Raw genomic sequence first — 54714 nt, forward strand, 5'->3', positions numbered from 1 at the left:
CGCGAGACTATCGGCCAAGGCCGTGTTGCGACGGGTGAGGACCGGAAGACGCGCCGCCGGCCCGGGGCAGGCCGTCGGCCGGGCTGACCGAACCGGCCGGCACGGCCAGTTCCTCCACCGGCGGCCAGGGCCGCGCCTCGGCCAGCCGCCAGGTGTCCCGGCCCGCCGCCTTCGCCGCGTACAGGGCGTCGTCGGCCGCGTCGAGGACCTGCTCGCCGGTGGAGGCATGGTCCGGGTAGACGGCGATGCCGACGGAGACGGTCACCCGGATCCGCGCCCCGCCGCCCGAGTCCACCGGAACGGGGGTGTCCCGGGTCGCCGCGCCGAGCCGTTCGGCGACGATCGCCGCGCCCCGCGCGTCGGTTTCCGGCAGCAGCACCACGAACTCCTCCCCTCCCTGGCGGAAGGCCAGGTCCACCTCGCGGATCTCGCCCCGCACCCGGCGGGCGAACTCGACGAGCACGGCGTCCCCGGCGGCGTGCCCCCAGGTGTCGTTGACCTCCTTGAACCGGTCCAGGTCCAGGGCGAGGACGCTCAGCATCCGGCCGAACCGGCTGGCCCGCTCCACCTCCCGGCGGATCGACTCGCGCAGGTAGCGGTAGTTCCACAACCCGGTGAGCGGGTCGGTCAGCGACAACCGCTGGGCCTCCTCGTGCAGCCGCACGTTGTCGACCGCCACCGCCGCGTGCCCGGCGAAGGTCCGCAGGGTCTCCAGGTCGGCGTCGTCGAACTCGTCCCCGCCGAGCCGGTCGTAGAGGACCAGCACGCCGAGCGCCGCCGCCTGGCCGCCGGGCGTGCCCGGGTCCACGCCGGACCGGATGCCCGGGTCGGCCGGGCCGCCGGGGGCGGCGAAGGGCACCGCGACGTACGTCTCGCAGCGCGGCTCCCCGGCGGCCTCCGCCACCGGGTCGGCCCGTCCCCGGCGCGGCTGGCCGGTCGCCGCCACCGCGCCGACGATCCCCGCGCCGACGGGCACCCGCAGGCCGGCCGCGCCGACGGCCTCCGCCTCCGCACCGGCGTCGGGCGACCAGCGCCCGTCGAGCCCCTCGGCGCACCGGCCGACCAGGACGCCGCCGTCGACCAGCAGCACCGCACCGGCCCGCGCCCCGGTGGCCGCGATCGCGCTGTGCAGGATGACCCGCAGGATCCGTTGCAGGTCGTGGGTGCTGGCCAGGGTGTCGCCGAGCACGGCGAGGTGGCCGCGCAGCTGGTCCCGGCTGCTGGTGAGCGCCTGCACGTAGATGCCGGTCTCCCGGGTCATCCGGTTGAACGCGCCGGCCAGCCGGCCCAGCTCGTCGCGGCTGCGCACCGGCACCCGGGTGGCGAGGTCGCCGTGGGCCACCCGGTCCGCCGCGCCGGCCAGCTCCACGAGCGGGCGGGTGGTGACCCGGGCCAGCCGCCAGGCGGCGGCCACCGCCAGCAGCCCGGCCAGCAGCACCGCGCCGACCAGCGCCGCGTACAGGTCGGGGGGCTGCTCGCTGGGGACGGAGAGCACCAGCGGCAGCGGCTGGCCCGGCGCGGGGAGGACGCGGCGGACGTACCGGCCATCGCCGGTGGCGGCGACCCGGTCGCCGGCGGCCCGGCGCGCGGCGGCGAGCACCCCGTCGCGTACGGCCGGGGCCTCGGTGGTGTGCGCGACCCCGACGGAGCCGGGCGCGCCGTCGAGGAGGGTGACCGCGACGCCGGTGACCGCCGCGAGCCGCGCGACGAGGCCCGGGTCGACCGGCTGGGCGGTGACGACCGCGCCCAGGTCGCCGCCGGCCCGGTCGCGCAGCGCCACCCGGGCGGCGAGCGCCGCGACCGGCCCGGCGGCCGGGTCGGCGGCACCGCAGTCCCGCCAGGGCGCGGCCGGGGCGCCGGGGGTGGCGTAGGTCGGGACGCCGGCCACGTCGATGACGAGCACGGCGGCGGCGAGGCCCCGGCCGACCACCTGCCCGGCCGTGCCCGCCCGCCCGGCCGCGTCGGGGGCCAGGGCGACCGCGTCGGCCGCCGCGCGAAGCTGCTGGCAGAGGGCGTCGACCGAGGTACGCACGGTCGCGGCGGCCAGGCCGAGCCGCTCGGCCGCCCGGTTGCGGTCGACGGTCGTCATGGTCAGGCCGACGAAGAACGCCCCGAGCAGGACCGGGCCGAGCACCACCGTAAGGAAGGCCGCCGTCAACCGCCCGCGTAGCGTCAACGCTCCCCCCGGAAGTTCCGCGCCCGATGTAGCGATGCTGACACAGTGCGACCGCGAGACAAACGTTGCGTCAGGAGTGTTGCGTGCCGGATTTTTCTGATGAAGCGGAAGTGACCCACGAGGCGAAGCGGCAGGCGCGGGTGGAGCTGCTCGCCCGCCGCCGCGCGCTGCCCGCCCCGACGCGGGCGGCGGCCGCGGCGCGCGTCCGGGCCGCCCTGACCGATCTGGTACGCCGGCTGCGCCCCGCCCGGGTCACCGCGTACGTCCCCGTCGGCTCGGAGCCGGGCGGGCCGGAGCTGCCGGAGGCGCTGCGCGCGGCGCTGCCGCCGGGCGGCGAGCTGCTGCTGCCGGTGCTCCGGGACGACCTCGACCTGGACTGGGCGGCGTACACCGGGCCGGGCTGCCTCGTCGCGGCCGGACGCGGCCTGCGGGAGCCGACGGGGCCCCGGCTCGGCCGGGCGGCGGTCGCCGACGCGCGGCTGGTGGTGGTGCCCGCCCTGGCGGTGGACCGGCGCGGGCGGCGGCTGGGGCGCGGCGGCGGCAGCTACGACCGGGCGCTGGCCCGCGTCGGCACGGACGCCCTGACGGTGGCCCTGCTGCACGACGGCGAGCTGGTCGCGCGGCTGCCCGCCGAGCCGCACGACCGGCCCGTCCGCGCGGTGGTGAGCCCTTCCGGCGGGCTGCGTACGCTGACGGGCGACTCCGTGTCGGTCCGGGCACTTCCGCTGGACGAACCCGGGTCCGATGACGCACCATTGGCACTCGAATGAGTCGAGTGCCAACCGGCTGTGCCAGATCCGGAGGAGACCGTGCCCACGTACCAGTACGCCTGCACCGAGTGCGGCCAGCAGCTCGAGGCGGTGCAGTCCTTCTCTGACGAGCCGCTGACCGAGTGCCCGGCGTGTGCGGGGCGGCTGCGCAAGGTGTTCAACTCCGTCGGCATCGTCTTCAAGGGCTCGGGCTTCTACCGCACCGACTCCCGCTCCGGCTCGGACGCGGCCAAGAACGGCTCGGGCAAGCCGGCCGCCTCGGAGTCGTCCTCCGGCGGCGACTCCGGCTCGTCGGGCACGTCGGGCGGCTCGTCCGCCGGCTCCTCGGCGTCGTCGGGCTCGTCCGGGTCCTCGGGCTCGTCGGGCTCCTCGGGGGCCTCCGGTTCGTCGGGGTCATCGGGCTCGTCCTCGTCGGGCGGCACGGCCAAGGCCCCCGCCTCCAGCGCCTCCTGACGGCAACGGCTCCGGACATAGGAGATCTTGGAAGAAACGGGCCCCTCCGGGGGCCGGAATCTTCCAAGATTCACGCCGTGCCCGTGCCATAGCAGATCATCGGCCCGGGTGGGGGTTGTCCACAGGCCGCCTCGTTGTCCACAGGTCCCGGCCCGGGCCGGGCGGGACGGCCCCCGCGCGGCCTAACCTGCTGCTCCCGGCACCGCACCGGTGCCGGGGGCGGGCGGGAGGGCCGGATGGGGAACGCCGGGGCGGACACGGGATCACTGCGGCCGCTGCGCCGGCCCCGGCTGCCGGGGCGGGCGACGCTGCTGCGCGCCGCGCTGGTCGCTGCCCTTCTCGGGCTCGCCGCGGCGGTCCTGCACACCCCGTCCGGCTGCCCGCCGCCGACCGGCGACCGCTCCCCCGGCCCCGCCGCGCCACCGCCCGCCGAGGCGGCTTCCGACCCGGCCGCGTCGCCGGCCGCCCTGCCGCTGCCCGACGGGGCGGTGGGGGTGCCGATCCGGCTGGCCGAGCCGGCCGCGCTCGCGGTCGTCCGCCCCGGGGCCCGGGTCGACCTGCTCGCCGTACCGGCCGGTCGACAGGCCGGCGACGCCGACCTGCTGGCACCCCGGGCGCTGGTGCTCGATGTGGTCGGGGCCGGCGCGACCGACGGCTCCTCGGCGCTCTACCTGGCGCTGCGGCCCGAGCAGGCGCACCGCGCCGTCGGGCTCCCGGAGGGCAGCCGCTTCGCGATCGTGGTGCGGGGATGACGCCCCTGCCGGGCGACCCGTCGGGCACAGCCGGCCCGGGGAGCCGGCCGCAGGCTCCGGCGCGGGGGGCCGGCCGTCAACTCCGGTGCGGGGGGTGGGCCGCCGTCACCTCCGGTGCGGGGCCTCGGCGGCGCTCAGCTCCAGTGCGGGGGGCGCTCGGCGAGCAGCCAGTCGTCGTTGCCGCCGGACGTCTCGCCCCAGCCCCGGTCCGTGTCGTCGGCCGTCTGCTCGGGCAGCACCACGAAGTCCTCACTCAGGTCGACGGCGCGATCGTCGTCGCCGCGCGCCTGCGCCCCCGGGTCGATGCTCACGAGCGGCAAGACTACCCGGGTTCCGGCCCGCGTCCGACCGGCCACCCGGCCGGACGGTTGGTAGCGTCGGTCGGCGTGACCACGCCCAGCGGTGACCGCCCCGAGGACGACTACTGGCGTCGCCCGCCTGACCCGGCCGACGGCGGCGCGACCGACGACCCGCCGCGCCCACCGGGGCCCGGCCCGGCCGGCGTCGACCCGCCCACCGGCTACGGCGGGCCGCCGCCCACCACGCCGCCGCCACCCGGATGGCGTCCCCCGCTGCACGTGCGGGCCGCGCCGCCCCGCCAGCTGCCGCCGCAGGACATGGCCGGGCTGGACGCGGTCGAGCAGCAGGCCCAGCACGTCACCTGGGGCGTCGGCGCGGTCGCCGGCGTGGTGCTGCTGGCCCTGCTCTGCCTGCTCTGCTCCCGGGCGTTCCGCTGACTGCGCTCCCGGGCGTCCGCTGACCGTTCGCGTGGTCCGCTGACCGCTCGTGGGCGTTCCGCTGGCCCTTCCGCGCGTCCGCTGACCGCTTCCGGGCGTCCGCTGGCCGCGCGGCCCGGGCTGGCTGACCTGCGCCGTCCGGCCCGGGCCGCGTCGGCTCAGAGCACCCGGCCCCAGGCCGCCTCGGCGCCGGAGTCCCCGGTGAGGAAGACGTAGACCAGCGAGGCCACGCCCAGCACGACCACCACGACCGTCAGCAGCAGGGGTGCCCAGGACGGCAGCCGGGAGACCCGGTCGTCGTTGCGGGTCACCAGCAGCAGGGCGATGGCGGCCACGGCGAGCCCCACGGTGAACCAGAGCAGCGTCTCGGCGTACTCCGAATGCTCGTGGATCTGCGCGAGCAGGGCCTGGTCGAAGCCCTTCTCCTCGAACGCTTCCTCCAGTGCCTCGCCCGTCTCGGTCGACACCCAGGTGACGATCGGGGTCAGCACCGCGAGGCCGGCCACCGCCCAGCCCAGCCGGGGACGCCACCTCGGCACCAGCCCGTACGCGCTGGCCAGCAACGCGAGCAGCGGCACGAACACCACCGCCGCGTGGATCACCAGGATGTGGCTTGGCAGCCCGTTGATCTCCCTGAACACCGACACCTCCGGCCGTGACGTGATCCCCGCGGCGTCAGCGTACGCCGCCCCGGCGGCTGTGGCCCGGACCACCCAGGTCAGGAGCTCGCTTGTCGCCCGGTGCACCCCATGCTGTCATTGACCTCATGTCCGGTGGCGAGGAACTGCTGCGGTCGAGGGGCCTGCGGGTCACCCGGCCGCGCCTCGCCGTGCTGGACGTCCTCTCCGCCGGCGGTCACCTGGAGGTCGACGAGATCACCCGGCGGGTGCGGGAACGCCTCGACTCCGTCTCCACCCAGGCCGTGTACGACGTCCTCGGCGCGCTGTCCCGCGCCGGGCTGTCCCGCCGGATCGAGCCGGCCGGCAGTCCCGCCCGGTACGAGGCGCGGGCCGGCGACAACCACCACCACGTGGTCTGCCGGGGCTGCGGCGAGATCGCCGACATCGACTGCGCGGTCGGCGAGAAGCCCTGCCTCGACCCGGACACCGCCCACGGCTTCGAGGTGGACGAGGCGGAGGTCACCTTCTGGGGGCTCTGCCCGACCTGCCAGGCCCGCCGCAGCGCCGACGACTGACACCGCCGTCCCGCCCCGACCGGGCACGCGGCCCGGGCGTGGCACCCTTGGTCGGGTGGACTCCGATGACCTCGGCCTGTTCGGTCCGGGATCGGTCACGTGGAAGGTGCACGAGGAGCCGATCCTGATCGTCGCCGGCCTGCGCTCGCTCTACCTTCAGGCGCTGCACCCCCGGGCCATGGCCGGGGTGGCCCAGAACAGCAACTACCGCACCGACGTGTGAGGCCGGCTGGTCCGGACGGCCACCTACGTCGCCACCACCGTCTACGGCACCACGGCCGAGGCCGAGGCCGCCGGGGCCCGGCTGCGGCGGCTGCACGGCCGGATGCGGGCCACCGACCCGGACACCAGGGAGGAGTTCCGGATCGACGAGCCGGAGCTGCTGCGCTGGGTGCACGTCACCGAGGTCGAGTCGTTCCTGAGCACCGCCCGCCGGGCCGGGCTGCCGCTGACCGACGCGGAGGTCGACGGCTACTACACCGAGCAGCGCCGGGCGGCGGCCCTGGTCGGGCTGGACCCGGCGGACGTGCCCGGCACGGCGGCCGAGGTCGCGGACTACTACCGGCAGATCCGGCCGGCGCTGCTGATGACCCGGGAGGCGGCGGAGACGGCCGTCTTCCTCACCGCCCCGTCCCTGCCGTGGAAGCTCAACCTTCCGGCCCGGGTCGGGATGAACCTCGGGCCGGACCGGCTGGCGTACTTCGGCGTCGCCGGCACCGCGTTCGCGCTGCTGCCGCCCTGGGCCCGCCGGCTGTACGGCGGCCTGGGGCTGCCGACCACCGAACTGTCGGCCGACCTGACCGTCCGCGCCCTGCGGCTGGCGCTGACGGCCCTGCCGCAGCGCTGGCGGGAGGGGCCGTTGCAGCAGGCGGCGAAGGAACGGGCCGCCCCGCCTGACTCCGCGCTGACCGGGCGGGGCAGGCCCGGGGCCGGCCTCGGGCGGGCGGGCCCGCTCGGCCGCGGGCCTGCCCGGGGCCGAGGGCTCGACGTCATGTCGCCGACATGGCGGCATCCCGCCGCTCGGATACCGCCATGTCGGCGACATGACACGCCCGCCCCGCGCCCGCCCCGCGCGCCCGAGGCCGATCGGGCCGGGCTGGGCCGGCGGGCCCGGGCCAGGCCGGGGTCAGTCCCGGCGGTCCATGGCCGCCCAGGGGTCCTTCCCCGGCGTCTGCGCGCCCGCCGGGCAGGTGCGGCGGTAGTCGCACCAGCCGCAGCGCGGCCCCGGCTCGGCCGGGAAGGCGTCATCCGGGTCGGACCCGTCGGCGACGGCCCGCTCGGCGGCCAGGATGTCCCGCGCCGTCTCCTCGGCGCGGGTGACCTGCCGGGCCAGCGACTCGACGGTGTGCTCGTGGGCGGCGATCGTGCCGGTGGGCAGGTGGTGCAGCTCGACCCGGCGGCACGGCCGACGGAACACCCGCTCGGCGGCGTACGCGTAGAGGGCCAGCGCCTGCGAGCCGCGCGCGTCGTCGGCGTCGAGCCCCGTGCGGCCGGTCTTGTAGTCGACGATGACCAGCTCCGGCCCGCTCGCGCCGGGGCGGAGGTCGATCCGGTCGGCGCGCCCGTTGAACGCCAGCACCGCCGTCCTGACCGCCACCACCCGCTCGACGCCGACCGGGTCGGCCTGCGGGTCCAGCGTCTCGGCGTAGGACTCCAGCCAGGCCAACGCCCGCCGGTACGCGTCGCGCTCCTGCTCGTCGTCGCGGAACCCGTCGCGCACCCAGGTGCCCCGCAGCAGCCCGGCGAGCGCCTCCGGGCGGCGGCGGTCGGCGGGCAGGGCATACCAGTTCTTCAGGGCGTTGTGCACGCTCGCGCCCAGCGAGTTGTGGGCCCACGGCGGGCCCTTCGGCGGCGCGGGCCGGTCCACGTACGAGTAGCGGTAGCGGCGGGGGCAGTCCGCGTACGCGCCGAGCTTGCTGGGGGTGCAGACGAACAGCCGCTCCGGCATGCCGTCGAAGCCGAGCTGCTCGGGCTGGGCGGCCGGGCGGGACTGGGCGGGCTGGCCGGCGCGGGGGCGCGGGGTCCGGCCCGCCCCGGCGGCGGGTCGACCGGCGGGGCGGCCGGATGAGGAGGCTGGTCGCACCCCGCGATCCTGCCACCCGGCTACGACAGCCGCTCCGACCCGCCCGGCGGGTCGCACCGCCGGATCAGTCACGACCGGGCACCGGCTCCGGCCGGGCGCGGGCACGGATCGGGCCCGCCCGCCGCCCCGGCTCACGCCACGCCCGCGTCCCGGGTCAGGTCGCGCTCGTGTACTGGGTGACGAAGGCCGCGATGGCGTCGGCGATGAGCTGCACCGCGATCGCGGCGAGCAGCAGGCCGGCGATGCGGGTGAGCACCTCGATCCCGCCCGGGCGCAGGATCTTGACGATCCCGCCGGAGAAGCGCAGCACCACCCAGACGGTGAGCATCACCGCCACGATGGCCGCGGCGATGGCGCCGTAGTCGAGCGCCCGGTCGGCCTGCTGGACGAAGAGCATGGTCGCCACGATCGCGCCCGGCCCGGCCAGCAGCGGGGTGCCCAGCGGCACCAGGGCGATGTTCGAGGTGGCCTGCTGGGTGGGGTCGTCGGCCTTGCCGGTCAGCAGTTCCAGCGCGACGAGGATCAGCAGCAGCCCGCCGGCCGCCTGCAGCGCCGGCAGGTCGACGTGCAGGTACGCGAGGAGGGTCTGCCCGGCCACGGCGAAGACCACGATCACCCCGAGCGCCAGGGCAACCGCCTGCCAGGCGGCCCGGTTGCGGTCCCGGGCGGCCAGGGGGCCGGTGAGCGCGAGGAAGATCGGCATCATGCCCGGCGGGTCGACGATGACCAGCAGGGTCACGAAGACCTCACCGAAGAGCTTCAGATCCACCCGGAGAGGGTAGCCGCGCAGGTGGAGGCGGATCAGGCCGAAGCGACGGGGGTCACGCCGGTGGCCTCGGCCACGATCCGCCCGTACGCCTCGGGCGAGGTGGTGAACGCGCCGAGCCGGACGGTCTTGTGCGTGCCGTGGAAGTCCGACGAGCCGGTGACGAACAGGCCCAGCTCGGCGGCGAGCGCCCGCACGTGCGCCCGCTCGGCCGGGGAATGGTCCTCGTGGTCGGCCTCCAGGCCGGCGAGCCCGGCCGCCGCCAGCTCGACGATCAGCTCGTCGGGCACGATCCGGCCGCGCCGGCTCGCCCTCGGGTGGGCGAACACGGGCACGCCGCCCGCGGCCCGCACCAGCCGGACCGCCCGGAACACCTCGATGTCGTCCTTGGGCAGCCGGTACCGCTCGCCCAGCCACTCCGGCCCGAACGCCTCGGTGGTGGTGGCCACCAGCCCGGCGCGGATGAGAGCCTGGGCGATGTGCGGGCGACCCACCGTCCCGCCGCCCGCCCCGGCCAGGATCTCCGGCCAGCTCAGCTCGACGCCGTCGGCGCGCAGCAGCGCCACGATGCGTTCCCCGCGCACCTCGCGGGCGGCCCGCACCCGGGCCAGCTCCGCGCCCAGCTCCGGCTCCGCCGGGTCGAAGAGGTACGCGAGCAGGTGCAGCGCCACCGGCGGGTCGGCACCGTGCCAGCGGCAGGAGATCTCCGCGCCCCGGACCAGGGTGAGGCCGGGCGGCAACGCGGCCACGGCGGGCGCCCACCCGGCGGTGGTGTCGTGGTCGGTGATCGCCACGACGTCCAGGCCGGCCTCGCCGGCCGCCCGGACCAGCTCGGCCGGCGTGAGGGTGCCGTCGCTGGCCGTCGAGTGGGCGTGCAGGTCGATCCGGGTGGCGGCCGGCACCGGGGGCGGGGTCATCGCCCGACGCTATCGGTGCCGCCGGCCTGCCAGGGTGCCGGGTCGACGCCGCCGGCCTGCCTGGGTGCCGGGTCGGTGCCGCCGGCCGGTCAGGGTGCCGGGTCGGTGACGACCACCGGCCGGCCGGCCGGCTCGACGCCGGTCAACGGGCTGGCGGCGGCCCGCTCTCCGGCGACCACGCGGTCGGGCCGCACCGGCACCAGCCCGCCCCGGGCGTCGGCATACCAGGCGATGCCGGCCGGCGTCCAGCACACCGCGCCGGCCAGCGTCGGGCCGGCGGGACGGGCGACCAACGTGCCGCCGAGGGTGGCGAGGTCGACCAGGAGCGCCCCGGTGGCGTCGGACGAGCCGGTGCGGCCGTTCAGCAGCAGCCAGCGGCCGTCGGCGGAGACCCCGCCCAGCCCGTCAGAGCTGAGGGTCGGCCCGCAGGCCGAGCGGATGGTCGCCAGCGCCCGGTTGGGGTCGAGCAGCGCCAGGCAGGGGCGTCGGGGCGTGCCGGCGGAGACGAGGCCGACGAGCCGGCCGTCCGGCAGCGCCCCGTGGACGGCGAGGACGTCGCGCCAGCCGGCGGTGGGGAGCCCGCCCGCGGCCGGATGCCAGAGCGCGTACCCGGGTCGGGCCGGATCGCGGCGCACCAGGACGGAGTTGCCGGCGAAGCCGACCGGCACGGCCGCGCCGGGCGCCGTCGTGCCGGCGACCGCGACGAGCTTGTCGCCGACGATCCCGGCGATGGAGAGCCGGTCGCCGTCGCGCCAGGCGACCTGGCCGCCGTCGGGGGCGACGGCGATCGCCTCCGCGCCGGCGAGCAGCACCCTGGTGCTGCCGTCGGCGTGCACGGACAGCAGGGCCCGGCCGGCGACGGTGGGCGCGCCCACCACCAGCCAACCCCCCTTGTCCGGTACGCGCTGCGCCCGGTCGGCGTCGGCCACCCCGAGGGGGATGTTCGTGTTCCCGGCGGTGTAGAGGGTGCCGTCGACGACCAGGTCGACCGCGCCGCCGGCCGGCCCGAGGGCCGCTCGGGGTGATCCGCCCGACGGGCTCGGCACCGGTTCCGGGACCGTCCAGGAGGAGCCGCGCGGGTCGCCGAGCACCACGGTCGGCGGGGTGGGCTGGGTTGCCTGGGGGCTGAGCCGCACCACGCCGGCGCTGACCAGCACCGTGGCCACCCCGGCCAGGGCGGTGCCGGTGACGACCCGGCGGCGGCGTGTCCGGGTGGCCCGCCGGATGGCCAGGCCGGCCGGGTCCACGGTGCACGGCAGCGGCGCGGCGGCCTGCCGGGAGAGGGTCTCCCGGAGCGCGCGCTCCAGCTCGTCCGCCGTCACGACTGTTGGACGCGCGGGAACGGGCGTCCGGTTGTCACCGGGACCGGCCACCCCGCTCACCTCCGCTCCGCGCCGACGGCCTCGGCCGGCACCGGGGCACCGACGGGCTCGACGGGCACCGGGAGCGGCGCGCCGCCGGCCGGGGCGGGACGAGGGCCGGCTCCGCTCGTGGTGGGCGCGGCGGGCACCCCCGCCCGGGCCGGGCGCGGCGCGGTGGGCACCGTCGGAGCGGGACGGGGCGGGGTCGCCGGGGCGGGACGGGCGGCGGCGGGTTCGGCCTGTCTGGCGGGCCGGAGGCGGGCGGCCTCCGCGGGCCGCGTCCGGGGGGCGGGACGGCTGCCCGCCCGCCCGTCGGGCTGCGGCTGCGGCGCGGCGTCGGTCAGGTCGAGGGCGGCCTGTGCGCCCAGCCGTCGGCGCAGGGTGGCCAGCGCCCGGGAGGTCTGGCTCTTCACGGTGCCCGGCGAGATCTCCAGCAGCGCGGCGGTCTGCGCCTCCGACATGTCCTCGTAGAAGCGCAGCACCAGCACCGCACGCTGCCGGCTGGGCAGCGCCCTGAGCTGCCGCCACAGCACGTCCCGGTCGAGCTGCTGCTCGATCTCGTCGACCCCGGCGCGTTCGGGCAGCACTTCGGTCGGCCGCTCACCGTGCCAGCGCCGCCGCCACCAGCTCGTCGACGTGTTGACCATGACGCGGCGCGCGTACGGCTCGATCGCCTCGATGCCGCCGAGCCGCTTGCAGGCGAGGTAGGTCTTGGTCAGCGCGGTCTGGAGCAGGTCCTCGGCCGTGGCCCAGTCGCCGGTCAGCAGGTATGCGGTGCGCAGCAGCGCCCCGGAGCGGGCCGCGACGAACTCGCGGAACTCCTCCTCCAGCGGGTCTTTCGCGGCCACCGCTCACCTCCCGCACCCCCGTGCCTGCATGGCAGGTTGTCATGCCGGGGGCGGACCGGGCGACGGCGAAAGGTGCGGGCTTCCTCCGATGTTCGGACGGAAAGTTTCACGCCCCGTCGTCGGCCTTGGCCTCGTCCGCCTCCTTGCCCAGTCGGGCCTCGACTGCCTGCGGCTCGTACATCTCCTCGACGACGCGCAGGTAGAGCTCGTTCGGGTTGGGCAGGTTCTTGATCTCGCGGAGCGCCTGGTCCTGGCCGGCGGACTCCAGCACGAACGTGCCGTAGTTGAGGGCGCGGCCGGTGGGGCTCTGCTCGTATTTCATGTCGGTGACCCGGGCGAGCGGCATCATCGCCACCTTGCGGGTGACGATGCCGTTGACCACCATGACCCGCTTGTTGGTCAGGATGAACCGGTCGTACCACCAGTCGGCGACCTTCCAGGCCACCCAGCCCATCACGGCGAACCAGAGCAGCACCGCGATGGTGGTCAGCGCGCCCACGTCCCGCCCGGCGAGGAAGCCGGAGAGGTAGCCGAGGACGAAGGTCGCCCCGATGCCCACCAGGATCGGCGTGGTCAGGTGGATCCAGTGCCGCTTCCACTCGCCCCGGTAGCGCTCGGTGGGGAAGAGGTAGCGCGCCACCAGCGAGCTGGGCTCGTCCTCCAGCGGCAGGACCCGTCGGGGGCCAAGCGGCATGCCGGAGGCGTCGACCCGCAGCCCGGCGAGCTCCTCTTCGGAGATCTGCGGCGGCTGGTAGTCGGCCTCCGGATCGCGGACCCAGGCCCGCCCGGAGCGCGCCTGGCCGCCGAAGGGACCGTCGCCGTAGCCGGCGTCGTCGGAGAAGGGCGGACCGTCGGAGAAGCCCTGCCCCGGGCCTGAGCCCGGAACGTCGTCGGGCCTGACCCGGGGGATCGGCTCCGTGTCTCGGTCCCGGCGCTCCCGGTCGGGGTCGTCGGGGTCGAACGGCGGACCGGAGGGGCTGCCCATCGGCGGTTAGGCGATGAGGCTGGTGAAGAAGTCGCCGAACCCCTGGGCGATGTCCATGATGCCGCCGCCGATCGACTTGAAGACGTCTGCGGCGGAGTTCGGCCGGTACGCAACAAAGAAGATCAAGAATGCGATACCGGCCCAGGTGAGGACCTTCTTGACCATGGCGGGCCATCCTCTCGCGCGGCGCCGGGTCCATTTACCGCAGCGGCACCCAGAGTATCAGTAAGGTGTCGTACAGTGAATCTCTGCGTCCGTTCTCCGACAGAACGGGAGACTTGCCAAGCCTCTCGGCTAGTCAGGCCTTCCCGTGCAGGTACGGAGACGGAGCGCCGTACACGAGCTCGGACGGCGTCCACTCTGTGAGGTCGTGCAGCTCCACGTCCTCGGCGAGCAGATGCCCCGCACTCGCCGGCCAGGCTATCGCATGAAGCCACAATCCCCGAGCCTCGCCGGCGTACGCGCTTCGATCCGTCGGAGAATTCACGAGCCACAGTGGAGTCGGGTGGCCGGCGACACGGATCCTGGCCTGCCCGACATGCCCCGGATGCCCGGGGCCGGGATCGTCCAGCGCCTCGGCGAGTTGCGGGCCCGGGTCGGGGCCGGCCATGCCGGCGAACCGAGTGCCCAGCCCGACGCCCGGCTCCTCGGCCACGAACACCAGGTCGGCCGGGCCGCCGCCGAGCGGCTCGGGCCCGGCGAAGGCCACGACGGTGGCGCGCACCCCGGCGCGCTCGTCCCCGGCGTACGCCACGCCGGTGAGGGTCCAGCCGGGCGGCATGGGCCACGGGCACCAGACCGGCGTGGCGGGGCCGTCGGGTGGCCCGGCGGCGGCGACCCGGCCCACGACGCTGGCCACGATCTCCGCGCCGATGTGCTCCGGCACGTGCAGCGGCGGCACGGGACCGCAGCGCGCGCACCGCCACTCCGTGTGCATCAGGTCCGGCTCCCGGACGGATCCACCACACCTGGGGCAACTCACCGCGACACTCACGTTTCCACCGTCACCCCGGCTCGCCGCCCAGTCAAGTGGAGCGGCCGAATCCCCCGGCGCGTCGCCCCGCCGGCCTGCCCGGTCCGGAAGGGAACGGGCCCCGCCATGTCGCCGGCATCGGGCGGTCCGGGAGCCCTGGACACCGCCATGTCGCCGACCCGGCGGGACGACCGACCGACGCGCACGGCGCACGGCGCACGACCGACCGACCGACGCACGCGGCACACGACCGACCGACGCGCGGGCGGGCAGGGCGCGGCGGGGCGGCGGGACGGAGGTCAGGCGGGCGGCGGCCCGGCGTGGGCGCGGATCCAGGCGTGCATGGCGATGCCGCTGGCCACCCCGGCGTTGATCGACCGGGTCGAGCCGTACTGGGCGATGGAGAAGAGCTGGTCGCAGGCCGACCGGGCGGCCTCGGACAGCCCCGGTCCCTCCTGGCCGAACAGCAGCGCGCAGCGGCGCGGCAGGCTCGTCGTCTCCAGCGGCCGGGAGCCGGGCAGGTTGTCGATGCCCACCACCGGCAGGTCCCGGTCCCCGGCCCAGGCGGCGAACTCCTCGATCGTCTCGTGGTGCCGGACGTGCTGGTACCGGTCGGTCACCATGGCGCCCCGCCGGTTCCACCGCCGCCGCCCCACGATGTGCACCTCGGCCGCCAGGAAGGCGTTGGCGTTGCGGACCACGGTGCCGATGTTGAGGTCGTGCTGCCAGTTCTCGATCGCCACGTGGAAGTCGTGCCGACGCCGGTCGAGGTCGGCCACCACGGCCTCCCGCCGCCAGTACCGGTACCGGTCCACGACGTTGCGCCGGTCGCCCTCGGCGAGCAACTCCGGGTCGTAGCGCGGGTCGGCCGGGGGGTCGCCGGCCCACGGGCCCACGCCGACCTCAAGCTGATCACCGGTCACGGTCTCCAGAGGGTACGGACCCCCCGGTCGCCCCGCAGCGTCGGGTGCGCCGGGCCACCCGGCCGGGTCGGGCGGGGTCAGCCGAGGCCGAGGGCCCCGCCGAGCCGGTCGAGGAACCGCCGGTCGGCCGGCGTCACGCCCCCGCCCGCCGGGGCCCCGGGGGTGGCCCGCCGGACGCGGGCCGCCACCGACTGCACCCACTGCCGGTACGCGGCCGAGTCGGCGGGGTCGGCCCGCCGACGCAGCAGCCGGACCGTGGCGCGGCAGGCGGCCAGCAGGTCGACCAGGTCGGTGAGCCGGTCCTCGGGTGCGGTCGCCCCGTCGTGCCGGGCGTAGATGGCGGCGACCATGGCGCGGACCAGGTCGCTGTCGGAGGCACGCCCGGCGGCCACGGCGTCGAGGCCGGCCAGCCCGGCGGCGACGCCCCGGGACGGGCCGCCGGGGTCGGGTGCGGCGGCGGCCACGAGCACCCGGCCGGGCAGGCCGGTGAGCAGGTCCCACTCGGCGGCGGAGTAGGCGGCGGTGGTCAGCGGTGCGGCGCGGCGGCCGGCAGAGGGCGGCTCTCCGGCGACGGAGTGGCTCATGGGGACCTCCGGCGCCAGCATATGACCCCGTACGGCGCGTCGGGCCCCTTCGCCGCAACCGCGCGGCGCGGGCCCGCCGGCGCCCGGGTGGGGTCAGCGCGGCTCGGGGAAGCTCGGCCGCTCCGGGTCGACGCCCTCGGGCACGGTCGCGGCCGCGTACGCCCGCTTGGGGACCATCACCCGGCGGCGGAAGACGCAGACCATGGTGCCGTCCTGCTTGTAGCCGCGGGTCTCCACCGACACCACGCCCCGGTCGGGCTTCGAGGAGGACTCGCGCTTGTCCAGGACGGTGGTCTCTCCGTAGATGGTGTCGCCGTGGAAGGTCGGGGCGACGTGCCGCAGCGACTCGACCTCCAGGTTCGCGATGGCCTTGCCGCTGACGTCGGGCACGGACAGGCCGAGCAGCAGGGAGTAGACGTAGTTGCCGACCACCACGTTGCGGCCGAACTGGCTCGCCGACTCGGCGTAGTGCGCGTCGAGGTGCAGGGGGTGGTGGTTCATGGTGAGCAGGCAGAAGAGGTGGTCGTCGTACTCGGTGACGGTCTTGCCCGGCCAGTGCCGGTAGACCGCGCCGACCTCGAACTCCTCGTAGTAGCGGCCGAACTGCATCGGGGTCCCCTCCACGGGCGGGCGACGGAGTTCGGGCCAGCATGCCTTATCGACGGTTAAGGCGGGGCCGCGGGCCGCAGCCGGGCGAGGAAATGTCACACCGGCCGCGCTCCCGGGCGGAGACGCAATGAGCGGCGGGGCCCTCCCCGGCACCCGCCGCCCACGCTCTGATGGGGAAGATTCTGCCGCACGACGAGGCCCGATCAACAGAGACCGGCGTCACATTTATCGTTTCGTAACAATACGAGGAGTAACGATCATGAAGTGTGGGAGCGATCACCGCAGGTCGAATCGCCGCTAGTCAGGCATCAGATCATCGAAGTTGATCAGCAATCGGGGCCCCAACCTGTGGAAACGCTCCCATCACGTCCCGTCACGCAAATGCGTCATGCAAGTGCACCCGGCAAGGCTGCCGGCAACAGATATGAATCGATACGCTGACACCCCGTCCCCGGCCCCGCCGGGTTTCGGGGGCGGACGCCCGGGAATGCGCCGGGTCCCGTCCTGGTTCCAGGAGGCGTACGTGATTCCGCGGTGATCGGAGAGTCCACATGGCAACCGTTGAGCTGACCACGGCGAACTTCGACGAGGTGGCGGGCGGCGACGGCATCGTCCTCGTCGACTTCTGGGCGGAGTGGTGCGGCCCGTGCAAGCGGTTCGCCCCGGTCTACGAGCGCTCCTCCGACAAGCACCCCGACATCGTCTTCGGCAAGGTCGACACCGAGGCCCAGCAGGAGCTCGGCGCGAAGTTCGACATCCGCTCGATCCCGACGATCATGGCGATCCGGGACGGCGTGATCGTCTTCGCCCAGCCGGGGGCGCTGCCCGAGTCGGCTCTGGAGAACCTCATCGAGCAGGTCCAGGGCCTCGACATGGACGACGTCCGCAAGCAGCTGGCCGAGCACAAGCACTGAGCGCCGGGCACCACCGAGCCCGCGCAGCCGGCGGCCGGACCCCACCCGGGGCCCGGCCGCCGCCGCGTCACCGGCCCTTCGGCGGGCGGCACCGGCCCCGCGTCACCGGTACGGTTGGGGCACGCCACCCGACGGAGGGACCCGAAGGGCGCCCTTCATCCCGTACCGTCGGAAACCGATGGAAACGATGACCCGCCGGGGCCGGGGGGCCCGACTGGCCGCCACCGCGCTCGGCCTCGTCGTGTTACTGGCCGGCACCGTCTGGGGCAGCGACGACGACTTCCCGTTCGGGCCGTTCCGGATGTATTCCACGTCCGACCCGCCGGACGCCGCCGCCCCCGACACCCGCGTCGAGGGCGTCGACCGCACCGGCGCCGTGGTCGACCTGGGCCAGGACGCCACCGGCATCCGCCGGGCCGAGATCGAGGGCCAGCAGAGCCGGTACGTCGAGGACCCCGCCCGGCTGCGCCGGGTCGCCGACGCGTACGCCGAACGCCACCCCGACGCCGCCGCGCTGGTCGAGGTGCGCATCGTGATCCGTTGGTACGGCATCGCCGACGCCCGGCCGACCGGGCGCTGGACCGACGAGACCGTGGTCAGCTGGCGGGCGGACGGGTGACCCGCTGGCTGACCGAGGCGGTCCCCCGGGGCCGGGTGGCCGCCTTCCGCACCCTGATCTACCTCTTCGTCGCCGCCGACCTGGTGTTCTTCACCCCCTGGGTACGCGCCCGCGCGAGCGTCCCCGGCGACCTCTACCAGCCGCTGCTCGTCGGGCGGGTGCTCCCGCTGCCGACCCCCACCCCGGCGCTGGTCGGCGTGATCTTCTGGGTGCTGCTGGCCCTCGCCCTGCTCGCCGCGACAGGCCGGGCCCACCGCCTGCTCGGCTGGTCGGTCTTCGCGCTCTACCTGGAGTGGATGATCATCGCGATGAGCTACGGCAAGGTCGACCACGACCGGTTCGGCCTGCTCGTCGCGCTCGCCGCGCTGCCCACCGCCGGCCGGGCCCGGCACGCCGACCCGACCCGCACCGAGGCGGGCGGCTGGGCGCTGCGGGTCACCCAGATCGCGGTGATCTGCACCTATTTCCTCGCCGCCTTCGCGAAGTTCCGGTTCGGTGGCCTCGACTGGGCCACCGGCTCGGTGCTCGCCAAGGCGATCATCCGGCGCGGCACCGACCTGGCCGACCTGATCGCCGGCGTGCCACACCTGCTGCTCGTGGCGCAGGTCGGCATCCTCGCCTTCGAGCTGCTCAGCCCGGTGGTCTTCGTGCTGCCGGCCCGCGCCCGGCTGGCCACGGTCGGCTTCTTCTACTCGTTCCACCTGGTCACCATGGCGACGATCACCATCTCGTTCGCCCCGCACCTGGTGGCCATGGCCAGCTTCCTGCCGCTGGAGCGGGTACGCCCCGTGGCCTGGCTGCGCCGGCTCGGCGGGGGCGGGCCGGCCGGACGGCTACGCCGGGGTGGACCGGCGGGGCGGCCCGGCCAGCTCGACGATCAGCCCCTCGCAGCTGCGGGCGACGACCTCCGCCCCGCGCCGCTGCACCAGCCGTAGGGTCGGATCCTCCGCGCGCTCCCGCCACCGCCACTGCGCGTCGACGGCCAGCTCCCACAGCTGCCGCGCGGTCGCGTCGTGCTCCGCCCCGAGCCGGGCCGCCGGCGCGGTGCCCTCGCCGCCGACCAGCCGCTGTGCTTCGGCGGCCGGCTCGGCGGCGAACCCGACCCGGCCCGCGCGCAGCGCCGCGAGCAGGCGCAGCTCCGCGAACTCGTGCGCGCCGGCCACGATCCGCTCCACGGCGCCGAGCAGTTCGCCGGTGGCGGGGCCGGGCTCCGCGCGCAGCAGCCCCTCCACGGCCACCAGCGCCGACCGGGCCTTCAGGGTGCCCTGCCGGTCGACGAAGAGGCGGTTGACCGACTCCCGCAGCTCGGTGAGGCCGCTGCGCCGGATCAGCTCGGTGGAGAGCTTCACCCGGCTGTCGCAGCCGGTGCGGACCAGCGTGGTGGCCAGCCGGACGCCGAACAGCCCCAGCCGCTCCAGCAGCGCGGCCCGCGCGTCGGCGGAGAGGCCCACGGGCAGCCCGGCCCGGACGAACCGGTCGGCGGAGAGGAGGTGCGCGTCCAGCTCCGGGCGCGGCACCCGGGCCAGCTCCGCCAGCGCGGCGAAGTCCGCCTCGCCCAGCGTCCGGCCGGCCAGGCCCACGGTGCCGCTGCACGCGAGCGCGTGCACGCAGCGGGCGGCCACCCGGGGGTCGCGCTGCTGCCGCCGGACGAGCTGCCGGGCGGTCAGCAGCGCGTCGATCCGCCCGCCGCCGGTCTCGTCCCGCTCGGAATCCAGCGCCCGCAGGTCGCTGTCGCGGCCGTCGCGGGTCAGGTAGAGCAGGGCGTCGGCGTCGCGCAGGGCCCGCTCGACCACCGGGGCGCGCCCCCGCTCGTCCGGGTCGGCGACGGCGGGCGTGTCGATGAGGGTGAGCTGGCGCAGGGCCCGGGTCGGCCACCGCACGACGAGGTCCCGCAGCTCGCCGGGCCGCCAGCCGGGCCCGTCGACCCGCAGGCCGGTCGCCGACCGGGTCACCGCCAGCTCCTGCGGCACGCCGTCGGTCGACCAGGCGGTGGCCCCCGGGGCGGGCCCGTCCTCGTACCAGGTGAAGGTGTCCTCGCCGTCGACCCCGGCGACCGGCGCGACCTGCTCCCCCATGATGGCGTTCAGCAGCGTCGACTTCCCGGACCGCCAGCCGCCGGCGACGGCGACCCGCAGCGGCTCCTCCAGCCTGGCCAGCTCGTGCCGCAGCCGGTCGGCGGCCCAGGGGTGGTCCCGGTAGTGGTGCAGGGCCTCGTGCAGCAGGGCCCACACCGCGTCCTCCAGCCCCCGCCCGGACGTCATGCCGGCTGCTCCAGCAGCACCGGGCCGGCGCCGCGCCCGGCTGTCAGCCCCTGGGCCTGCTCGTGCAGCCGCGCCAGCCGGGCCATCCTCGCCCGGATCTCCCGCTGCCGGCGGTCGCGGGCCGCCGCGTCGGTGTCGGCGGCCTGCTTCGCGCTGCGCAGCGACTGGACGATGTCCTCCTGCAGCTCCTCGGTCAGTGCGGTGAAGTGGTTACGCAGCAGCCGCTGCACCTGGCGCGCCGTGTCCCGGCAGTCCTTCGTCACCCGGAGGAAGAACTCGTCGACGTGCCGCTGGACCGCCGTCTTCGCCGCCGACTGCCGGTGCCGCAGGTGCTGCCGGCTCTCGTCGCGGATGGCCTTGCCCCCGAGCAGCGCGCCGAACCCGACCGACACCGGATTGATCATCGGCATCCCCGCCAGGGTCAGCGCGAGCCCGCACATCAGCATCCCGCCGTACGAGCCCTTCATGCCGCTGAGCACCTTCTGGGTGACGGTGAACCGGTCGATCGCCGGCCGCTCGAAGTGCGGCAGCCGCTCGGCGGGGTCCTCCGGCACCGCCGTCGACCACTCCGGCAGCGCGTCGTGGCCGTACCGACCGAAGTGGGCGGCCACCCGGCGGGCGGTCCAGTCGCAGCGGCGGACCAGCCACTCGCGGTTCTCCCGCGCCGCCGCCGCGAGGCTGCGCTCCAGCCATTCCTCGAAGACGTCCCAGCCGGTCAGCGGGTCGGCCGTGTCGAACGCCGTGTCGACCTCGCGCAGGATCTGCCGGGTCCGCTCCCGCAGGTCGTACTCGATGTCGGAGAGCAGGTCGGTCGTCTCGTCCGACAGCGTGTTCTGCCAGCGGGTGGAGCAGCGCCGCAGCTCGTCCACCTCGCGCTGGGCGGCGTGTAGTCGGGAGATCGGCCCGGCCTGCTCCTCGACCTGCTGGCTGTCCAGCTCGGCGCGCAGCGGGGCGGCGAGCTGCTCGACGACCGTGCGGGCGAGCATGGTGACGGCCGTACGGGCCAGCGCGTCGCCCTTGCCGGCGAGGTCCCGGCGGAGCCGGGCGATCAGCACGGGAAAGCCCGACTCGGCGTTGAGCGGGTGGTCGTCGGCGACGGCCGCCCGCAGCCGCAACGCCGCCGAGACCGGGATCAGCGCGGCCGGTACGCCGGCGTCGTGCAGGTGCCGCCGGTTGCGCTCGGCGACCGTCCGCCAGTCGGGCACCAGGTCGGTCTTGGTCTGCACCACCGCCACGTTCGGGTGCGACCGGGTGAGGTGCAGCAGCAGGTTCAGCTCGGCGACGGAGAGCTCCCGGGTCGAGTCGGAGACCAGCAGCACGAGGTCGGCCCGGTGCAGCGCGGCCTCCGGCGTGCCGGACGCGGGGATCGTGCCGTCGCCGGCCGGGGTGTCCACGAGCACCAGACCGTCGGCGAGCAACGCCCGGGGGACGCCCACCTCGACGTGGGCCGGGCCGGCGCCGCGCGGGATGATCCCGGCGACCCCGGCGGCGAGCCGGTCCAGCGGCAGCGGCGTCCGCTCGGCGGCCGGGGACACGGCCGGGACCGCCGCGTAGGGCGCGACGGAGGACCCGGCGGAGGCCAGGGCGGCGGCCCCGTCCGAGCCGGCGGGCCGCTCGCGCTGAACCGGGTGCCGGACCACGGCGGCGCAGGCCGTCTCGGCGTGCCGCACCACCGTCGGCAGGACGGTGGTGCGGCCGTCGCCGACCGGGCAGACCTGCGCGGTGACGACAGCGTTGACCAGTTGGCTCTTGCCCTGGCCCGGTTCGCCGACGACCAGCACGCGCAGCGCCGGCTCGAGCAGTTGAACCCGATTGTGGTGGACCGTGCGGAGCAGGTCGGCACGCCCGTGGGCGGTGCAGGTCCGGGCGATTTCGTCGAGCACGTCCAGCCAGATTCCCGCCATCACGGGACCAAGTGTGCCGATTGCGGAGAAATTATCAAGAGGTGATGAACGATGGACCGGGCCGGGGCACCCCCTCGTGCCCCGGTCCCGTCCGCCGCCCAGGCCGCTCAGAACAGCCCGTCGCCCAGCCCGAGCAGGCCGGAGTCGGTGCCGGCGGGCGCGCCACCGTGGCCGCCCGTCACACCGCCGGTGATGCCACCGACCGCGCCCGTGACGCCACCCAGCGTCCCGGAAACCGTGTCGTCCACGTGGTCGGTCACCCCCGACACGGCGCCGGGCACGTCGACCGGCGGCACCACGCCACCCGCGCCGCCGGGCAGGCCCAGGCCACCCAGGGCGTCGTCGACGCCGATCGAGTCGACGAGCCCACCGACCTGACCGTGGACGCCGGGCAGGACGCCGCCGAGGTCCCCGTCGAGCAGGTCGGAGTCGTCCAGGCCCCCCGCGTCCGGCGCGCCCGGCAGGCCGCCGACCGCGCCGGTGACGCCCCCGACCACCGGGTCCACGGTCGCGTCGAGGCCCGGCACCACCCCGTCGTCGAGGGTGTGCGCCACGTCACCCACCCCGGTCAGGTCGGTGTCCAGGCCGCCGCGCCCGACGCCCAGCCCGACCCCCGGCAGCACGGTCACCCCGGCCGAGACCGTGGCCGGGTCCACGGCGATGGTGCCCAGCACCCCGGCCTTGACGTCCACCCCGGCCGAGGAACCGGTGACGCCGATCTGCTGCGCCACGTGCTGCAACTGGCCCACCGCGTCGGTGGCGTCGGTCGGCAGCGGGTCGAGGCCGAACTGCGCCGCCGGAGCCAGCGAGGTGAGTCCCTGCACCGGCGCGTAGTCGACCACCAGCGGCACCACGTCCTGGACGTCGGCGGCGGTGATGTCCTGCAGCCCGGCCGCCTGCAACGCGCCCTCCGGGTCCAGGTCGAAGGCCGACCGGGCATCGGGGTCGGTCAGCAGGTTGAGCACGAAGTCGTGCAGGGTCTGGTTCGGTTCCATGAGCCGCTTCTCCTCGGACGTGTCGCCGGCGTCGACCGGGCGTCGACAGTGACCGGCGTCGACGGACGTCGACCGTGACCGGTGACGCTACGGACGGAGCCGACGACGGGCATCGGGGAACGACCCGAAACCGCCCCCGCCGGATCGGGGACCCACCCCCGCCGTCCGTTAGGGGGATGGGGGGAATCCGGCAGCCCGAAGTTAGGGTCCCGGTTCAGCTTCGATCTCTGGTACGAACGTATGAACCCACGGGGTCTGCCGGGCCGGGGCACCGCACGTCCCGACACCGTCGCCGCCGGTCGGCCAACTCCTGGTGAGGAAGAGACGATGCCGTACGTCCTGGGAATAGACATCGGGAACACCACGACCACCGCCAGCGTCGTCCGGCGACGGGGCATCGACTGGGCGCACCCCGAGGCCGTCGCGCTGGACGCCGGGGCGGCCACCGTCCCCTCCGTGCTGCGCCTGTCCGCCCACGGTGACCTCACCGTCGGCGCGTCCACCTCCGACGGTGGCGGTCGCGCCGTGCGCGGCTTCGTCCGCCGCGTCGGCGACGACGTGCCCGTGGTGCTCGGCGGCGAGGCGTACCCGGCGCAGACCCTGACGGCGATGCTGGCCGGCTGGGTGGTGGAGCAGGTGCGGGCCACCGAGGGCGGCCCGGCCGAGGCCGTCGTGGTCAGCCACCCGGCGGGCTGGGGCCCGCACCGGCGGGAGCTGCTGCGGCGCGCGCTGTGGGAGTTCGAGGTGCCCGGGGTGACGCTGCTGCCCTGCCCGGTGACGGTCGCCGAGGGGCACGCCGCGCGGGGGTTCGCCGGCGACCTCGCGGCCGTGTACGCGCTCGGCGGGGAGACCTTCGAGGGCACGCTGGTCCGGCGGAACGACGACGGCACGTACTCGCCCCTCGGCCTGCCGCTGGGCCTTCCCGGCTGCGGCGGGGCGGAGTTCGTCGCGGAGCTGACCGACCACGTCCGGGCCGTGCTGGCGCGGGAGCTGTCCGCCCTCGACGGGCAGTGGGCCGACGCCGCGGCGCGGGAGCTGCCGTCGGCGTGCGAGCGGGCCGCCCACGAGCTGTCCGTCGCCCCGCAGGCCGACGTGGTGCTGGACCTGCCGGCCGGGCCGGCGCGGGTGCCGGTGAGCCGCGCGGAGTTCGAGGAGATGATCCGGCCGGCCATACGGGCGACCGTCGACCTGCTGCTGCGGGCCGTCCACAGTGCCGGGCTGGAGCCGGCGCGCCTCGACGGCGTCCTGCTCGCCGGCGGCGCCACCCGGGTTCCGCTGGTCGCCGAGCTGCTCGGCGCTTTCCTGCCGGGCCCGGTGCAGGTCGCCCCCGATCCCCAGCTGGTCGCGGCGGCCGGTGCGGCGCTGGCCGCGCGCCAGGTGGTCGCGCCCCGGCCCCGCGTGCCGGCCCCGCGACCCGGGGCCGAGCCGGTGGGGGTCGCCGGGGTCCGGGTGGGCAGGGCGGCGGCGGTCGCCCGGGTGCCGGCCGGAGGGCGCGGCCCGCGGCACGACGAGCACGGCGACGACGGGTTCCCGGGCGCGCCACCGCCCCGGCCCCCGGTCCGGATCGCCCCACTGGAGCTGCCGAGAGCGTCCCGCCTGGCGTCGCTGCGCCGGCGTGGCCGCGAGGGAAGCGTACGATGATCATGACTATCGAGCGCCCGCTGCTGCTCAGCCGGGAGCAGCGGTCCCTGCTCGACCGGCTCGCCGCCGACCCGGCCGCGCCGTTCGCGCTCGCCGTGACCGGCCCCGGGGGCCACGGCAAGACCGCCCTGCTCGGCGAGGTGGCTCGCCGCTGCCGGCAGGCCGGGCAGACCGTGCTGACCACGGTGCCGGCGGCCACCGAGCTGCCCGAGCCCGGCACCGTGCTGCTGGTCGACGACGCGCACCTGCTCGACGACACGCGGCTCGGTGCGCTCCGCGCGCTGGTGGACACCGGTCGGCACCGGATCGTCGTGGGATACCGCCCCTGGCCACGGTGCCCGGCGCTGGTCGAGCTGGCCGACGCGCTGCGCCGGCACGCCGAACCCGTGCTGCTCGTCCCCTTCAACCCTGAGCAGACCGCGGCGCGGTGCGCCGCCGCACCGGAGGCGGCCCGCCTGGCCGACCACGTGCACGCGCAGACCGCCGGGGTGCCCCAGGACGTGGATCGGCTGGTACGCGCGCTGTCCGCCGCGCCGGACCCGACCCCGCCGGCCGCGCCGGGCTTGCTGTTGGGCTCGGCCGCGCCGGGGCCGGGCGGGGCGGCGTCGCCGGGCGAGCCGCCGCAGTCGGCCCTCGTGGAGTTCGGGCCGGACCTGGACCGGCTGACGCCGGACGCCCGGAGCCTGCTGCTCGCGCTCGCCGCCGGCGTGCCCCTGACGGTCGACCTGCTCGGCGCGCTGCTCGACCGGACGCCCGGCGCGGTGGCCGAACTCGTCGCCGCGACCCGGGCGGCGGGCCTGCTCACCGCCGACCACCGGATCACGCCGCTCGTCCGGCGGGCGGTCGTCGCGCTCAGCCCGCCCACCGACCGGACGGCGGTCTGGCACCGGCTCGTCGACCAGCGGCTCGGCCGGGGCGGCCCGGTCCTGCCGCTGGTCTCCGCGCTGCGGACCGTCGGCGCCCTCGGCGACTGCCCTGCGCCCGCGCTGCGGATGGCCGCCGAGGAGGCGCTGGCCGAACAGCCGGCGCTGGCGGCCGAACTGTTCGCCGCCGCCACCGCCACCGGTTCGTCCGCCCCCGGCCGCCAGGCCGTCGCCGCGCTGCTCGCCGGCGACCTGGACACCGCCCTGCGGCTGGCCGACCGGCTGCTCGCCGTTGCCGCGCCGGACGACCGGGCCGAGGCGGCGGCCGTCGCCGCGACCGCCCTGGCGCACCGGGGACAGACCGGCCGCAGCGTGGAGCTCTACCGGTGGTCGGGCACACCCGCGGCGGCGGCCTTCGCCGAGGTCGGGTCGCTCGCCACCGCGACGGCGACCGCCTCGGGTGGCCCGCTGGAGTCCCGCGACCTGCTCTTCGCCACGGCCCTGGAGCTGGGGGTGGCCCGCCGCAACAGCGACCTGGGCGCGTTGCAGCGCGGTTGGGGGCACGCGCTGGACGCCGTGGTCCGGCACCCCGTCGACCTGTTCACCCTGCTGCCCCTCGGCGAGCTGGCGATCGCGGCGGCCCGGCTGGGCGAACTCGACCGGCTGGAACCGCACCTGCAGCTGGCCCGGACGTTGCTGGGCCGGCTGGGCGACCCGCCGCTGTGGAGCGCGCCGCTGCACTGGAGCGGGCTGCACGCCGCGATCCTCGCCGACCGGCCCGGCGCGGCCGAGGAACACGTGGCGGCCCTGACCGCCGCCGCGGACCACAGCCGGTACGCGGCGGTGGCCGCCACCGCCGCCGCGAGCTGGGTGGACGTCCTGCGGGGCACGGTCGACCCGGCCCGGGTCGAGGCCGCCGCCCGTGGCCTGTACGACGCGGGGTTCTGCTGGGACGCCGCCCGGCTCGCCGGGCAGGCCGCCATCCGCACGGCGGACCGGCGGGCGATGACCGCCCTGCTGGACTGTGCCCGGGTGTTCCAGGGCCGGCACGCGGGGGCGAGGAGCGGGCCCGTCGGCGGGAAGGGCGGGCCCGGCGGGGCCAGGGGCGGGCAGCGTCCCCCGGGCGGCGCGGCCCCACCGGCCGCCGAGGTCGACGCCGTGCCCCGCAGCGAGCTGAGCGAACGCGAGCACGAGGTGGCCGAGCTGGTGCTGGCCGGGTTGACCTACCGCGAGATCGGCGACCGGTTGTTCATCTCCGCCAAGACCGTGGAGCACCACGTGGCCCGGATGCGGTCGCGACTGAACTGCGCCAACCGCACCGAACTGCTGGCCCTGCTGCGCACCCTCGTCGCGGAGCGGATGGCCGTCACAGCCGGTGGGGCGTGGCGGGAACGGTCGACCACATGACGACGACCTGCCCGGACGCCCCACCCGGCACCGGTCCGGCAGCGACCGGCCCGGCTGCCGCCACGCCGAGCGGCACCGCGCCGGCCCTCGGCGATCCGGGGACGGTCGGCCAGCCCACCGCCGGACCGGCCGCCCACGCCGCCCGGCCCGCAGGCGCGGCGGCCGGGAGCGACGCGCTCATGCGGGCACTGGACGCGCTGGTCGACCGGGTGCCCGGGGCCCGCCTCGCCGTGCTGCTCTCGCCCGACGGGCTCCGGCTCGGCGCCTCCCGGGGCACCCACGCGGCGGTGGCCGAACAGGTCTCGGGCATGGTCGCCGGCCTGTGGGCGCTCGGCGCGGCCACGGCCCGGTTCTGCGCCGACGCCGAGCCACGACGGATCGTCACCCGGATGCCCGAGGCACTCCTGCACGTCACCGGCATCCGCACCGGCGTCGTCCTGGCCCTGCACACCGGCGAACAGTCCCGGGCGGCCGACATCGAGTTCGAGGTGGCGCGCTTCGTGACGGAGGCCGACCGGCACCTGCCCGCGCAGCCGCCCCCACCGCCCGACGCGCCCGCACCAGGGGCGGCGCTGCCAGGGCCCGGCGTCCCGCCCTGGTCGGGGGCGGCGCTGCTGGCGCCCGTATCGCCCGGGTCGGGGCCGGTCGTCCGGGCCGGGACCACCGCGCCCGGCCGGATCCGGCCGGCCCTCCTCGCGGCGGCCGCCGCGCCGCCCGCCCCGGCCGCGGCCGGCGGGGCGACCGAGTCCGAGCAGCCCGACCTCGCCTCCCTGGTGCTGGCCCGGCCGGGGACGGGCCGGCTCCCCCGCCTCACCCCCGAGCAGGCGCGGATCGTCCGGCGGTGCCGGCGTCCGCTGTCGGTCGCCGAGATCGCCACCGACCTGGACCTGCCGGTGGGTGCCGTCCGCGTGCTGCTCGACGGGCTGCGCCGGGCGGGGCTGGTCGAGGTGCGGGACCTGCCGTCCCACGACGGGCGGCCCTCGCTGGAGCTGCTGGAGCGGCTGCTTACCGCGCTGCGGGCGTGGTGAGGATCAGTCCCGCTGGGCCGAGGGCACGGCGCAGGCGGCCGTGCCGCCCGGCAGCCGGTGCCGGTTGCGGGCCACCCAGCGGTACGCGGGCCAGGCCGCCGCGCGGGCGGGCGGGAAGCGCAGCCCCGCCCCGGCGACCCGCCACAGGGGCCCGCTGTCGCCGAGCAGCCGCGCGATCGCGTCCGGCCCGGCGGCCCGGGAACCGTCCGCGCCGACCCACTGCACGGCCTCGGTGCACTCGGCCTCCGTCAGGCCCAGCGCGTCGAGGTCGGCGAACTGCCAGGGCAGCACCCGCGCGAGGGTGGGGATGCGGCGCTCGATGAACTCCGCGCACTTCGTGCAGAACGCGCAGTCGCCGTCGTAGACGAAGGTCGACCTCTCCATACCCCCATCCTCCCCCGCCGCCCGTCCCGCCGTGCGCCGGTGTCCGGCACGTCACTTGCACTTCGTTCGTACGCGTGTTCGAATGGGGTCCATGCGCTGGGACAACCTCTCCGCTCCTCCGGACGAGGCCGGTTCCGAGCGGGCAGCGCCGGCGGCTCCACCCCTGCCGCTGGCGCTGCCCGGCGCGGTCACCCGCACCTTCGACACGCCCGGCTTCGCGGGGGCGACCTGCCGTTGGCCCTGCACCTGCGCCCCGGTGCCCGCGAGTGGTTCGCGCGCTGGCTCGGCCGGGAGCACCCGCGCCTCGTCCCCCGCTACCGCGAGCTCTACCGGGCGGGCGCGTACGCGCCGCAGGCGTACCAGCGGGAACTGGCCGCCCGGGTGCGCATCGCCGCCCGCCGGCACGGCCTGCTGCGCGCCGGGGCGGGCGAGGGCCGGCGCCCGTCGCGGAGCCGGGCCCGCCGCCGGCCGAGCAGCTCACCCTTTTCTGAGCCGGGCGGCGGGCTAGAGTCGCGGGATGCGCAGCGCCCAGCAGATCCTCGCCGACTCCGCCGTGATCGCCGTCGTGGGCGCGTCCCGCGACCCCGGCAAGGCCGCGCACCGGGTGCCGGCGCAGATGCAGCGGTACGGCTGGCGCATCATCCCGGTCAACCCGACCGTCGACGAGCTGTTCGGCGAGCGGGCGTACGCGTCGCTGGCCGACATCCCGCACCCGGTGGACCTGGTGGACGTGTTCCGCCCGGCCCGGGACGCCGTCGGGGTGGTCCGCGAGGCGGTGGCGATCGGCGCGCCCGCGGTCTGGTTGCAGCTCGGGATCGTCTCGCCGGAGGCGCGGCGGATCGCCGAGGAGGCCGGCGTCGACTACGTCGAGGACCGCTGCCTGATCATCGAGCGGGCCGCCGCCGACCTGACGCGCCTCGGCTGACTGCCGCCCGCCGGTGCGCCTCCTGCCGGCGGGTTGGCGGTTTGCAGGGGGCCCTTCCTATGCCGAAAGCGTTAACAGGGGGCCCTTCCTTGCACCGTCAGAGCTTGTAGTCGCGCAGGAGGCCGCGGGAGATGATGGTCTTCTGGATCTCCGAGGTGCCCTCGCCGATGAGCAGGAACGGGGCCTCCCGCATCAGCCGCTCGATCTCGTATTCCTTGGAGTAGCCGTAGCCGCCGTGGATGCGGAACGCCTCCTGGACGACCTCGGCGCAGTATTCGGAGGCGAGCAGCTTGGCCATCCCGGCCTCGACGTCGTTGCGCTGGCCGGCGTCCTTGAGCCGGGCGGCGTTCACCATGAGGGCGTGCGCGGCCTCGATCTTCGTGCCCATCTCGGCGAGCTTGAACGCGATCGCCTGATGCTTCGCGAGCGGCTGGCCGAAGGTCCTGCGCTGCTGGGCGTACGCGACGGCCAGCTCGAACGCGCGGATGGAGATGCCGCAGGCGCGGGCGGCGACGTTGACGCGGCCGACCTCGATGCCGTCCATCATCTGGTAGAAGCCCCGGCCGACCTGCCCCTCGCCGCCGAGCACGGCGGAGGCGGGAACGGCGACGCCGTCGAGCACCATCTCGGTGGTCTCGACGCCCTTGTAGCCCATCTTGTCGATCCTGCCGGGGATGGTGAGGCCGGGCGCGGTCTCGCCGAAGCCGGGCTCCTTCTCCAGCAGGAAGGTGCTCATGTTGCCGTAGACCGAGTCGGCCCCGGTGTCGGTCTTGACCAGCGTGGCGACCACCGAGGAGTACGCGCCGTTGGTCAGCCACATCTTCTGGCCGTTCAGGACGTAGGTGTCGCCGTCACGGACCGCCTTGGACCTGATCGCCGAGACGTCCGAGCCGCACTCGGGCTCCGACATGGAGAACGCGCCGCGCACCTCGCCGGTGGCCATCCTCGGCAGCAGCCGGGCCCGCTGCTCGGCGGAGCCGTGCTGCGAGATCAGGTACGCCACGATGAAGTGCGTGTTGACGATGCCGGAGATCGACATCCAGCCCCGGGACAGCTCCTCGACCACCAGGGCGTAGGTCAGCAGGGACTCGCCCAGGCCGCCGTGCTCCTCGGCGATGGTGAGGCCGAACAGCCCCATCTCGCGCATCCCGTCGAGGATGTCGGTGGGGTACTCGTCGGCGTGCTCCAGCCGCTGCGCGTGCGGGATGATCTCCCGGTCGGCGAACTCGCGGACGGTCTCCAGGATCGACCGCTGCACGTCGGTCAGGCCGGGCGTCTGGGCGAGTCTGGCCATCTCAGCCTCCGGGGATCACTCATCGACGCGTTACTCGTGGGTAACTGAACGCCCGGTAAGTATCGACCGCCGGGGCGGCGAGGCCAAGGCGACCAGTCCACCCAAGCGCTGTGAAAAGGTTCACCGCTGCGGGTAGCGTCCGCAATGGGCCAGGTCACGACGGGTAGCGGGAGGTGCCGGATGAGTTATCCACCGCGCGAGCCGGACGAACCGCCATCCCCGTACGAGCCACCGCCGCCCGGCCAGTACGAGCCACCGCCGCCCGGCCAGTACGGCGGCCCGCCCCCGGGCTACGGGCAGTACGGCCCGCCGGGGCAGGTCCAGTACGGCCCGCCTCCCGGTCAGGGACGGGGCACCAACGTCCTCGCCGTGCTGTCGCTGGTCTTCGCGTTCGTCTTCGCGCCCGCCGGCATCGCGCTCGGCCACGTGGCCAAGCGGCAGATCCGGCGCACCGGGGAGGACGGCGACCAGCTCGCCACCTGGGGCCTGATCCTCAGCTACATCTTCACCGTGATCGGCCTGATCGCCTGCTGCGGCTGGCTCGGGCTGGTCTTCTGGGGCGGCTCCACGGACGGCAGCTCCTACAACTGATCCCCCCGGCGCCCGGCGGCGGTCGACGGCCCCGGCCGGAGCCCGGCGGCGGTCAGCGGAACTGCGCCTCCCGGACGCTGTTGCCGCCGTCGACCACCAGCATCTGCCCCGTGATGTACGACGCGGCCGGCGAGCAGAGGAAGGCGATCGCGGCGGCCACCTCGTCCGGGGTGCCGGGGCGGCCCACCGGCGTGCCGAGGCCCTGCCGGATCTCCGCCACGGTGGAGGCGGCGGTGTGGATGGTGCCGGGGGCCACCGAGTTCACCGTCACCCCGTCGGCGATCATCTCCATCGCCAGCGCCCGGGTCAGGCCCACCACGCCCGCCTTCGCCGCCGCGTACGCCGCCTCGGTGGGCAGGGCGTTCACCGGACCGGCCGTGGCCGCCAGGTTGACGATCCGCCCCCAGCCGCGCTCGGCCATCCCACCGATGAACGCCCGACTGCACAGGAACGCCGTGGTCAGGTTCCGGTCGATCTCGCCACGCCACTCGTCGTAGCTGAGCTGGGCCACCGGGCGCAGCACCTCCGGGCTGGCCCGGCTCGCCAGGCCGGCGTTGTTGACCAGCACCTCGACGTCGCCGAGCTGCTCGGCCACCGCGTCGGCGAGCGCGCCGACCTCCGACTCGTCGGTGAGATCGGCGACGAACCCGGTCACCCCCAGCTCGCCGGCCCGCTCGTGGATGCGCCGGGTGGTGGAGACGATGGCCACCCGGGCCCCCAGGTCCGCCAGGCGGCGGGCGGTGGCGTACCCGATGCCGTCGGGGCTGCCCGCGCCCGTGACCAGGGCGACCCGGCCGTCGAGCCGCATGGTGACCGGCTCCGGCAGCGCCACCGGGGCGTCCTCGTCGGCCGGGCCGGCCCCGGTGGTGGGGCGGCTGCGCCGGGCCATGCCCGGGCGGCTCACGTCCCGTCGTGGTCGGCTGCCGGAGCGGTCCGCGGCGCGCGCGTCGATTGCCATGCCGCGATCCTGCCGGTTCGCCCTGCTCCGGGCAACGCGGCACCCGGTGACGTGCCGCGTTTTGGGTCGCCCTGGCTACCCTGACCGCGCACCCTCGACGAGACGCGGAGAGAGCCCATGACATACCCCCCACCGGCCGACAGCCCGAGCGACCCCTGGTCCCAGCCGGCCACGCCGCCGGTCGACCCGACGCTGCCGGCGAGCGGGCCGCCGACCGGCGGCGACCCGTACGCGCCGGTCGACCCGTACGCGGGGATGAAGATGGAGCAGGCCGCGCCGGTCGCCGACCCCTACGCGGTGCCCGGCTACGCCCCGGCCGGTCACCCGGCCCCGGGCTACCCGGGATACGGGTACGCGCCGCCGCCGAGGACCAACGGGATGGCGATCGCGGCGCTTGTGCTCTCCCTCGTCGGCATCGGCTCCTGCATCACCGCGCCGATCGGCGCGATCCTCGGGCACGTGGCCCGCAAGCAGATCCGCGAGACGGGCGAGGGCGGCGAGGGGATGGCGAAGGCGGCCATCATCGTCGGCTGGATCCTGACCGGCCTGCTGGTGCTGGCGATCCTCTTCTACGTGGTGCTGATCGTCATCGCCATCACCACGAGCGATTCCGGCAGCGGAACCAGCTACGGCTACTGACCGGCCCGGTGCCGTCCCCGGTCGGGGGCGGCACCGTAGCCCGCCGGCTCTCAGCTCACGGAGCGTCGGTCCCTCGACGGGGCGGTCGGCGGCGTCGGGTCACTCGGCGGGCGGCGTGAAGCGCGACGTGCGGGTCATGCCGGCCGCCCGGCCCTTGGCGGCGATCACCAGGGCCATCTTGCGGGACGCCTCGTCGATCATCTCGTCGCCGAGCATGACCGCGCCGAGCCGGCCGCCGGCCTCCGAGGTGTAGTGCTCGTACGCGTCGAGGATCAGCTCGGCGTGGTCGTAGTCGGCCTGGGCCGGCGAGTAGACCTCGTTGGCGGCGTCGATCTGGCCGGGGTGCAGCACCCACTTGCCGTCGAAGCCCAGCGCGGCCGAGCGCTTCGCCACCTCGCGGAACGCGTCGGTGTCCCGGATCTGCAGGAACGGGCCGTCGATGGCCTGCAGGTCGTGCATCCGGGCGGCCATCAGGATGCGCATCAGGATGTAGTGGTAGGGGTCGCCCGGGTAGTCCGGCATGAGCCCGCCGACCACCAGCGACCTCATGTTGATCGAGGCCATGAAGTCGGCCGGGCCGAAGATGATCGTCTCGACGCGGGGCGAGGCGGCGGCGATGGCATCGACGTTGACCAGCCCGGCCGCGTTCTCGATCTGCGCCTCGATGCCGATCCGGCCGACCGGCAGGCCGAGGGTCTTCTCCAGCTGGGTGAGCGTCAGGTCCAGCCACTGCACCTGGGCGGCGTCCTGCACCTTGGGCAGCATGACGCAGTCCAGGTGCGCGCCGGCCCCCTCCACGACGTCGATCACATCCCGGTACGTCCACGGGGTGGTCAGGTCGTTGACCCGGACCACCCGGGTCTTGCCGGCCCAGTCGCCCTCGTTGAGGGCGGCCACGATGTTCTTGCGCGCGTCCGGCTTGGCCAGCGGGGCGACGGCGTCCTCCAGGTCGAGGAAGACCTGGTCGGCGGGGAGGCCCTGGGCCTTGCCGAGCATCTTGACGCTGGAGCCCGGCACGGCGAGGCAGGACCGGCGGGGACGACCGGCGGCGGTCATGGGGCCTCCTTCCGGCGCGGCGGGCAGGCCGACGCCACCTGTTCGGCAAGCGGATGACTGAACGATCGCAAAGGTGCTTGTGACGCCACGGTAACCTCGTGCCGTGACTGGGGTGAATGGGCCTGTGGAGGATCTCACGGGGCGGCGCACCGTGGTGGTGACGGGCGCCAGCTCCGGCATCGGCCTCGCCGCCGCGGTGGACCTGTCCCGCCGGGGCGACCGGGTGGTGCTGGTCGGGCGGGACCCGGCCCGGCTCCAGGCCGCGGGCGAGCGGGTGCGGGAGGCCAGCGGCGAGCGGCCCGAGCTGTTCCGGGCCGACTACGCGGTCCTCGACGACGTGCGGGGGCTCGCCGAGCGGCTGCGCGCCGCGTACGACCGGATCGACGTGCTGGCCAACAACGCCGGCGCGATCGTGCTGCGCCCGGTGACCACGGTCGACGGGTTCGAGCTGTCCATGCAGGCCAACCACCTCGCGCCGTTCCTGCTCAGCACCCTGCTGCGGGACCGGGTGGGCCGGCTGGTGGTGACCGCCTCCGGCGCGCACCGCAGCGGCGTCCTCGACCCCGACGACCTCAACGCCACCCTGCCCGGCTACCGCTCGATGCGCGCGTACGGCACCAGCAAGCAGGCGAACATCCTGTTCACCGGCGAGGCCGCCCGGCGCTGGCCGGACATCCCGGCGTACTGCTTCCACCCGGGCGTGGTGCGGACCCGGTTCGGCGCGGACAGCCGGCTGGTCGCCCTCGGCATGCGGATCATGCCGTTCCGCAGCCCGGAGAAGGGCGCGGAGACCCTGGTCTGGCTGGCCAACCAGGATCCGGCCCGGCTGGTCGACGGCGGCTACTACGCCGACCGTCGACCCCGCCGGCCGCTGCGCAAGGCCACCGACCCGCAGCTCGCCGCCCGGCTCTGGGAGGCCAGCGCGAAGGCGGTCGGCGTCGAGCCGTGACCCGGGGCTACTGCTCGGCGTGGCTAGGCCCCGTGCCGGTGTCTGCTGCCAGCGGGGCCGCGTCGACCGGGAGCGGGGCGGGGACGGTGCGGCGACCGGCGCGGGACCCGCCGAGCACCACCACCGTGACGCCGGCCAGGATCAGCGCGAGCCCCGGCAGCGCGCCGACCCGGGGCAGCTGGCCGAGCCAGGCCCAGGCGATCAGGGCCGCCCCGGGCGCCTCCAGCAGGATCAGCATGCTGACCGTGGTCGCGGAGACCCGCCGCAGCGCATAGTTGAACATCGAATGGCCGAGCAGCTGGGCCCCGGCCACCAGGCCGAGGATCGCCAGCCAGGTGCCGGTGTCGTAGCCGCCCAGCGGCACGCCGCCGACCAGGCAGACGGCCAGCAGGATCAGCGCGCACACCCCGTAGCAGATGGTGGTGTAGGTGGTGGTGCTGACAGTGACCCGGGCCCGTTCCCCGAGGGCGGTGTAGACCGCCGCGAACAGGCCGCCGGCCACCGCGAGCAGGTCGCCGGCGAACGCCCGGCCGGAGACGGCGAAGTCGGCCCCGGAGGCGAGCACCGCCCCGGCGACCGCCACCGCGATGCCGACCCAGACGGCCGGCGGCAGCCGCCGGCCCTGGCCCCGGGCGATCAGCCCCTGCCAGGCCGGCTGGGTGGCGACCAGGGCGACGGCGGCGGCGACCGAGGTGAGCTGGACGCTCGGCATCCAGGTCGCGAAGTGGGCGGCCAGCGCCATCCCCGACAACACGCACAACCAGCCCTCGCGCCGGCCGGCAACCGCCGGTGCGCGCCCGTCGCGGCCGGCGCCCACCGGCCCCTCGCGGTCCGCGCCCGCCAGCCCCTCGCGACCCGTGCCCGACCGGGTCAGCGCCCGGAACTCCGCCCGCCGCCGGGCCAGCGCGAACGGGCCCAGCACCCCGACGGCGAGCAGGTTGCGCCAGAAGGCGATCGCCAGGGCGGGCGCGGCGGCGAAGGCGACCAGCGGCGCGGACGACGAGACCGCGAGGACGGCCAGGGCGAGGACCCCGCCGGTCAGGGGGCCCACCGGGCGGTGGTGGTGAGGGACGGGCACGGGAAGCAATCCTTACACGAGCAGCGCGACGACCACCCGTCACCACAGAACGTCAGCGTTCGATTACGATCGTCACATCCGCCGGCGACCCTCCCCCTCGACGTCCGGAGGCACTCCCCCATGCCCGTTTTTCGTGCGGTGCTGTTCGACTTCTTCGGCACGCTCACCCGTTGCGTGCAACGCGGTGCGGCCCACCGGTCCACCGCCGAGCTGCTCGGCTGCCCGGTCGACGCGCTCGTCGACGTGCTCGACCGCAGCTACTATCAGCGGGCCAGCGGGCGGTTCGGCGACGCCGTGGCGACCCTGCGCTGGGTGTGCGCGCAGGCGGGCGTACACCCGCCGGAGAGTGCGCTGCGCGCGGCCGTCGCCGCCCGGCAGCGGGCGGTCCGCGCGGACACCCGGCTGCGCGACGAGGCGGTGCCCGTGCTGACGGCGCTGCGCGCGGCGGGCGTACGCACCGGCCTGGTCAGCGACTGCACCCACGAGCTGCCGGAGTTCCTGCCGCAGCTGGCCGTGGCCCCGCTGCTCGACGTGCGGGTCTTCTCGGTGCAGCTCGGCCGCTGCAAGCCCGACCCGGCGCTCTACCTGTCGGCGTGCGGCCCGCTCGGGCTTTCCCCGCGCGACTGCCTGTACGTCGGCGACGGCGGCAGCCAGGAGCTCACCGGCGCGCGGCGGGCCGGCATGACGGCGGTGCGGCTGGCCGCCCCGGACCTCGCCGAGCACATGGTCTTCAACGCCGAGCCGGCCTGGGACGGGCCGGAGCTGGGCTCGCTGAGCGACGTCCTCGACCTGGTGGACCCGGTCGCCGTGCCGGCCTGACCCGCCTGCGGCGGGCCGGTCAGCGGCGGCGGACGCGGTGCAGCCGGAACGGTCGCCGGGTGGCCCGGACCGCCGGGGTCGCCCGGGGCGGCTCCGCCAGCGAGGCGTCCGGCAGCCGGTCCCCGGCGGCCGGTTCGCCGGCCGGGGTGAGCCGGACCAGGGCGCAGTCGTCGGCGGCCCACCGCTGCACCAGGTCGGCCGCGGAACCGGGGGCGTTGAGCCGCTTGGCGGCGACCGCCGGGGCCAGGGCCGTCCACTCCTCGGTGCCCGGGGCCAGCCGGGTCACCCGGGCCGGCCAGGTGACGATCCGGCCGCCGTGGTCGCCGCGCAGCGTCACCTGCGCCTCGGCCGCCTCCGCGAGCCCGGGCGCGGCCTGCTCGCCGGGGCCGCTCACGACCAGGAGCGACCCTGGCGACGGTACGCACCACAGCGCCCGCGCCGGCCCGCCCGCGACGCCCACCCAGGCGACGGCGGCCTTCTTCACCGCCTCGTCGACCAGGGGCGTGCCGAGCCACCCGTCCACCTCGTCAGTCACCCCGGCATCCTCCCGCATGCCCACCGGCCCGCGCGAGCGTACGGCGACGCCGTCCCGCCCATCGCGGGTGAGAGGGGTTCCCTTCTCTACCGCGGGCGTTAACAGGGGGCCCTTCCTTACACCTCAGCCGACGAAGGGTGGGACGGCGATCTCGCCGCGCGCCACCGGCATCACGTCGCCGCGCACCGTCGCGCCGACCGCCGCACCGCCGGCTGCGGTGACCGTGCACGCCAGCAGGGACGGGCGGCGCAGCTCGGCGCCCTGCCGGACGGTGTAGGAGGAGTGCCCCTCGCCGGGGAGCAGCCCGCTGGCGACCAGCCACACGCCGAGCCCGAGGGCGGCCGAGCCGGTCGCCGGGTCCTCCGGCACGCCGTGCCCGGGGACGAAGACGCGGGCGTGCGCGGTTTGCGAGTCGGCGTCCCAGGAGAAGACGCTGATGTGTTCGAGGCCGTACCGCTGCGCCGCCGCCGGGTCGACCCGGGCACGGGCCACCGCGTCCGGCCGCACCGGCAGGTACGGGAACTCCAGCCCGCACCCGGCGACCCGGGGCGGTGGGCCGGCGTGGTCGGCGGCGGTGAGGCCGGCCATCTCCAGAAGCGGCTCCAGGTCCAGCTCGGGCCCGAGCGTCGGCACGCCGCCGGTCAGCGTCGCGCCGTGCGCGGTGACCTCGATCGGCAGCACCCCGGCCCCGCACTCCTGGGTGATCTGCCCCACGCCGAACAGGCCCCGGCGGCTCGCGGTCACCGCCGCGCCGACGCTGGGATGGCCGGCGAACGGCAGCTCGTCGGTGGGAGTGAAGATCCGCGCCCGGTAGGTGGCCCCGACCTGGGTCGGCGGCAGCACGAACACCGTCTCGGACAGGTTGAACTCCAACGCGAGCGACTGCATCTGTTCGGTGGCCAGCCCCTCGGCGCCGAACACGACGGCAAGCGGGTTGCCGGCGAACGGGCGGTCGGTGAAGACGTCCACGATCTCGTAGGCCAAGGTCGACATGTTGATAAACAGTAGGCGCTTAGGCTGGTGCCCGTGAGCACGCCGAACCGGGTCTACATCGCCCGACTCGCCGGAGTCGCCGTCTTCGACCCGAACGGCGACCAGGTGGGTCGGGTGCGCGACGCGGTGGCCCGGCTCCGACCCACCCAGCGCCCGCCGGAGGTGGTGGGTCTGGTCGCCGAGATGCCGATGCGCCGGCGGATCTTCCTGTCGATCAACCGGATCACCACCATCGACGCCGACGCGGTGGTGCTCGGCAGCGGCACGCTCAACCTGCGCCGGTTCGAGAAGCGCCCCAACGAGCTGCTGGTGCTCCAGGAGCTGCTGGACCGGCGCGTGCAGCTCGACCCGGGCGGCCAGCCCGGGTCGGTGGTCGACGTGGCCATGGAGCGCAGCCGGGGCGGCGAGTGGTCGCTGACCCGCGTCGCCGTCCGCGAGCACACCGGCCGGCTCACCCGCCGCGGCCACCTGCACCAGGTCGAGTGGGACCGGGTGCGCGGCCTCAGCGGCATCGGCGAGAACCGGGGTACGGCGAACCTGCTCGCCGTCCTGGAGGACATGCGCCCGGCCGACCTGGCCAACGCCCTGCAGGACCTGCCGGACAGCCGGCGCAACGAGGTGGCGGCGGCGCTGGACGACGAGCGGCTGGCCGACGTGCTCAGCGAGCTGCCCGAGCACGACCAGGTGGAGATCCTCGCCGCGCTGGACCGGGAGCGGGCCGCTGACGTGCTGGAGGAGATGGACCCGGACGACGCCGCCGACCTGCTCAACGAGCTTCCCCCGACCGAGCAGGACGTGCTGCTGGACCTGATGGAGCCCGGCGAGGCCGACCCGGTCCGTCAGCTGCTCAAGTACTCGTCGGGCACGGCGGGCAGCGTGATGACCTCCGAGCCGGTGATCCTCCCGCCGGACGCCACGGTCGCCGAGGCGCTGGCCCGGATCCGGGAGGAGCAGCTCTCCCCGGCCGTGGCCGCGCAGGTCTTCGTGACCCGTGCGCCGCTGACCACCCCGACCGGCCGCTACCTGGGCATGGTGCACTTCCAGCGGCTGCTGCGGGAGCCACCGGCCGACCTGCTCGGCGGGGTGGTGGTCAACGACATCGACCCGCTGCGCCCGGCCACCCCGCTGCCGGAGATCACCCGCCGGATGGCCACCTACGACCTGGTCGCCATGCCGGTGGTGGACCGCAACAACCGGCTCGTCGGCGCGGTGACCGTCGACGACGTGCTGGACCACTCGCTGCCGCGCGACTGGCGGGACCGGGACGCCCCGACCGCCCCCACGCCAGTGCACGAGGTGCTGGACGGCGCCGATGAGTGAGCAGCGGCGGGCGGAGCGGCTGGACCAGCCGCGCGAGCCCCGGGGCGTGAAGCTGCCCCGGTTCGACCCGGAGGCGTTCGGCCGGTGGTCCGAGGGGATCGCCCGGGGCATGGGCACGGCGAACTTCATCGTCTACATGACGGTGGTGATCGCCGCCTGGTTCGGCTGGAACACCCTGGCCCCGGCGAGCCTGCGCTTCGACCCGTACACCTTCACGTTCCTGACCCTGGTGCTCTCCCTCCAGGCGTCCTACGCGGCGCCGCTGATCCTGCTCGCGCAGAACCGGCAGACGGACCGGGACCGGGTGGCGCTGGAGGAGGACCGGCGGCGCGCGACCATGCAGAAGGCGGACACCGAGTACCTGGCCCGGGAGGTCGCGGCGCTGCGGATCGCGCTGGGCGAGGTGGCGACGCGGGACTTCCTCCGTTCGGAGCTGGCCCGACTGGCCGAGGAACTGGACGAGGCCGCCCAGCGCCGGCAGAAGCTGGAACGCCGGCAGCAGGAGCGCCCGGCGCAGGAGCGCCCGCCGCCGCGCGGGGGTGGGGCGCACCTCGACGAGCCCCTCGACGAGCTGGACGGCGACTTCGCCCGGGGCGGCCGTCCGGAGGGGTCGACCGGCGGGCGCTGACCAGCCTGCCGGGCATGGTGAACAGGGCTGGTGGGCGCGCTGACCAGGCCGGGTGGGCCATCGATTCGCTCACACCGGGGCCCGCCGACGGCCGGCACCTATCGCCCCCGACGTAGCATTGCGGGCATGTCAGCACCCGTCAGCACCGTCGAGGACGCCGTCCAGGCCGCCCTGGCCACCGTCGACGACCCGGAGATCCGCCGGCCCATCACCGACCTCGGCATGGTCCGCTCCGCCCAGGTCGGCGACGACGGCGTGGTCCGGGTCGAGCTGCTGCTCACCGTGGCCGGCTGCCCGCTGAAGGACAAGCTGCGCGCCGACATCACCGCCGCCGTCGGCGCGGTGCCCGGGGTGACCGGGGTGGAGATCGAGTTCGGGGTGATGAGCCCCGAGCAGCGCCAGGGTCTCCAGGCGAAGCTGCGCGGGGGTTCCGCCACCGAGGAGCCGGTGATCCCGTTCGCCCAGCCCGGCTCCCGCACCCGCGTGTACGCGGTCGCCAGCGGCAAGGGCGGCGTCGGCAAGTCCAGTGTCACGGTGAACCTGGCCGCCGCGCTGGCCGCCCGGGGGTTGAACGTCGGCGTCGTCGACGCGGACATCTACGGCCACTCGGTGCCCCGGATGCTCGGCGCGGACGGTCGCCCGACCCGGGTGGAGGACCTGATCATGCCGCCGCAGGCGCACGGCGTGAAGGTGATCTCGATCGGCATGTTCACCTCGGGCAACGCGGCCGTGGTGTGGCGCGGCCCGATGCTGCACCGGGCGTTGCAGCAGTTCCTCGCCGACGTCTACTGGGGCGACCTGGACGTGCTCCTGCTCGACCTGCCCCCGGGCACCGGCGACGTGGCCATCTCGCTGGCCCAGCTGCTGCCGAACGCCGAGATCCTGGTGGTCACCACGCCGCAGGCCGCCGCCGCCGAGGTGGCCGAACGGGCCGGCGCGATCGCCCTCCAGACGCACCAGCGGGTGGTCGGCGTGATCGAGAACATGTCGTGGCTGGAACTGCCGGACGGCTCCCGGATGGAGGTCTTCGGCTCCGGCGGCGGCACGACCGTGGCCGAGTCGCTGACCCGGACGATCGGGGCGCAGGTGCCGCTGCTCGGGCAGATCCCGCTGGACACCCGGGTCCGGGAGGCCGGCGACGCCGGCAACCCGATCGTGCTGGCCGAGCCGGATTCGCCGGCTGCGAAGGCCCTCGGTCAGGTCGCCGACCGGCTCGCGGTGCGGCGGGAGTCGCTGCTCGGTAAGCCCCTCGGCCTGAAGCCGGCCGGCCGCTGACGGCTGGCCGCTGACGGTCGGCCGTTTCCGCCGGTGGCGATGGCCACCCGGCGGGCCGGCCCCTCGGCGCTCCCGGCGGGATGACTCGTCTCGCCGCATAGGGAGCTGAGTCGAATACGACATCAGCCGATCTCGCCGGGACAGCGTGGGTCGACCGGCGGACCGCCGGCACGATCCTCCTGATCACCCGGGGCCCGGCGGCAGGGCGGTGATGTCGTATCTGACTCAGCTCCCTATGCGCCGACCTGTGCATCGGCCGCCACGCGGGCCGGAGGCCGGGGGCGGGGTTCCGACCGGGAGGCGCGCCCCACCGGCGACGAAGGCGCGGGGTCAGGTGGCGTCGTCGTAGCTGGCCGTGCGGGGGGCCGGGGCCGTGCCGCCGGAGGTGGCCGTGACCGCGCCGCCCGAGGCCGTCGACTTCAGGTCGACCGCCTTGGCCACGTCCTTCAGGTCGTCGTGCACGGCGGTGACGTCCGCGCGGAGGCTGTCGTAGACGCCCTGCAGCGGCTTCCGGATCGCCTGCTCGTCCTCCTCACTGAGCAGGTGCTTGCGGATGAACGCCTTCGGGTGCAGGTCCTCCAGCTGGATGTCGGTGCCCAGCTCACGGCTCAGGTCGCCGGTCGCGTTGCGGGCCATGGCGCGCAGGTTACGGACCATGCGCAGCCCGTCGCTGATCACGTTGGGCAGCCGGTCACCGAAGATCAGCAGCGCCAGGAGCAGCAGCGCGGCGATCTCCCACCAGTTGAGGTTCTCGAACACTGCTGGGCCTCCTCGTGGGCATCAGGCCAAGCGTACGCAGGTGAAGGCTCCTCGGGGAGGGGCCGGTGGGTCTCACTTGACGTCCGCGGCGAGCGTCACCGAGGCGTTCTGCCGGCTCGAACCGCGCCGGTACTCCACGGTCACCACGGACCCCGGCGCGAACTTGCGTACCAGGGCGATCAGGTCGGTCGGGTCGGTCATCGGGCGGCCGGCGAGCCGCAGGATCACGTCCCCCGCCCGCAGCCCGGCCCCGGCCGCCGGGCCCGACGGCTCCACCGACGCCAGGCGTACGCCGCCGGTGCCGCCGCTGGCCGCGCCGGTGCCGCCGACCTGGGCGCCGATGACCGTACGGCGGGCCTTGCCCGTGCCGATGATGTCCTGGGTGACCCGCTTCGCCTGGTTGATCGGGATGGCGAAGGCGAGCCCGATGTTGCCGGCCTCCTGCCCGTCGGCCACCAGCGACTTGATCGTCGAGTTCACCCCGATCACCCGGCCGGCCGAGTCCACCAGCGGGCCGCCGGAGTTGCCGTGGTTGACCGCGGCGTCGGTCTGGATGGCCGCGTAGTAGCGGGTCGGCCCGCCCGGGTCGCCCGCCTGCATCGTCCGGTCCAGGGCGCTCACGATGCCGGCGGTCACCGTGTTGGCCAGGGACAGCGGCGAGCCGATGGCCAGCACCGGGTCGCCGACGGCGAGGGCGTCGGAGTCACCGAACTCCACCGGCCGCAGGTTTGTGGCGGAGGCCACCTTGATCACCGCGATGTCGGACTCCGGGTCCTGGCCGACGACGCTGGCGGCGGCGGTGCTGCCGTCGTTGAACACCACCGACGCCTTGCCGGTGCCCCCGGCGACGACGTGGTCGTTGGTGATCACGTAGCCGTCGGCGCTGACGATGAAGCCGGAACCCTCGCTCGTCCCGCCCAGGCTGGCCACCCGGACGGTGACCACGCTGGGCAGCACGCGTTGGGCTACCCCGGCCAGCGACTCCGGCTTGCGCTGGGCCAGCGCCGGGGCCTCGGCGGAACCGGCACCGAGCACCGGGCCGCCGGCCGCGCCGCCGCGCACCGCGAAGGCGTACCCCAGGGCACCGCCGAGGGTCCCGGCGAGCAGCGCGGTGATCAGCGGGATGAGCAGCAGTTGGCGCAGCGTCGGCCGGCCCGGCGCGTCCGGGTCGACGACCGGCTCCGGCTCCGCGGCACCGTCGACGGGGCCGGGCACCACCACCGCCGCCGGGGCGTACGGGTCGCGCCACGGGTCGGCGAGCGCGTCGGACCACCAGGGCGAGGTCGCGGAACCCTGGTGGACGCCGTCGGGCGCCGTCGGCGGCCCGGCCGGCGGCGCACCGGCCCCCGGCGGTGCCGCCGGAGTCGGAGCTCCCCCGGGCTGGCGCCAGTCCCAGCCGTCGGTCACGTCGGTGCCTCCCAGTCGTCCCCGGCCCCCTCGCCCCGGGCCGGCAGGGCTGGCCGGTCCGACGACGGGGATACCGCATCCAGGATTACACGAATGCCGCGAGTGCAGTCAGCGGTTGCGGTGCGTGACCGCCCGGTGGGAACCGCCCGATCGGGCACGTTCCACCGTGATCGTCGGGCACCGGACTCGCGGCTGCGCCCGTTCGCCCCCGCCTCTAGGCTCATACCGCCAACCCGCCCCCGACGGAGGTGTCCCATCGCCACGGCCGCCAGTTCCGGCAGCTCGACGACCCCGGCGTCGCAGTTCGCCGAGTCGTACGTCACCGAGGATCTCGTGCTGCGGACCGCCCGCAGCCTCGCCCGCGAGGTGGGCCTCGACGCGGTGACCCCGGGCACGGGGGCGGCCCTGCGGCTGCTCGCCGCCGCCGGAAGCGCGCGGGCGGTGGTCGAGATCGGCACCGGCACCGGCGTGAGCGGCGTGTGGTTGCTGCGGGGCATGCGCGCCGACGGCGTCCTCACCACCATCGACGTCGAGGTGGAACACCAACGGATCGCCCGTCGGATCTTCGCCGAGGCGGGCTTCCCCTCCGGGCGCACCCGCATCATCACGGGGCGGGCGCTGGAGGTGCTGCCCCGGCTCGCCGACGGCGCGTACGACATGGTCTTCGTCGACACCGAGGCAACCAACTTCAGCTCCTGCGTGGCCGCGGCGCTGCGGCTGCTGCGCCGCGGCGGGGTGCTCGCCCTGCACGGCACGCTGGCCGACGGCCGGATCGGCGATCCCGCGGCCCGGGACGTGGAGACGGTGACCACCCGGGAGACGATCAAGGCGCTCCGGGAGTCCGAGGACTGGACGCCGGCGCTGCTCCCGGTCGGTCACGGCCTGCTCGCCGCCGTGAAGTGCTGAGTCACGCCGCCCGCCGCGCGAAGCCCTGAGCCGCCCCCGCCGCCGGGGAGGCGCACGTCACCCGAGGGTGGCCAGCCAGCGCAGCAGGCCGCGCACCCCCCAGCCGGTGGCGCCGCGGGTCAGCTCGGCGGCGTCGCCGTCGGCCCAGGAGGGCGCGGACATGTCGACGTGCAGCCAGCGCTGCCGCAGGTCACCGGTGAACTCACGCAGGTAGAGCGCGGCCAGCACCGACCCGCCGCCGGAGTTCGGGGCGCTGTAGAGGTCGGCCACGTCGCTGCCCAGGTATTCGACGTAGTCGGCCGGCAGCGGCATCCGCCAGGCCGACTCACCGGCCGCGTCGATCGCGGCCAGCACGTCGGCGGCCAACTCGTCGTTGTCGGAGTAGAGCGCGCCGGTGCGCTTGCCGAGCGCCACCATGTTCGCCCCGGTCAGCGTCGCCAGGTCGATCAGCAGGTCGGGCTTGAGCTCGGCGACGGCGTACGCCAGCGCGTCGGCGAGCACCAGCCGCCCCTCTGCGTCGGAGTTGGTGGTCTCGCTGGTCACGCCGCCGTAGTGGGTGATGACGTCGCCGGGGCGGAACGCCGACCCGCTGACCGCGTTCTCCGCCAGCGGCGCCAGGGTGGTGATCCGGACCGGCAGCCGCAGCGCGGCCGCGCCCAGCGTGGCGGCGACGACGGCGGCGGCCCCGGCCATGTCCTTGCGCATCAGCTTCATGGCGGGCACCGGCTTGATGGAGATGCCGCCGGTGTCGAAGGTGATCCCTTTGCCGACCAGGACGACGTGGGTGCGCGCGTCGGCGGGGTGCCAGTCCAGCTCGACCAGGCGCGGGCCGCTGGCGGAGCCGCCGCCGACGGCGAGGATGCCACCGAAGCCCTCGGCGGCCAGTTCGTCGGGCTGCCGGACCCGCAGCCGCAGGTCGGGTCGGCCGGCCACGGCGGCCTCGACCTGCTCGGCGAACCACTGCGGGTTCTTCACCGAGGACGGGGTGTTGGTCAGGTCCCGGGCCAGGCGGGTCATCCGGGCGGTGACCTCGGCCCGTTCGACCACGTCCGCGTACGCGGTCGGGTCACCGACGGCGACGTCGACGCCGGCCAGCGCCGGGGACTCGCCGGCCTCGGTGAGCCGGAAACGGTACGACGCCAGCAGCAGCCCCTCGACGAGGCCGCGCACCGCGTCGGGCCCGACATCGACCGGCATCATGATCGTGAGATGTGTCTCACCGGACGCCGCCCGGGCCAGCGCGGCCCCTGCCGCCCGCCATCCGGACTCGTCGCCGTCACCCGCGCCGACCAGCAACAGCCGCGCCGGGACCCGCCCCGGCCGCAGGTGGACGTGCACCTCGCCGGCCCGCCCGGTGGCCCGGGCCGCCGGGACCAGGGCGGCGGCCTCGGCCAGCACGTCGTCGGCGAGCGCCGGCAGGCCGGGCAGCACCGTCGCCCCCTGCGCGCCGTCCTCGGCCGTGCCGGCGGGTCGGATGGGCAGGGCCAGGGCGTCGGACCGCTCGGGCCCACCCACCAGGCGGATGGCAAGCACGCTGGAACGACCTCCAGATGGGTCGGAAGAGGGCCCGGACGCGCCCCGAGCCCAGGGTGAAGCCCTGAGCCACCGGCGGGGCCGGTGGCTCAGGGAGGTGTGAACCGCCCGCGCGACGAGCGCCGCGCGGACCGTTCCTCGGTCAGCCGGCGGCTGCCTTCAGTGCGTCACCGAGCGCGTTGGCCTCGTCGGGAGTCATCTCGACGACGAGCCGGCCACCACCCTCCAGCGGGACCCGCATGACGATGCCCCGGCCCTCCTTGGTGACTTCCAGCGGACCGTCGCCCGTCCGCGGCTTCATCGCCGCCATGTTGTCTCCCCTCAGACCTGCAACAGGGTCGGTGGGTTGCCCCACAGCCTCTTCGCCATCACCCACCGCGACGTGCACGGCGGTGTCGACCAACGATTTTCCCTGATGAACACCGCCGGACCCAAACCGAAGAGGCATTGATGTAACAGGACCTAGCTTATCTTGAGAAGGCCTGTCACAATGTGCGGTCATGCAGGCACGGTCGGCACTCTTCGACCTGTACGGCGACCACCTCCGACCCCGGGGTGGCCGCGCGCCGGTCGCCGCCCTGGTCAAGTTGCTCGCGCCGCTCGGGATCGCCCCACCGGCGGTGCGCACGGCGGTCAGCCGGATGGTCCGCCAGGGCTGGCTCGACCCGCTCCGGCTGGCCTCGGGGCCGGGCTATTCGATCACACCGAAAGCCGCACGGCGACTCGACGAGGCGGCCGCCCGGATCTACCGGACCGGTCGGATCAGCTGGGACGGACGGTTCGACATGCTCGTCCTGGACAGCCCCGCCTCCCGCCGGGAGCGGCAGCGGCTCGCCGCCAACCTGAGCTTCCTCGGCTACGGCGCCCTCGACGAGCAGACCTGGGTGGCCACCCGGCCGGCGGAGGACGTCGACGTCCTGCTCGAAGAGGCCGGCGTGCGGTACGAGCGGTTCACCGCCGCGCACGCCGCCGGCACCCCGGGCGCGATGGGCGTGGTCCGCCGCGCCTGGGACCTCACCGAGATCGGGCACGCCTACGAGCAGTTCGTCGCCGAGCAGCGCCCGCTGCTGGCCGCCGTCACCGTGCGCAGCGACGACGAGGAGGCGTACGCGGCCCGGTTCCGGCTCGTGCACGCATGGCGTACTTTCCTGTTCCGGGACCCGCAGCTCCCCCCGGCGCTGCTGCCCGAGCGCTGGCCCGGCACCGCCGCGGCCAGTTTCTTCGACCGACACGCGACCCGGCTACGGCCGGCCGCCGACCGGTACGTCGAGCAGTGCCTCGACGCCACCAACCGTGAGAGAAGGGTCGTCAAGACGTGACCGAGCCGCTGCTCGTCGACCGCACCGACGCCGTCGTCACCCTGACCCTCAACCGCCCGACCGCGATGAACGCGCTCGACGTGGCGCTCAAGGAGGCGCTCCGGGACGCCCTGGCCGAGCTGGAGGCCGACCGGTCCTGCCGGGCCGTGGTGCTGGCCGGGGCGGGCGGCTCGTTCAGCGCCGGCCAGGACCTGCGCGAGCACGTGCAGATCCTGGAGTCGCCGGACGCGAACCCGCTGGACACCGTCCGGGCCCACTACAACCCGATCGCCGCCCGGCTGGCCAACCTGCCGAAGCCGGTGGTGGCCGCCGTGCGGGGGATGGCCGCCGGGGCCGGGGCGTCGCTGGCCTTCCTGGCCGACTTCCGCATCGGCGGGCCGAAGACCCGGTTCCTGATGGCCTTCGCCGGGGTGGGGCTCGCCGCCGACACCGGTGCCTCCTGGACGCTGCCCCGGCTGGTCGGCCATGCCAAGGCCGTCGAGCTGCTGATGCTCGCCGAGCCGGTCGCCGCCGAGGAGGCCAGCCGGCTGGGCCTGCTGACCCGCCTGCTCGACGACGACGAGCAGGTGCTGCCGACCGCGCAGGAGCTGGCCGCCCGGCTCGCCGCCGGCCCGACCGTCGCGTACGGGGCGATCAAGCGGCAGCTCTCCATCGCCGACGCCGGCACCCTGGCCGATGCCCTGGCCGCCGAGGCGCAGGCCCAGTCGATCTGCGGGGGCACCGCAGACCACCGGGCCGCCACCCTGGCCTTCGTCAACAAGCAGAAGCCCGTCTTCGAGGGCCGCTGAACCCGCCGCCCGGTAGGCCGCCGCACCCGCCGTCGAACGCAGCCGGGGTCGCCGGGGCCGGGTCAGTCGTCCTCCTCCGGGTCCTGGTTGGCCTCGGCCCCCAGCACGAACGCCTGCATCGCCAGCTCGTCGCCGGACGGCGAGACGAAGGCGGGCAGCTCGCGGGGGCCCAGGTCGCGCACGTAGGACCAGAACAGCCGGACGGCCTCCGCCGGCGTCGCCGCCTCGATCGGGAGGTCCAGGCTGACCAGCCAGGACCGGCGGGCCGGCGGCGGGCCGAGCCGCCCGACCAGCGCCCGGTAGGCGTCGGCGGGCAGGGCGGTGACCGGCCCGTCGAGCGCCAGCCCGTCGGCCGGCACCGGCTCGTCGAAGACCCGCCGGGTGTACGCGACCACGAACGCGCCGGAGGCCGGGTCGGACTGGGGGTCGTCGGGGTCCTCGCGGCGCTCGGCGGTGGCCCGGGCGACCCGGCCGAGGGCCACCAGCCGGAGCGGGTCCTCGGTCAGCACGGCCACGGCGTCACCCGGCCGGGGACCGGCGGTGGCGTCGGCGGCCCCGGCCCTGGTGGCGGTGGCCCCGGCGTCGGCGGCTCTGGCCCTGGCGGTGGCGGGACCGCCGGCCGCGGCGTCGCCGGTCAGCCCGGTCAACCCGGTCAGCTCCAGCGTGTCGTGGTGGACGAGCCGCTCGGCCTCGTAGCGCCCCGGGGGGAGGAGCACGGCCCAGGCGGCGGCGCCCCGCCCGGGGCCGGGCCCGGCGGGGGCCGTGCCGTCGGGGCGCTCGGGGACCGTGCTGTCGGGGCGGTCGTCGGTGTCGGTCATGGGGTCGATCCCATCACGCCGGTGACGTGGCAGCCGGCCAGGTGGTCGTCGATCATGCCGGTGGCCTGCATCAGCGCGTACGCCGTGGTGGGGCCGACGAACCGGAAGCCGCGCTTCTTCAGCGCCTTGGCCAGGGCCGTCGACTCCGGGGTCAGCGCCGGCACCTCGGCGAACGAGGCCAGCCGGGTGGCCCGGGACGGCGGCGCGTAGGACCAGAGCAGGGCGGAGAGCCCCTCGGGCAGCTCCAGGGCGGCCCGGGCGTTGGCGATCGCCGCCTCGACCTTGGCCCGGTTGCGCACGATGCCGGCGTCGGCCAGCAGCCGGGTCACGTCGGCCTCGCCGTAGGCCGCCACCGCCTCGATGCGGAAGTCGTCGAAGGCCAGCCGGAACGCGGGGCGCTTGCGCAGGATGGTCAGCCAGGACAGGCCCGACTGGAACGCCTCCAGGGTCATCCGCTCGTAGAGCGCGTCGTCGCCGCGCAGGGGTCGCCCCCACTCCCGGTCGTGGTAGGGGACGTAGTCCGGGGTGCTCGCCCCCCACGCGCAGCGGGCCAGCCCGTCCGCGCCGATCACCAGGTCAGTCACGGCTCACACGCTAGCCCGAGCCGCCCGCCGGGCAAGGGCGTGCCGGCGTGGTGGCGGTATCCGACCCCTCGGGACCCCACCGTGTCGGCGACCTGGCGGTAACGCCCCGGCCGCACCCGGCCGCACCCGAACGCACCGGGCGGCGCGGTGGCGGCCGTCAGGGCAGGCGGCCCTGCTCGACCAGCCGGCCGAACTTCTTCAACGCCTGGGTGAGGCTGACCTTGGAGCCGGGCCAGAGCACCGGCCACGCCACCCGCCCGGCCGCGCCGCCCGGCACGTGGAACCACTCGTGCCAGACGACCTGGGTGCGCCCGCCCTCGATCTGGGTGCAGCGCAGCACCCCGGGACCGCGCAGCAGACGGCCGCAGTGCACCACGCCGATCTCGTACGGTGCATCGACCCGGACCACCCGCATCTCGTCGCGCAGGACCGCCGGCCCGAGCGAGGTGACCGCCTCCACGAGGCTGCCCTCGCCGCCGTCGCCCTCGACGACCCGGACGGTGGTGAACGGGATCCAGTCGGACTGCCGCTCCCAGGCCAGCAGGCCGGCGAACACCCGCTCGGCCGGCGCGTTGACGATCACCGTGGCGGTGACCTCGCCGGCGCCGGGCTGGGCCGCCTCGCGGAGGCCCTCGGCGTCCGCCGAGCCGGTCACGCCGGCTCCGACCCGACGGGGCGGTCGGTCGGCTCGCGGTCGCCGGCCTCGGGGGCGGCGGCGGTCACCGTGAGGTCGGCTCCGGTGGCGGGGACGGCGGCAGTGGTGGGGGCGTCGGCCCCCGCTGCCTGCTCGGCGGCGGCAGCCGCCGCCTGCTCGCGGGTGTGCCGCAGCGCGTCGGCGTCGGCGGCCCGTCCCTCGCGCAACGCGGTGACCTCCGCCTCCAGCACGCCGATCAGCTCGGACTTGTACCCGATGTCGTAGGCCGCCCGGCGCATCGCCTGGTCGACCTGGGACATCCGGTACCCGCGCGGCGCCGTGTCGAAACGGGCGTCGCCCACGTCGGACTCACGCAGCGGCCGGCTGACCGGCAGCGGAACGGCCCGCCCGTCCGGCTCGACCGGCGCGAGGCCGGGATCGCGGCCGGTGACCAGCACCGTCACCCCGAAGACCACTGCCGCGACGGTGAGCGCGACGACCAGCAGGAGCAGCACCTGACCCATGCAAGAGATCGTGGCACGCGAACGGGCCCGGAGCGACCCCGCCGGGCGGTCCTTTCACAGATCGGTGCGGATCTGTGCCGTCGTACCGCCAGGAAGGACCACCGGACGACCGGCTAGCGTCGGAGGCGGCCGGGTCGCCCGGCCGGCTACGGAAGACCGGCGGCCGCACGGATCGACGGCCGCGACAGACCGGTGGCCGCGACGGATCGGCGGCTACGGGAGATCGGGAGGCGACATGGCCGGGGCGCTTCGGCTCGGAAGCCGGACCTTCGCGCCGGGCGAGCTGGTGGTGATGGCCATCGTCAACCGCACGCCCGACTCGTTCTTCGACCGGGGGGCGACCTTCGCGCAGGACAGCGCGTTGCGCGCGGTGGAGCGGGCGGTGGCCGAGGGCGCGGAGATCATCGACATCGGCGGGGTCAAGGCAGGCCCCGGCGACGAGGTGGACGTGGCCGAGGAGATCCGCCGCACGGTGGACACGATCGCCGCCGTGCGGGCCGCCTTCCCGGACGTGGTCATCTCCATCGACACCTGGCGGGCCGAGGTGGCGGTGGAGGCGGTCGCGGCCGGCGCCGACCTGCTCAACGACACCTGGTCGGGGGCGGACCCGGCGCTCGCCCGGGTCGCGGCCGAGACCGGGGCCGGGCTGGTCTGCTCCCACGCGGGCGGGCTGGAGCCGCGCACCCGACCGCACCGGGCGGCGTTCGCCGACGTGGTGGCCGACGTGGTCGCGACGGTCACCGGCCTCGCCGAGCGCGCGGTCGCCCTGGGGGTACGCCCCGACGGCGTCCTCATCGACCCGGCGCACGACTTCGGCAAGAACACCCGGCACTCCCTGGAGATCACCCGCCGGCTCGACGAGCTCTCCGCCACCGGCTGGCCGCTGCTGGTGGCCCTGTCCAACAAGGACTTCATCGGCGAGACGCTGGACCTGCCCGTGGCCGAACGGCTGGAGGGGACCCTGGCGGCGACCGCGCTGTCGGCCTGGCTGGGCGCGCGCGTGTTCCGTGCCCATCAGGTGGGGCCCACCCGGCGGGTGCTGGACATGGTGGCGTCGATCCGGGGCGACCGCCCGCCGACCGTCACCCGCCGCGGGCTGGCCTGACCGTCGGCCCCGGCCCGGCCGGGCCGGGCGCCCGCCGCACCGTCGGCCGGGCCCGGCGTCGGCGTTCAGGTCCAGCGGAGGATGTTCTTGCGCCAGGCGTAGAGGATGCCCAGCGCCAGCACGCCCACGAAGACGCCCATCTCGGCGACCGTGACGAGCCCGAAGCCGGGCCGGTCGAAGACCACCGCCCACGGGAACAGGAAGACCGCCTCGACCGCGAACAGCACGTACAGGTAGGCGTACACGTAGTAGCGGATCTGCATCTGGGCCCAGTCGCCGCCCACCGGGTCGAGGCCGCACTCGTAGCCGGCCCGCTTGCCGGGCGGGTCCGCCGGACGGGCGGGACGCAGCACCCGGTTCGCGGCGAACGCCACGACGAAGAAGAGGGCGGCGGCGAGCAGCAGGAGCCCGAGCGTCGCGTACGAGCCCAGGTAACCGGTCACGGTGGGTCAGCCTACCGTGCCGCGCCCGGCGCACGTTACGGAACTGTTTCCCGGCGGGACTAGTGCCGCCGGGCAACTGTTACCGAATAATGAACCGTCACCGACTGTTGGCGGAGGAGCTGGCCCGCGTGGACGTACGCCCCGTTCAGCGGGCAACCGACCGACGTCTCGCGACGCTGCTCGCCGCGTCCCTGACGGTCGGGCTGCTCGCCGCGGTCGCAACGCTGCCCGGCTGGGCCACGGCCGCGCCGCCCCCGGCCCGCGCGGCGGCCGCGCCGGCGGACCCTCCGGCGGGGCCGGCCGGCGACCCCGGCGACGAGACCCCGCCGGTCGAGCCGACGCCGGCCGAGCCGACGCCCACCGAGGCCCCGCCGACCCTGCCCCCGCCGCCGGAGACCACCGCCCCGGCCCCCACCACCACCGGGCCGGCGCCCAGCACGCCGGCCGGCCCCGCCGACCTGCCCACCACCACGGCGCCGGCCACCACCGCCGGGCCGTCGGCCCCGACCACCACCCCGCCGGTGCGCACGTCGGCCCCCGGTCCGGGCGCCCCGGCACCGGGCCGCCTCGGCGTGCGGGTGAGCACCGACGACGTCGTGCTGACCGACGCGTACTGGAACGCGGCCGGGACCACGACCACGCTGCGGATCACCGTGACCAACACCGGCGATGTCACCGAGCAGATCCGGCTCTCGTACACGCTGCCGGCCGGGATGACCGACGCGGGCACCGCCGGTTGCGCGCCGGCCGGGGGCGGCGGGCACCGCTGCGGCGCGTGGACGACGGCGGCCGGCGCGCGGTTCAGCACGCTGATCTCGGTGCGGGTCGACGGCGACGCGTGGCGGCGGATGCCGCTCAGCGGCGCGGTGCGGGTGAGCGCCACCGCCCCGGGGGTGGTGGCCGGGTCGGTCGACGACAACGAGGGCTTCGCGGTGCTCTTCCCGCCGGGCCCGCCGGTGCCGGGCATCGCGCTGCGGGCCGACGGGGTGGCGTTCGACATCAGCGGGAGCGCCAGCGAGCTGGCCGTCCGGCTGGGCAACACCGGCAAGGTCGACGCGGACGGGCGGATCGAGGTGGTCCTGCCCGACGGCGTCACGATCCCGGCCCCGCCGGCCGGCTGTGCCGCGCTGAGCGCCACCCGCACCAGGTGCGACGTCGGCGCGGTGCGGGCCGGCGGGGCCGCCACCCTGCGGCTCACGGTCAGCGCGACCGCCGAGGCGCAGCGCGACGCGCCGCTGGCCGGCGCCGTGGTCGGCCGCCTCGACCCGCGCAGCGGGCACGCCCGGCAGGTGCAGATGAGCTTCCGGATCACCGCGGCGGCCGCGATGGCCACCCCGATCGCGACGCCCGCCCCGGCCGGCTCCCAGGGGGTGCTCGCCGCCGCCGGGGCCGGCGACCGCCCCGGCGGGGGGCTCAGCACGGCGCAGCGGGGCGCGGTCGCCCTGATCGTGATCTCGGTGCTGCTGGTGGTGCTGGCGCTCGCGTTGGCCACCGTCTCGCTGCGTCGCCGGCTCACCGGCCCGTCCGGCGGCCGGTGATTCTGATTACGGCGGGCGGGGCAAACAGCCCCAAACCATGACGTAAGCGCCCGGAATCTGTTCCCAGTCGGCGGACCACTGGGCAAGCTCGACATCCCATCCGACGTAGGCTCTCGGGTAGGAACCCAGACCGGACCGGACCACCCACGGGCGGTGCGGGGCAGCGCTGTGTCAAGGAGGTCATGTGGCCGGGCAAGGCGAGGTCACCATCATGTTCAGCCGCCCGCGCGACCGCGCCGAGCGAAGCGAGGGGCAGGCGTGACGAAGCAGATCCGTCAACTCGACCGGGTGGTCATCCGGTTCGCCGGCGACTCCGGCGACGGCATGCAGCTGACCGGTGACCGGTTCACCTCGGAGACGGCCCAGCTGGGCAACGACATCTCCACGTTGCCCAACTTCCCCGCCGAGATCCGGGCCCCCGCCGGGACCCTGCCGGGCGTGTCGAGCTTCCAGGTGCACTTCGCCGACTACGACATCCTCACCCCGGGCGACGCGCCGAACGTGCTGGTCGCGATGAACCCGGCCGCGCTCAAGGCCAACCTGGCCGACCTGCCGCGCGGCGCGGACATCATCGTCAACACCGACGAGTTCACCAAGCGCAACCTCGCCAAGGTGGGCTACCAGGCCAGCCCCCTGGACGACGACTCCCTCGACGGCTACGTGGTGCACCCCGTCGCGCTCACCTCGATGACCGTCGGGGCGCTCGCCGACCAGCAGGTGTCCAAGAAGGACGCCGAACGGGCGAAGAACATGTTCGCCCTCGGCCTGCTCTCCTGGATGTACTCCCGCCCGTACGAGTCGACCCTGCGCTTCCTGGAGCGCAAGTTCGCCAAGCGCCCCGAGCTGGTCGCGGCGAACGTCGCGGCGTTCCGGGCCGGCTGGAACTTCGGCGAGACCACCGACTCCTTCTCGGTGCGTTACGAGGTGAAGCCGGCGAAGATGGTGCCGGGCACCTACCGCAACATCACCGGCAACGCGGCGCTCTCCCTCGGCCTGGTGGCCGCGGGCGTCCGCTCCGGGCTGCCGGTGTTCCTCGGCGCCTACCCGATCACCCCGGCGTCGGACATCCTGCACGAGCTGAGCAAGCACAAGCGGTTCGGCATCGTCACCATGCAGGCCGAGGACGAGATCGCCGCGGTCGGCGCGGC

58 protein-coding genes and 2 pseudogenes (1 of these 60 cut by a window edge) are annotated in these 54714 nt (G+C 75.6%); 27 read left to right on the top strand and 33 right to left on the bottom strand.

The genetic code is table 11. The features are described 5' to 3' along the window. Positions 1-7: 7 nt before the first annotated feature. On the bottom strand, positions 8-2176 hold the full coding sequence (locus GA0070558_RS21890) for a GGDEF domain-containing protein (protein WP_176734304.1): 2169 nt from the start codon (positions 2174-2176) through the stop codon (positions 8-10). 83 nt (positions 2177-2259) lie between these two features. On the opposite strand from GA0070558_RS21890, the gene GA0070558_RS21895 reads away from it, so the two are divergent. From GA0070558_RS21895 to GA0070558_RS21905, 3 genes are all read left to right on the top strand, one after another. Beyond that, positions 2260-2946 (top strand): 5-formyltetrahydrofolate cyclo-ligase, encoded by a 687-nt coding sequence (locus GA0070558_RS21895; RefSeq protein ID WP_077936020.1) that lies wholly within the window; start codon positions 2260-2262, stop codon positions 2944-2946. A gap of 18 nt (positions 2947-2964) precedes the next feature. Then, positions 2965-3399 carry an FmdB family zinc ribbon protein gene (locus tag GA0070558_RS21900; protein ID WP_256092062.1) on the top strand — a complete coding sequence of 145 codons (435 nt, stop codon included), beginning with the start codon at positions 2965-2967 and terminating at the stop codon, positions 3397-3399. Positions 3400-3635: 236 nt separating this feature from the next. Then, complete coding sequence (locus tag GA0070558_RS21905) at positions 3636-4151, top strand: flagellar biosynthesis protein FlgA (RefSeq protein WP_091283184.1); 516 nt, start codon at positions 3636-3638, stop codon at positions 4149-4151. Positions 4152-4285: 134 nt separating this feature from the next. Here the strand turns inward: GA0070558_RS21905 and GA0070558_RS33485 are convergent, their stop codons facing one another. Then, complete coding sequence (locus tag GA0070558_RS33485) at positions 4286-4471, bottom strand: hypothetical protein (RefSeq protein WP_074477079.1); 186 nt, start codon at positions 4469-4471, stop codon at positions 4286-4288. Between the two features lie 66 nt (positions 4472-4537). On the opposite strand from GA0070558_RS33485, the gene GA0070558_RS21910 reads away from it, so the two are divergent. After that, positions 4538-4888, top strand: a complete 351-nt coding sequence (locus GA0070558_RS21910) for a hypothetical protein (RefSeq protein ID WP_077938263.1) — start codon at positions 4538-4540, stop codon at positions 4886-4888. Positions 4889-5046: 158 nt separating this feature from the next. On the opposite strand, the gene GA0070558_RS21915 is transcribed toward GA0070558_RS21910, so the two are convergent. Next, entirely contained in the window at positions 5047-5529 is a 483-nt protein-coding gene (locus tag GA0070558_RS21915; protein ID WP_043963920.1) for a DUF2231 domain-containing protein, read from the bottom strand. 125 nt (positions 5530-5654) lie between these two features. On the opposite strand from GA0070558_RS21915, the gene GA0070558_RS21920 reads away from it, so the two are divergent. Further along, entirely contained in the window at positions 5655-6083 is a 429-nt protein-coding gene (locus tag GA0070558_RS21920; protein WP_091283186.1) for a Fur family transcriptional regulator, read from the top strand. Between the two features lie 55 nt (positions 6084-6138). Beyond that, positions 6139-6972: pseudogene (locus GA0070558_RS21925) on the top strand (oxygenase MpaB family protein); the annotation flags it as partial. Positions 6973-7209: 237 nt separating this feature from the next. Here GA0070558_RS21925 and GA0070558_RS21930 read toward each other — a convergent pair. The 11 genes from GA0070558_RS21930 to GA0070558_RS21975 all read right to left on the bottom strand — a co-directional run bounded on the left by GA0070558_RS21930 (position 7210) and on the right by GA0070558_RS21975 (position 16132). Continuing rightward, complete coding sequence (locus GA0070558_RS21930) at positions 7210-8031, bottom strand: RecB family exonuclease (protein ID WP_091283311.1); 822 nt, start codon at positions 8029-8031, stop codon at positions 7210-7212. Between the two features lie 289 nt (positions 8032-8320). Beyond that, entirely contained in the window at positions 8321-8935 is a 615-nt protein-coding gene (locus GA0070558_RS21935) for a MarC family protein (RefSeq protein ID WP_043961761.1), read from the bottom strand. Between the two features lie 32 nt (positions 8936-8967). Beyond that, positions 8968-9849 carry a PHP domain-containing protein gene (locus GA0070558_RS21940; protein ID WP_091283188.1) on the bottom strand — a complete coding sequence of 294 codons (882 nt, stop codon included), beginning with the start codon at positions 9847-9849 and terminating at the stop codon, positions 8968-8970. Between the two features lie 89 nt (positions 9850-9938). Further along, the gene (locus GA0070558_RS21945; RefSeq protein ID WP_176734306.1) at positions 9939-11171 is read right to left on the bottom strand and encodes a hypothetical protein; all 1233 of its coding nucleotides are present in this window, start codon (positions 11169-11171) and stop codon (positions 9939-9941) included. A 56-nt stretch (positions 11172-11227) separates the two neighbouring features. Further along, positions 11228-12058 (bottom strand): SigE family RNA polymerase sigma factor, encoded by an 831-nt coding sequence (locus GA0070558_RS34515; protein ID WP_256092063.1) that lies wholly within the window; start codon positions 12056-12058, stop codon positions 11228-11230. Positions 12059-12164: 106 nt separating this feature from the next. Continuing rightward, entirely contained in the window at positions 12165-13043 is an 879-nt protein-coding gene (locus GA0070558_RS21955) for a PH domain-containing protein (RefSeq protein ID WP_077936015.1), read from the bottom strand. 6 nt (positions 13044-13049) lie between these two features. Further along, positions 13050-13208, bottom strand: coding sequence for a hypothetical protein (locus tag GA0070558_RS33490; protein WP_165878125.1), 159 nt, complete (start codon positions 13206-13208; stop codon positions 13050-13052). Between the two features lie 133 nt (positions 13209-13341). Continuing rightward, positions 13342-14037, bottom strand: coding sequence for a DUF6758 family protein (locus GA0070558_RS21960; RefSeq protein WP_308102618.1), 696 nt, complete (start codon positions 14035-14037; stop codon positions 13342-13344). A gap of 278 nt (positions 14038-14315) precedes the next feature. Further along, positions 14316-14939 (bottom strand): TrmH family RNA methyltransferase, encoded by a 624-nt coding sequence (locus GA0070558_RS21965; RefSeq protein ID WP_091283193.1) that lies wholly within the window; start codon positions 14937-14939, stop codon positions 14316-14318. A 77-nt stretch (positions 14940-15016) separates the two neighbouring features. After that, complete coding sequence (locus tag GA0070558_RS21970) at positions 15017-15544, bottom strand: hypothetical protein (protein WP_176734307.1); 528 nt, start codon at positions 15542-15544, stop codon at positions 15017-15019. Between the two features lie 72 nt (positions 15545-15616). Then, positions 15617-16132: a MaoC family dehydratase gene (locus GA0070558_RS21975; protein ID WP_091283315.1), complete on the bottom strand. Its 516-nt coding sequence runs from the start codon at positions 16130-16132 to the stop codon at positions 15617-15619. A gap of 551 nt (positions 16133-16683) precedes the next feature. On the opposite strand from GA0070558_RS21975, the gene trxA reads away from it, so the two are divergent. The 3 genes from trxA to GA0070558_RS21990 all read left to right on the top strand — a co-directional run bounded on the left by trxA (position 16684) and on the right by GA0070558_RS21990 (position 18600). Beyond that, positions 16684-17046: a thioredoxin gene (gene trxA / locus GA0070558_RS21980; protein WP_091283194.1), complete on the top strand. Its 363-nt coding sequence runs from the start codon at positions 16684-16686 to the stop codon at positions 17044-17046. Positions 17047-17224: 178 nt separating this feature from the next. Then, entirely contained in the window at positions 17225-17665 is a 441-nt protein-coding gene (locus tag GA0070558_RS21985; RefSeq protein WP_091283196.1) for a hypothetical protein, read from the top strand. Beyond that, positions 17662-18600 carry an HTTM domain-containing protein gene (locus GA0070558_RS21990; protein WP_256092064.1) on the top strand — a complete coding sequence of 313 codons (939 nt, stop codon included), beginning with the start codon at positions 17662-17664 and terminating at the stop codon, positions 18598-18600. Before GA0070558_RS21985 ends, GA0070558_RS21990 begins: the two co-directional genes overlap by 4 nt. Here the strand turns inward: GA0070558_RS21990 and GA0070558_RS21995 are convergent. The 3 genes from GA0070558_RS21995 to GA0070558_RS22005 all read right to left on the bottom strand — a co-directional run bounded on the left by GA0070558_RS21995 (position 18499) and on the right by GA0070558_RS22005 (position 22825). Further along, the gene (locus GA0070558_RS21995; RefSeq protein WP_091283198.1) at positions 18499-19926 is read right to left on the bottom strand and encodes a hypothetical protein; all 1428 of its coding nucleotides are present in this window, start codon (positions 19924-19926) and stop codon (positions 18499-18501) included. The two genes, GA0070558_RS21990 and GA0070558_RS21995, sit on opposite strands and share 102 nt — an antisense overlap. Further along, positions 19923-21830, bottom strand: a complete 1908-nt coding sequence (locus GA0070558_RS22000; protein ID WP_091283200.1) for a dynamin family protein — start codon at positions 21828-21830, stop codon at positions 19923-19925. The genes GA0070558_RS21995 and GA0070558_RS22000 overlap by 4 nt, the downstream gene beginning before the upstream one ends. Before the next feature lie 107 nt (positions 21831-21937). Further along, positions 21938-22825 carry an IniB N-terminal domain-containing protein gene (locus GA0070558_RS22005; protein ID WP_091283202.1) on the bottom strand — a complete coding sequence of 296 codons (888 nt, stop codon included), beginning with the start codon at positions 22823-22825 and terminating at the stop codon, positions 21938-21940. Between the two features lie 327 nt (positions 22826-23152). On the opposite strand from GA0070558_RS22005, the gene GA0070558_RS22010 reads away from it, so the two are divergent. The 3 genes from GA0070558_RS22010 to GA0070558_RS34520 are packed head-to-tail and all read left to right on the top strand — an operon-like array spanning position 23153 to position 27764. Continuing rightward, on the top strand, positions 23153-24466 hold the full coding sequence (locus GA0070558_RS22010; RefSeq protein ID WP_176734308.1) for an Hsp70 family protein: 1314 nt from the start codon (positions 23153-23155) through the stop codon (positions 24464-24466). 2 nt (positions 24467-24468) lie between these two features. Next, on the top strand, positions 24469-26736 hold the full coding sequence (locus tag GA0070558_RS22015) for a helix-turn-helix transcriptional regulator (protein WP_091283207.1): 2268 nt from the start codon (positions 24469-24471) through the stop codon (positions 26734-26736). Beyond that, on the top strand, positions 26733-27764 hold the full coding sequence (locus tag GA0070558_RS34520) for a DUF742 domain-containing protein (protein ID WP_091283208.1): 1032 nt from the start codon (positions 26733-26735) through the stop codon (positions 27762-27764). Before GA0070558_RS22015 ends, GA0070558_RS34520 begins: the two co-directional genes overlap by 4 nt. Positions 27765-27767: 3 nt before the next feature. Here the strand turns inward: GA0070558_RS34520 and GA0070558_RS22025 are convergent, their stop codons facing one another. Continuing rightward, the gene (locus tag GA0070558_RS22025) at positions 27768-28148 is read right to left on the bottom strand and encodes a thiol-disulfide oxidoreductase DCC family protein (protein ID WP_091283210.1); all 381 of its coding nucleotides are present in this window, start codon (positions 28146-28148) and stop codon (positions 27768-27770) included. Positions 28149-28370: 222 nt separating this feature from the next. Between GA0070558_RS22025 and GA0070558_RS34525 the strand changes: the two are divergent. Then, positions 28371-28639: pseudogene (locus tag GA0070558_RS34525) on the top strand (Rv2578c family radical SAM protein); the annotation flags it as partial. Between the two features lie 26 nt (positions 28640-28665). Beyond that, positions 28666-29073, top strand: a complete 408-nt coding sequence (locus GA0070558_RS22035; protein ID WP_043961746.1) for a CoA-binding protein — start codon at positions 28666-28668, stop codon at positions 29071-29073. Between the two features lie 97 nt (positions 29074-29170). Here GA0070558_RS22035 and GA0070558_RS22040 read toward each other — a convergent pair whose 3' ends face one another. Then, complete coding sequence (locus tag GA0070558_RS22040; RefSeq protein ID WP_077936004.1) at positions 29171-30367, bottom strand: acyl-CoA dehydrogenase family protein; 1197 nt, start codon at positions 30365-30367, stop codon at positions 29171-29173. A gap of 180 nt (positions 30368-30547) precedes the next feature. Between GA0070558_RS22040 and GA0070558_RS22045 the strand changes: the two genes are divergently transcribed. Next, entirely contained in the window at positions 30548-30958 is a 411-nt protein-coding gene (locus GA0070558_RS22045) for a DUF4190 domain-containing protein (protein ID WP_091283212.1), read from the top strand. 52 nt (positions 30959-31010) lie between these two features. Here the strand turns inward: GA0070558_RS22045 and GA0070558_RS22050 are convergent, their stop codons facing one another. Beyond that, complete coding sequence (locus tag GA0070558_RS22050; RefSeq protein WP_377536648.1) at positions 31011-31847, bottom strand: SDR family NAD(P)-dependent oxidoreductase; 837 nt, start codon at positions 31845-31847, stop codon at positions 31011-31013. Between the two features lie 186 nt (positions 31848-32033). On the opposite strand from GA0070558_RS22050, the gene GA0070558_RS22055 reads away from it, so the two are divergent. Next, a complete protein-coding gene (locus GA0070558_RS22055; RefSeq protein WP_091283217.1) occupies positions 32034-32555 on the top strand; it encodes a DUF4190 domain-containing protein in 522 nt (173 codons plus the stop codon). 99 nt (positions 32556-32654) lie between these two features. On the opposite strand, the gene GA0070558_RS22060 is transcribed toward GA0070558_RS22055, so the two are convergent. Next, on the bottom strand, positions 32655-33611 hold the full coding sequence (locus tag GA0070558_RS22060; RefSeq protein WP_077936000.1) for an HpcH/HpaI aldolase/citrate lyase family protein: 957 nt from the start codon (positions 33609-33611) through the stop codon (positions 32655-32657). A 124-nt stretch (positions 33612-33735) separates the two neighbouring features. Between GA0070558_RS22060 and GA0070558_RS22065 the strand changes: the two genes are divergently transcribed. Beyond that, positions 33736-34560 carry an SDR family NAD(P)-dependent oxidoreductase gene (locus GA0070558_RS22065; RefSeq protein WP_091283219.1) on the top strand — a complete coding sequence of 275 codons (825 nt, stop codon included), beginning with the start codon at positions 33736-33738 and terminating at the stop codon, positions 34558-34560. Between the two features lie 7 nt (positions 34561-34567). Here the strand turns inward: GA0070558_RS22065 and GA0070558_RS22070 are convergent, their stop codons facing one another. Continuing rightward, complete coding sequence (locus GA0070558_RS22070) at positions 34568-35638, bottom strand: DMT family transporter (RefSeq protein ID WP_091283222.1); 1071 nt, start codon at positions 35636-35638, stop codon at positions 34568-34570. Between the two features lie 120 nt (positions 35639-35758). On the opposite strand from GA0070558_RS22070, the gene GA0070558_RS22075 reads away from it, so the two are divergent. Continuing rightward, positions 35759-36457, top strand: a complete 699-nt coding sequence (locus GA0070558_RS22075) for an HAD family hydrolase (RefSeq protein ID WP_091283223.1) — start codon at positions 35759-35761, stop codon at positions 36455-36457. Positions 36458-36476: 19 nt separating this feature from the next. On the opposite strand, the gene GA0070558_RS22080 is transcribed toward GA0070558_RS22075, so the two are convergent. Both GA0070558_RS22080 and GA0070558_RS22085 read right to left on the bottom strand, forming a co-directional pair. Then, on the bottom strand, positions 36477-37010 hold the full coding sequence (locus GA0070558_RS22080; protein ID WP_091283225.1) for a hypothetical protein: 534 nt from the start codon (positions 37008-37010) through the stop codon (positions 36477-36479). A gap of 105 nt (positions 37011-37115) precedes the next feature. Further along, positions 37116-37985: a PhzF family phenazine biosynthesis protein gene (locus GA0070558_RS22085; RefSeq protein WP_091283227.1), complete on the bottom strand. Its 870-nt coding sequence runs from the start codon at positions 37983-37985 to the stop codon at positions 37116-37118. Between the two features lie 33 nt (positions 37986-38018). Between GA0070558_RS22085 and GA0070558_RS22090 the strand changes: the two genes are divergently transcribed. The 3 genes from GA0070558_RS22090 to GA0070558_RS22100 all read left to right on the top strand — a co-directional run bounded on the left by GA0070558_RS22090 (position 38019) and on the right by GA0070558_RS22100 (position 41208). After that, entirely contained in the window at positions 38019-39305 is a 1287-nt protein-coding gene (locus GA0070558_RS22090; protein ID WP_091283229.1) for a magnesium transporter MgtE N-terminal domain-containing protein, read from the top strand. Next, positions 39298-39933: a DUF1003 domain-containing protein gene (locus GA0070558_RS22095; protein WP_091283231.1), complete on the top strand. Its 636-nt coding sequence runs from the start codon at positions 39298-39300 to the stop codon at positions 39931-39933. The genes GA0070558_RS22090 and GA0070558_RS22095 overlap by 8 nt, the downstream gene beginning before the upstream one ends. 126 nt (positions 39934-40059) lie before the next feature. Continuing rightward, the gene (locus GA0070558_RS22100) at positions 40060-41208 is read left to right on the top strand and encodes an Mrp/NBP35 family ATP-binding protein (RefSeq protein ID WP_077935994.1); all 1149 of its coding nucleotides are present in this window, start codon (positions 40060-40062) and stop codon (positions 41206-41208) included. Between the two features lie 330 nt (positions 41209-41538). Here the strand turns inward: GA0070558_RS22100 and GA0070558_RS22105 are convergent, their stop codons facing one another. Together GA0070558_RS22105 and GA0070558_RS22110 are read right to left on the bottom strand one after the other, a co-directional pair. Continuing rightward, positions 41539-41967 carry a twin-arginine translocase TatA/TatE family subunit gene (locus GA0070558_RS22105; RefSeq protein ID WP_077935993.1) on the bottom strand — a complete coding sequence of 143 codons (429 nt, stop codon included), beginning with the start codon at positions 41965-41967 and terminating at the stop codon, positions 41539-41541. A gap of 72 nt (positions 41968-42039) precedes the next feature. Further along, positions 42040-43389: a S1C family serine protease gene (locus tag GA0070558_RS22110; RefSeq protein ID WP_176734311.1), complete on the bottom strand. Its 1350-nt coding sequence runs from the start codon at positions 43387-43389 to the stop codon at positions 42040-42042. Between the two features lie 240 nt (positions 43390-43629). Here GA0070558_RS22110 and GA0070558_RS22115 point away from each other — a divergent pair, with 240 nt between their 5' ends. Continuing rightward, positions 43630-44280: an O-methyltransferase gene (locus GA0070558_RS22115; protein ID WP_255378719.1), complete on the top strand. Its 651-nt coding sequence runs from the start codon at positions 43630-43632 to the stop codon at positions 44278-44280. A gap of 57 nt (positions 44281-44337) precedes the next feature. Here GA0070558_RS22115 and GA0070558_RS22120 read toward each other — a convergent pair whose 3' ends face one another. Further along, a complete protein-coding gene (locus GA0070558_RS22120) occupies positions 44338-45813 on the bottom strand; it encodes a leucyl aminopeptidase family protein (protein WP_091283233.1) in 1476 nt (491 codons plus the stop codon). Between the two features lie 142 nt (positions 45814-45955). Then, on the bottom strand, positions 45956-46123 hold the full coding sequence (locus GA0070558_RS22125; protein WP_007455245.1) for a DUF3117 domain-containing protein: 168 nt from the start codon (positions 46121-46123) through the stop codon (positions 45956-45958). A gap of 190 nt (positions 46124-46313) precedes the next feature. On the opposite strand from GA0070558_RS22125, the gene GA0070558_RS22130 reads away from it, so the two are divergent. Continuing rightward, complete coding sequence (locus tag GA0070558_RS22130) at positions 46314-47132, top strand: PaaX family transcriptional regulator (protein WP_043961726.1); 819 nt, start codon at positions 46314-46316, stop codon at positions 47130-47132. Next, positions 47129-47920, top strand: coding sequence for an enoyl-CoA hydratase/isomerase family protein (locus tag GA0070558_RS22135; protein ID WP_077935990.1), 792 nt, complete (start codon positions 47129-47131; stop codon positions 47918-47920). The genes GA0070558_RS22130 and GA0070558_RS22135 overlap by 4 nt, the downstream gene beginning before the upstream one ends. Positions 47921-47982: 62 nt before the next feature. On the opposite strand, the gene GA0070558_RS22140 is transcribed toward GA0070558_RS22135, so the two are convergent. The 4 genes from GA0070558_RS22140 to GA0070558_RS22155 form a co-directional block, all read right to left on the bottom strand. Continuing rightward, positions 47983-48738 (bottom strand): hypothetical protein, encoded by a 756-nt coding sequence (locus GA0070558_RS22140; protein WP_439709623.1) that lies wholly within the window; start codon positions 48736-48738, stop codon positions 47983-47985. Further along, entirely contained in the window at positions 48735-49322 is a 588-nt protein-coding gene (locus GA0070558_RS22145) for a DNA-3-methyladenine glycosylase I (protein ID WP_091283235.1), read from the bottom strand. The genes GA0070558_RS22140 and GA0070558_RS22145 overlap by 4 nt, the downstream gene beginning before the upstream one ends. 157 nt (positions 49323-49479) lie before the next feature. Then, positions 49480-49977, bottom strand: a complete 498-nt coding sequence (locus GA0070558_RS22150) for an SRPBCC family protein (RefSeq protein WP_074477038.1) — start codon at positions 49975-49977, stop codon at positions 49480-49482. Further along, positions 49974-50480, bottom strand: a complete 507-nt coding sequence (locus GA0070558_RS22155) for a DivIVA domain-containing protein (protein ID WP_091283237.1) — start codon at positions 50478-50480, stop codon at positions 49974-49976. The genes GA0070558_RS22150 and GA0070558_RS22155 overlap by 4 nt, the downstream gene beginning before the upstream one ends. A 235-nt stretch (positions 50481-50715) precedes the next feature. On the opposite strand from GA0070558_RS22155, the gene folP reads away from it, so the two are divergent. Beyond that, positions 50716-51585: a dihydropteroate synthase gene (gene folP, locus GA0070558_RS22160; protein ID WP_091283239.1), complete on the top strand. Its 870-nt coding sequence runs from the start codon at positions 50716-50718 to the stop codon at positions 51583-51585. Positions 51586-51650: 65 nt separating this feature from the next. Here the strand turns inward: folP and GA0070558_RS22165 are convergent, their stop codons facing one another. Further along, positions 51651-52028 (bottom strand): NADH-quinone oxidoreductase subunit A, encoded by a 378-nt coding sequence (locus GA0070558_RS22165; protein WP_043961720.1) that lies wholly within the window; start codon positions 52026-52028, stop codon positions 51651-51653. An 89-nt stretch (positions 52029-52117) separates the two neighbouring features. Here GA0070558_RS22165 and GA0070558_RS22170 point away from each other — a divergent pair, with 89 nt between their 5' ends. Next, the gene (locus GA0070558_RS22170; protein ID WP_256092065.1) at positions 52118-53566 is read left to right on the top strand and encodes a hypothetical protein; all 1449 of its coding nucleotides are present in this window, start codon (positions 52118-52120) and stop codon (positions 53564-53566) included. A gap of 258 nt (positions 53567-53824) precedes the next feature. Next, on the top strand, positions 53825-54714 hold the 5' end (the start) of the coding sequence (locus tag GA0070558_RS22175) for a 2-oxoacid:acceptor oxidoreductase subunit alpha (RefSeq protein WP_077935984.1). It continues 955 nt past the right edge of the window; only the first 890 of its 1845 coding nucleotides appear in the window; it begins with the start codon at positions 53825-53827; its stop codon lies beyond the right edge, outside the window.

The organism is Micromonospora haikouensis (genome assembly GCF_900091595.1).
Lineage (GTDB): Bacteria > Actinomycetota > Actinomycetes > Mycobacteriales > Micromonosporaceae > Micromonospora > Micromonospora haikouensis.

Bases quoted from the DNA above. Each gene is read 5' to 3' on its own strand.
- GA0070558_RS21985 (WP_091283196.1), top strand. From the start codon at position 17,225: ATGGAAACGATGACCCGCCGGGGCCGGGGGGCCCGACTGGCCGCCACC.
- GA0070558_RS21955 (WP_077936015.1), bottom strand. From the start codon at position 13,043: ATGGGCAGCCCCTCCGGTCCGCCGTTCGACCCCGACGACCCCGACCGG.
- GA0070558_RS22085 (WP_091283227.1), bottom strand. From the start codon at position 37,985: ATGTCGACCTTGGCCTACGAGATCGTGGACGTCTTCACCGACCGCCCG.
- GA0070558_RS22055 (WP_091283217.1), top strand. From the start codon at position 32,034: ATGACATACCCCCCACCGGCCGACAGCCCGAGCGACCCCTGGTCCCAG.
- GA0070558_RS22130 (WP_043961726.1), top strand. From the start codon at position 46,314: ATGCAGGCACGGTCGGCACTCTTCGACCTGTACGGCGACCACCTCCGA.
- GA0070558_RS21995 (WP_091283198.1), bottom strand. From the start codon at position 19,926: ATGACGTCCGGGCGGGGGCTGGAGGACGCGGTGTGGGCCCTGCTGCAC.
- GA0070558_RS21920 (WP_091283186.1), top strand. From the start codon at position 5,655: ATGTCCGGTGGCGAGGAACTGCTGCGGTCGAGGGGCCTGCGGGTCACC.
- GA0070558_RS22080 (WP_091283225.1), bottom strand. From the start codon at position 37,010: ATGCGGGAGGATGCCGGGGTGACTGACGAGGTGGACGGGTGGCTCGGC.
- GA0070558_RS21930 (WP_091283311.1), bottom strand. From the start codon at position 8,031: ATGCCGGAGCGGCTGTTCGTCTGCACCCCCAGCAAGCTCGGCGCGTAC.
- GA0070558_RS22025 (WP_091283210.1), bottom strand. From the start codon at position 28,148: ATGGAGAGGTCGACCTTCGTCTACGACGGCGACTGCGCGTTCTGCACG.
- GA0070558_RS22170 (WP_256092065.1), top strand. From the start codon at position 52,118: ATGAACCGTCACCGACTGTTGGCGGAGGAGCTGGCCCGCGTGGACGTA.
- GA0070558_RS22140 (WP_439709623.1), bottom strand. From the start codon at position 48,738: ATGACCGACACCGACGACCGCCCCGACAGCACGGTCCCCGAGCGCCCC.
- GA0070558_RS22075 (WP_091283223.1), top strand. From the start codon at position 35,759: ATGCCCGTTTTTCGTGCGGTGCTGTTCGACTTCTTCGGCACGCTCACC.
- GA0070558_RS22015 (WP_091283207.1), top strand. From the start codon at position 24,469: ATGACTATCGAGCGCCCGCTGCTGCTCAGCCGGGAGCAGCGGTCCCTG.
- GA0070558_RS22000 (WP_091283200.1), bottom strand. From the start codon at position 21,830: ATGGCGGGAATCTGGCTGGACGTGCTCGACGAAATCGCCCGGACCTGC.
- GA0070558_RS22155 (WP_091283237.1), bottom strand. From the start codon at position 50,480: ATGGGTCAGGTGCTGCTCCTGCTGGTCGTCGCGCTCACCGTCGCGGCA.
- folP (WP_091283239.1), top strand. From the start codon at position 50,716: ATGGCCGGGGCGCTTCGGCTCGGAAGCCGGACCTTCGCGCCGGGCGAG.
- GA0070558_RS22095 (WP_091283231.1), top strand. From the start codon at position 39,298: ATGAGTGAGCAGCGGCGGGCGGAGCGGCTGGACCAGCCGCGCGAGCCC.
- GA0070558_RS22040 (WP_077936004.1), bottom strand. From the start codon at position 30,367: ATGGCCAGACTCGCCCAGACGCCCGGCCTGACCGACGTGCAGCGGTCG.
- GA0070558_RS22100 (WP_077935994.1), top strand. From the start codon at position 40,060: ATGTCAGCACCCGTCAGCACCGTCGAGGACGCCGTCCAGGCCGCCCTG.
- GA0070558_RS22035 (WP_043961746.1), top strand. From the start codon at position 28,666: ATGCGCAGCGCCCAGCAGATCCTCGCCGACTCCGCCGTGATCGCCGTC.
- GA0070558_RS21970 (WP_176734307.1), bottom strand. From the start codon at position 15,544: ATGCTGGCGCCGGAGGTCCCCATGAGCCACTCCGTCGCCGGAGAGCCG.
- trxA (WP_091283194.1), top strand. From the start codon at position 16,684: ATGGCAACCGTTGAGCTGACCACGGCGAACTTCGACGAGGTGGCGGGC.
- GA0070558_RS22005 (WP_091283202.1), bottom strand. From the start codon at position 22,825: ATGGAACCGAACCAGACCCTGCACGACTTCGTGCTCAACCTGCTGACC.
- GA0070558_RS34520 (WP_091283208.1), top strand. From the start codon at position 26,733: ATGACGACGACCTGCCCGGACGCCCCACCCGGCACCGGTCCGGCAGCG.
- GA0070558_RS21905 (WP_091283184.1), top strand. From the start codon at position 3,636: ATGGGGAACGCCGGGGCGGACACGGGATCACTGCGGCCGCTGCGCCGG.
- GA0070558_RS21940 (WP_091283188.1), bottom strand. From the start codon at position 9,849: ATGACCCCGCCCCCGGTGCCGGCCGCCACCCGGATCGACCTGCACGCC.
- GA0070558_RS22060 (WP_077936000.1), bottom strand. From the start codon at position 33,611: ATGACCGCCGCCGGTCGTCCCCGCCGGTCCTGCCTCGCCGTGCCGGGC.
- GA0070558_RS22050 (WP_377536648.1), bottom strand. From the start codon at position 31,847: ATGGCCCGGCGCAGCCGCCCCACCACCGGGGCCGGCCCGGCCGACGAG.
- GA0070558_RS22125 (WP_007455245.1), bottom strand. From the start codon at position 46,123: ATGGCGGCGATGAAGCCGCGGACGGGCGACGGTCCGCTGGAAGTCACC.
- GA0070558_RS33490 (WP_165878125.1), bottom strand. From the start codon at position 13,208: ATGGTCAAGAAGGTCCTCACCTGGGCCGGTATCGCATTCTTGATCTTC.
- GA0070558_RS21975 (WP_091283315.1), bottom strand. From the start codon at position 16,132: ATGCAGTTCGGCCGCTACTACGAGGAGTTCGAGGTCGGCGCGGTCTAC.
- GA0070558_RS22010 (WP_176734308.1), top strand. From the start codon at position 23,153: ATGCCGTACGTCCTGGGAATAGACATCGGGAACACCACGACCACCGCC.
- GA0070558_RS22045 (WP_091283212.1), top strand. From the start codon at position 30,548: ATGAGTTATCCACCGCGCGAGCCGGACGAACCGCCATCCCCGTACGAG.